At 57.3% G+C, this 57671-nt stretch carries 51 protein-coding genes (1 of these 51 cut by a window edge); 8 read left to right on the forward strand and 43 right to left on the reverse strand.

The window, feature by feature from the left end; all coding sequences use genetic code 11:
* Window positions 1-170: 170 nt before the first annotated feature.
* The 27 genes from pqqF to ihfB all read right to left on the reverse strand — a co-directional run bounded on the left by pqqF (window position 171) and on the right by ihfB (window position 30854).
* On the reverse strand, window positions 171-2618 hold the full coding sequence (gene pqqF, locus BMW49_RS08560; protein ID WP_083251703.1) for a pyrroloquinoline quinone biosynthesis protein PqqF: 2448 nt from the start codon (window positions 2616-2618) through the stop codon (window positions 171-173).
* 366 nt (window positions 2619-2984) lie between these two features.
* Window positions 2985-4076 (reverse strand): calcium/sodium antiporter, encoded by a 1092-nt coding sequence (locus BMW49_RS08565; RefSeq protein ID WP_069518370.1) that lies wholly within the window; start codon window positions 4074-4076, stop codon window positions 2985-2987.
* Between the two features lie 328 nt (window positions 4077-4404).
* A complete protein-coding gene (locus BMW49_RS08570) occupies window positions 4405-4833 on the reverse strand; it encodes a hypothetical protein (protein ID WP_069518138.1) in 429 nt (142 codons plus the stop codon).
* A 169-nt stretch (window positions 4834-5002) separates the two neighbouring features.
* Window positions 5003-6163, reverse strand: a complete 1161-nt coding sequence (locus BMW49_RS08575) for an MFS transporter (protein ID WP_069518140.1) — start codon at window positions 6161-6163, stop codon at window positions 5003-5005.
* A 159-nt stretch (window positions 6164-6322) separates the two neighbouring features.
* Entirely contained in the window at window positions 6323-7132 is an 810-nt protein-coding gene (locus tag BMW49_RS08580; protein ID WP_069518142.1) for an SDR family oxidoreductase, read from the reverse strand.
* Window positions 7133-7340: 208 nt separating this feature from the next.
* A complete protein-coding gene (locus tag BMW49_RS08585; protein ID WP_069518145.1) occupies window positions 7341-7712 on the reverse strand; it encodes a DUF2784 domain-containing protein in 372 nt (123 codons plus the stop codon).
* Between the two features lie 43 nt (window positions 7713-7755).
* Entirely contained in the window at window positions 7756-9738 is a 1983-nt protein-coding gene (locus BMW49_RS08590; RefSeq protein ID WP_069518147.1) for a polysaccharide biosynthesis protein, read from the reverse strand.
* Window positions 9739-9885: 147 nt separating this feature from the next.
* Window positions 9886-10476, reverse strand: a complete 591-nt coding sequence (locus BMW49_RS08595; protein WP_083251704.1) for a PglD-related sugar-binding protein — start codon at window positions 10474-10476, stop codon at window positions 9886-9888.
* A complete protein-coding gene (locus BMW49_RS08600; RefSeq protein WP_069518154.1) occupies window positions 10473-11492 on the reverse strand; it encodes an MraY family glycosyltransferase in 1020 nt (339 codons plus the stop codon). Before BMW49_RS08600 ends, BMW49_RS08595 begins: the two co-directional genes overlap by 4 nt.
* Before the next feature lie 16 nt (window positions 11493-11508).
* Window positions 11509-12483 (reverse strand): NAD-dependent epimerase/dehydratase family protein, encoded by a 975-nt coding sequence (locus BMW49_RS08605; RefSeq protein WP_244168321.1) that lies wholly within the window; start codon window positions 12481-12483, stop codon window positions 11509-11511.
* A complete protein-coding gene (locus BMW49_RS08610; protein WP_069518156.1) occupies window positions 12480-13607 on the reverse strand; it encodes a glycosyltransferase family 4 protein in 1128 nt (375 codons plus the stop codon). The genes BMW49_RS08605 and BMW49_RS08610 overlap by 4 nt, the downstream gene beginning before the upstream one ends.
* A 146-nt stretch (window positions 13608-13753) precedes the next feature.
* Entirely contained in the window at window positions 13754-14932 is a 1179-nt protein-coding gene (locus tag BMW49_RS08615; RefSeq protein ID WP_069518158.1) for a glycosyltransferase family 4 protein, read from the reverse strand.
* A complete protein-coding gene (locus BMW49_RS08620) occupies window positions 14929-15501 on the reverse strand; it encodes an acyltransferase (RefSeq protein WP_069518374.1) in 573 nt (190 codons plus the stop codon). The genes BMW49_RS08615 and BMW49_RS08620 overlap by 4 nt, the downstream gene beginning before the upstream one ends.
* Window positions 15498-16679 (reverse strand): hypothetical protein, encoded by a 1182-nt coding sequence (locus BMW49_RS24505; RefSeq protein WP_139133812.1) that lies wholly within the window; start codon window positions 16677-16679, stop codon window positions 15498-15500. Before BMW49_RS24505 ends, BMW49_RS08620 begins: the two co-directional genes overlap by 4 nt.
* Before the next feature lie 3 nt (window positions 16680-16682).
* Entirely contained in the window at window positions 16683-17744 is a 1062-nt protein-coding gene (locus BMW49_RS08625; RefSeq protein WP_069518160.1) for a glycosyltransferase family protein, read from the reverse strand.
* A gap of 23 nt (window positions 17745-17767) precedes the next feature.
* Entirely contained in the window at window positions 17768-19003 is a 1236-nt protein-coding gene (locus BMW49_RS08630; RefSeq protein WP_069518162.1) for an O-antigen translocase, read from the reverse strand.
* A 3-nt stretch (window positions 19004-19006) separates the two neighbouring features.
* A complete protein-coding gene (locus BMW49_RS08635; RefSeq protein ID WP_069518164.1) occupies window positions 19007-20128 on the reverse strand; it encodes a DegT/DnrJ/EryC1/StrS family aminotransferase in 1122 nt (373 codons plus the stop codon).
* Complete coding sequence (locus BMW49_RS08640; RefSeq protein ID WP_083251705.1) at window positions 20125-20589, reverse strand: acyltransferase; 465 nt, start codon at window positions 20587-20589, stop codon at window positions 20125-20127. Before BMW49_RS08640 ends, BMW49_RS08635 begins: the two co-directional genes overlap by 4 nt.
* Window positions 20586-20987 carry a sugar 3,4-ketoisomerase gene (locus tag BMW49_RS08645; RefSeq protein WP_069518166.1) on the reverse strand — a complete coding sequence of 134 codons (402 nt, stop codon included), beginning with the start codon at window positions 20985-20987 and terminating at the stop codon, window positions 20586-20588. Before BMW49_RS08645 ends, BMW49_RS08640 begins: the two co-directional genes overlap by 4 nt.
* Window positions 20984-21856, reverse strand: coding sequence for a glucose-1-phosphate thymidylyltransferase RfbA (gene rfbA / locus BMW49_RS08650; RefSeq protein ID WP_069518168.1), 873 nt, complete (start codon window positions 21854-21856; stop codon window positions 20984-20986). The genes BMW49_RS08645 and rfbA overlap by 4 nt, the downstream gene beginning before the upstream one ends.
* A complete protein-coding gene (rfbB, locus tag BMW49_RS08655) occupies window positions 21853-22989 on the reverse strand; it encodes a dTDP-glucose 4,6-dehydratase (RefSeq protein WP_069518170.1) in 1137 nt (378 codons plus the stop codon). Before rfbB ends, rfbA begins: the two co-directional genes overlap by 4 nt.
* Window positions 22990-23003: 14 nt before the next feature.
* Window positions 23004-24029, reverse strand: coding sequence for an NAD-dependent epimerase/dehydratase family protein (locus BMW49_RS08660; protein ID WP_069518172.1), 1026 nt, complete (start codon window positions 24027-24029; stop codon window positions 23004-23006).
* Between the two features lie 120 nt (window positions 24030-24149).
* Window positions 24150-25427, reverse strand: coding sequence for a Vi polysaccharide biosynthesis UDP-N-acetylglucosamine C-6 dehydrogenase TviB (gene tviB / locus BMW49_RS08665; RefSeq protein WP_069518174.1), 1278 nt, complete (start codon window positions 25425-25427; stop codon window positions 24150-24152).
* 88 nt (window positions 25428-25515) lie between these two features.
* Complete coding sequence (locus BMW49_RS08670; protein ID WP_069518176.1) at window positions 25516-26973, reverse strand: MBL fold metallo-hydrolase RNA specificity domain-containing protein; 1458 nt, start codon at window positions 26971-26973, stop codon at window positions 25516-25518.
* Window positions 26974-27267: 294 nt separating this feature from the next.
* On the reverse strand, window positions 27268-28542 hold the full coding sequence (locus tag BMW49_RS08675; protein WP_083251706.1) for a Wzz/FepE/Etk N-terminal domain-containing protein: 1275 nt from the start codon (window positions 28540-28542) through the stop codon (window positions 27268-27270).
* 592 nt (window positions 28543-29134) lie between these two features.
* Window positions 29135-30397: a Wzz/FepE/Etk N-terminal domain-containing protein gene (locus BMW49_RS08680; RefSeq protein WP_069518178.1), complete on the reverse strand. Its 1263-nt coding sequence runs from the start codon at window positions 30395-30397 to the stop codon at window positions 29135-29137.
* Window positions 30398-30569: 172 nt separating this feature from the next.
* Entirely contained in the window at window positions 30570-30854 is a 285-nt protein-coding gene (gene ihfB, locus BMW49_RS08685) for an integration host factor subunit beta (RefSeq protein WP_069518180.1), read from the reverse strand.
* A 751-nt stretch (window positions 30855-31605) separates the two neighbouring features.
* Between ihfB and BMW49_RS08690 the strand changes: the two genes are divergently transcribed.
* A complete protein-coding gene (locus BMW49_RS08690) occupies window positions 31606-32049 on the forward strand; it encodes an REP-associated tyrosine transposase (protein WP_069518182.1) in 444 nt (147 codons plus the stop codon).
* A 595-nt stretch (window positions 32050-32644) separates the two neighbouring features.
* Here the strand turns inward: BMW49_RS08690 and rpsA are convergent.
* From rpsA to mtnA, 9 genes are all read right to left on the reverse strand, one after another.
* Entirely contained in the window at window positions 32645-34336 is a 1692-nt protein-coding gene (gene rpsA, locus BMW49_RS08695) for a 30S ribosomal protein S1 (protein WP_069518184.1), read from the reverse strand.
* A 152-nt stretch (window positions 34337-34488) separates the two neighbouring features.
* On the reverse strand, window positions 34489-35178 hold the full coding sequence (gene cmk / locus BMW49_RS08700) for a (d)CMP kinase (RefSeq protein ID WP_069518186.1): 690 nt from the start codon (window positions 35176-35178) through the stop codon (window positions 34489-34491).
* Window positions 35175-37436, reverse strand: a complete 2262-nt coding sequence (locus BMW49_RS08705) for a bifunctional prephenate dehydrogenase/3-phosphoshikimate 1-carboxyvinyltransferase (RefSeq protein ID WP_244168322.1) — start codon at window positions 37434-37436, stop codon at window positions 35175-35177. Before BMW49_RS08705 ends, cmk begins: the two co-directional genes overlap by 4 nt.
* On the reverse strand, window positions 37433-38542 hold the full coding sequence (gene hisC, locus BMW49_RS08710; RefSeq protein ID WP_069518188.1) for a histidinol-phosphate transaminase: 1110 nt from the start codon (window positions 38540-38542) through the stop codon (window positions 37433-37435). Before hisC ends, BMW49_RS08705 begins: the two co-directional genes overlap by 4 nt.
* A gap of 72 nt (window positions 38543-38614) precedes the next feature.
* Entirely contained in the window at window positions 38615-39193 is a 579-nt protein-coding gene (gene cysC / locus BMW49_RS08715; RefSeq protein WP_069518381.1) for an adenylyl-sulfate kinase, read from the reverse strand.
* An 18-nt stretch (window positions 39194-39211) separates the two neighbouring features.
* A complete protein-coding gene (gene pheA, locus BMW49_RS08720; RefSeq protein ID WP_167362793.1) occupies window positions 39212-40318 on the reverse strand; it encodes a prephenate dehydratase in 1107 nt (368 codons plus the stop codon).
* Window positions 40318-41403, reverse strand: a complete 1086-nt coding sequence (serC, locus tag BMW49_RS08725; protein ID WP_069518385.1) for a 3-phosphoserine/phosphohydroxythreonine transaminase — start codon at window positions 41401-41403, stop codon at window positions 40318-40320. Before serC ends, pheA begins: the two co-directional genes overlap by 1 nt.
* A gap of 131 nt (window positions 41404-41534) precedes the next feature.
* On the reverse strand, window positions 41535-44321 hold the full coding sequence (gene gyrA / locus BMW49_RS08730; protein ID WP_069518190.1) for a DNA gyrase subunit A: 2787 nt from the start codon (window positions 44319-44321) through the stop codon (window positions 41535-41537).
* 231 nt (window positions 44322-44552) lie between these two features.
* Window positions 44553-45629 (reverse strand): S-methyl-5-thioribose-1-phosphate isomerase, encoded by a 1077-nt coding sequence (mtnA, locus tag BMW49_RS08735; RefSeq protein ID WP_069518192.1) that lies wholly within the window; start codon window positions 45627-45629, stop codon window positions 44553-44555.
* A 144-nt stretch (window positions 45630-45773) separates the two neighbouring features.
* On the opposite strand from mtnA, the gene BMW49_RS08740 reads away from it, so the two are divergent.
* The 5 genes from BMW49_RS08740 (at window position 45774) to BMW49_RS08760 (ending at window position 50565) form a co-directional block, all read left to right on the forward strand.
* Complete coding sequence (locus BMW49_RS08740) at window positions 45774-47093, forward strand: TRZ/ATZ family hydrolase (protein ID WP_069518194.1); 1320 nt, start codon at window positions 45774-45776, stop codon at window positions 47091-47093.
* 120 nt (window positions 47094-47213) lie between these two features.
* A complete protein-coding gene (gene ubiG, locus BMW49_RS08745) occupies window positions 47214-47912 on the forward strand; it encodes a bifunctional 2-polyprenyl-6-hydroxyphenol methylase/3-demethylubiquinol 3-O-methyltransferase UbiG (protein WP_069518387.1) in 699 nt (232 codons plus the stop codon).
* Window positions 47912-48583, forward strand: a complete 672-nt coding sequence (gene mupP / locus BMW49_RS08750; protein WP_069518196.1) for an N-acetylmuramic acid 6-phosphate phosphatase MupP — start codon at window positions 47912-47914, stop codon at window positions 48581-48583. The genes ubiG and mupP overlap by 1 nt, the downstream gene beginning before the upstream one ends.
* A 104-nt stretch (window positions 48584-48687) precedes the next feature.
* The gene (locus BMW49_RS08755) at window positions 48688-49428 is read left to right on the forward strand and encodes a YciK family oxidoreductase (RefSeq protein WP_069518198.1); all 741 of its coding nucleotides are present in this window, start codon (window positions 48688-48690) and stop codon (window positions 49426-49428) included.
* Between the two features lie 210 nt (window positions 49429-49638).
* Entirely contained in the window at window positions 49639-50565 is a 927-nt protein-coding gene (locus BMW49_RS08760; RefSeq protein WP_069518200.1) for a GGDEF domain-containing protein, read from the forward strand.
* Between the two features lie 251 nt (window positions 50566-50816).
* Here the strand turns inward: BMW49_RS08760 and rluB are convergent, their stop codons facing one another.
* The 7 genes from rluB to BMW49_RS08795 all read right to left on the reverse strand — a co-directional run bounded on the left by rluB (window position 50817) and on the right by BMW49_RS08795 (window position 56977).
* Window positions 50817-52025: a 23S rRNA pseudouridine(2605) synthase RluB gene (gene rluB / locus BMW49_RS08765; RefSeq protein WP_069518202.1), complete on the reverse strand. Its 1209-nt coding sequence runs from the start codon at window positions 52023-52025 to the stop codon at window positions 50817-50819.
* 124 nt (window positions 52026-52149) lie between these two features.
* The gene (locus BMW49_RS08770; protein WP_069518204.1) at window positions 52150-52338 is read right to left on the reverse strand and encodes a DUF1289 domain-containing protein; all 189 of its coding nucleotides are present in this window, start codon (window positions 52336-52338) and stop codon (window positions 52150-52152) included.
* 248 nt (window positions 52339-52586) lie between these two features.
* A complete protein-coding gene (gene scpB / locus BMW49_RS08775) occupies window positions 52587-53381 on the reverse strand; it encodes an SMC-Scp complex subunit ScpB (protein ID WP_069518206.1) in 795 nt (264 codons plus the stop codon).
* Window position 53382: 1 nt separating this feature from the next.
* Window positions 53383-54081: a segregation and condensation protein A gene (locus BMW49_RS08780; protein WP_167362796.1), complete on the reverse strand. Its 699-nt coding sequence runs from the start codon at window positions 54079-54081 to the stop codon at window positions 53383-53385.
* Window positions 54082-54227: 146 nt separating this feature from the next.
* The gene (locus tag BMW49_RS08785) at window positions 54228-55406 is read right to left on the reverse strand and encodes a nucleotidyl transferase family protein (protein WP_083251707.1); all 1179 of its coding nucleotides are present in this window, start codon (window positions 55404-55406) and stop codon (window positions 54228-54230) included.
* A gap of 67 nt (window positions 55407-55473) precedes the next feature.
* The gene (locus BMW49_RS08790) at window positions 55474-56100 is read right to left on the reverse strand and encodes an L-threonylcarbamoyladenylate synthase (RefSeq protein WP_069518212.1); all 627 of its coding nucleotides are present in this window, start codon (window positions 56098-56100) and stop codon (window positions 55474-55476) included.
* A 13-nt stretch (window positions 56101-56113) separates the two neighbouring features.
* On the reverse strand, window positions 56114-56977 hold the full coding sequence (locus BMW49_RS08795) for a PHP domain-containing protein (protein ID WP_069518214.1): 864 nt from the start codon (window positions 56975-56977) through the stop codon (window positions 56114-56116).
* Between the two features lie 160 nt (window positions 56978-57137).
* Here BMW49_RS08795 and BMW49_RS08800 point away from each other — a divergent pair, with 160 nt between their 5' ends.
* Both BMW49_RS08800 and BMW49_RS08805 read left to right on the forward strand, forming a co-directional pair.
* Window positions 57138-57437: a YciI family protein gene (locus BMW49_RS08800; protein ID WP_069518216.1), complete on the forward strand. Its 300-nt coding sequence runs from the start codon at window positions 57138-57140 to the stop codon at window positions 57435-57437.
* Between the two features lie 29 nt (window positions 57438-57466).
* Window positions 57467-57671: the 5' portion of a translation initiation factor 2 gene (locus BMW49_RS08805; protein WP_069518218.1), read on the forward strand. Its footprint extends 194 nt past the window's final position; only the first 205 of its 399 coding nucleotides appear in the window; its start codon is at window positions 57467-57469; the stop codon falls past the right edge of the window.

Genomic DNA, 57671 nt, shown 5'->3' on the forward strand with positions numbered 1-57671 from the left:
GTAGGAGCCCCGCCTCGGGGCGAAACGATTGCAGCCCTTCAGCTACCTCAGCGTCGGGCATGGTATTCGCTGCTGGACTCGGCTCCCACAAACGCGTCGTCGCCGCGCCTCGCGGCGAATGGCGGCTATACCGGGAATTCCCAGATCGCCAAAAAGCGGCGGCAGCGATATTAGCTCGACTGCCGCCAGTGCACGGGGCCGGGCGCGCTGGCCAGGACTCGCCAGGGGCCGGTACGCAGGGCCTGCTGGGCGGCGAGCAGGTTGTCCGGGGTAAGTGCCAGCAGGGCTTGGTCAACAGCGTCGGCGTGGGACGGCTGCAGCCCTGCCAACAAATCCAGCCAGTGCTGCTCGGCAAAACCGTCAAGCGTTTGCACCTGAGCGCGGCGCTGAGCCTGCAGGGCGCTGCTCTGTGCCGCCAATGCCAGTGCATCAAGCGGTACTGCCGTGGCCTCGCGCATAAAGGTCTCGATATGCGCGATCAACTGTAGCGGCGGCACCTCGGGTGACTGCACGGCGAATAGCAGCCCACGCACTCCGGCGACCTGACGGTAAGCGCAAAACACCGCATAGCCCAATTGCAGGTCACTGCGCATGCGCTGGTAGTAGCCCGGTTGCAAGCGCTGAGCCAATAGGCGCCAAGCCGCTTCACTGGTAGCAGTGGGCTCCGGCTGCGGGCAAAACAACACCAGCGCATGCTCACCGGGCGGCAGATGTGCCTCCCGCCAGAGCGCCTGCCGTGGCACCTGGGCTGGCGGCTCAGGCATATCGTCTGGTGGGCCGAACAGCGCCTGCAAGCGGGCCTGATGCTGCTGCGTCAGACCGACGCCTAGCCCCTCGATCCGGTGAGTACGTCCTGGTGCCGGTACGATCAGCTCATCGAGCCGCGCCAGTAACTGGCGGATCGGCAGTGCCGCACTGGCAACCGCTGCGGGGCCAACTATCGACTGCGGCACCTGCAACCAGCGCGCCCAGACGTGCACCGCCAACTGCCCCAGAGGTTCTGCCGGGCCGCGCAGACACAAGGTCTGCGCGCCCTCCTCGTCGCTTACCCGCAGTTGCACGCCCACCTCGGCGCAGGCGTCCTGCAGGCTGTGCAACAGATCCCGCGCGGCGGCGCGACCTGGCGCGTCCAGGTCCTGGCGACGGGCATAAAGCACTGCCAAGCCATCGGCGCTCGGTGCTGGCTGCCAGTGCAGCGCGACTGGTCGGGCGAGCGCGGGCAGAGCGACCGTTACCGCCATCAGCGGATTATCGCCGGGCAATTGCCAGGCATGCTCGAACATCAGACGGGGGCCAGGCGTCTGCAGAACCATCTGCAGCGGGAAGCCGCCAGTGGGCCATGCCGCGACAGGCTCAGAGCCAATTTCACCCTCAATCAGCCGTGACTCGCTTTGCACTTGCGCGCAGAGCAGTTGCAGCGCCTCTGCGGCCTGGGCCTCAAGCGGCGCGGCCGGGTGCAGATTTAGCGCCTGCCAGGTCTGCCACTGCCGCGCCCGCTGCAAGGCTCCACCAGCCAACTCCGCATACTGCTGGCGCTGCTGCACGCGCGCCAGCAACGGAGCCCAATCGGCACCGGCAAAAAAACTCAGCCAGCTGTGCACCACGCCGCGTACCTGAGCTCGCTTGGCAGACGAGTCCTGAACCAGGTCCACCACCAGGCGCAGCAGGGTTTGCTGGCGGTAGCGATAAACCACCTGCAGCTGCAACCGCTGCGCTAGCCCAACCTCCCGCAGACAGGCCAGCAAGCCACCAGGTGACGGATCGGCCAACGCCAGGCGCAAGGCCTCTAAGGCCTGTTCACACGCTGCCGGGAGCAGCGCCTCGGGCCATGTCAGCGCCCAGGCGAACAGTTGCTGCGGTGCGCCACTGGCTACCTGCATGCGCAGGTACTGGCCGCGCAGCGGCACCATGGCCGCAACAGCACGAGGCGGCCGAACCCGCCCGCCCGGTAACGCCGCGAGCAGGCCTTCGGCCAGTTGCTGCAGGTGCGCAAGCGGTTGTGGCCCGACCAGGGTCAGCGTCAGTTGGCTGCGCCGATAATGGCGCCGATAAAAACCGCGCAGCGCCTGTTGAAAGCGCGCTTGCTCGACCGGCAAGGTGTCGCGGTTGCCCGCCAGAAAAGCCGCCGCTGGATGATCACCCGCCAGCAATTGGCCGAGCGCAGTGTCGATCAGGGTATCGAGGTCCTGGCTGCGAGCGATGAACTCGGCATGCAGCACTTCACGCTCACGCCGCTGCGCGTCGATGTCCAGCAACGGCGTGGCGAGCATATCGGCCAGCCGTTCGAGCGCCGCCGCGAAATGCTCGACCGGCACCTCAAAAAAATAGTCGGTAAAGCGCGCCTGGGTCGAGGCGTTGAGCTGACCGCCGCAGGCCTGCACGAACGGCATCAGGCGTTGCTCGCCGGCAAAACGCTGACCACCAAGAAACAGCAGGTGCTCGAGAAAATGCGCCAGCCCCGGGTAAGCGCGTGGCTCGTCATGGCTGCCGGCTGCCACGCGCACGCACAGGGCAGCATAAGGCCCGGCCTGGCTAAGCAGACACAGACGCGCACCATCAGCCTGACGCAGGCGCCAGGGCTGGACAGCAGCGGGAATGACCTCGGACATAACAGACATAGGCTGGACAAGGGACGCTCAGCATCCCGCAGCAGCAGGGCCTGCGCAACGGTACTTTTGCAGGAGATGCACGCCAGCGTAATACCGATGGCAACTCCAAATAGCACTGGATGGCGACTATTCGCTGCGAGGCGCAGCGCCTACGAAAAGCCAAGCGGTGACGTTATGGAGATGGTGTGTACACCGCCGTCCCGTAGGAGTGCCACCCCGGCGCGAAACTTTTGGGCCTATCTGCGATACCGCTGCATGGCCACTATTCGCCGCGGGGCGCGGCTCCTACACAAGCCGCGCGGTGACGCCTGGAAATGGATACACCACATCATGAGCGCCGCCCCGGCGCGAAGCTTTTGCCCGTGCTTGCGATGATTAGTGCGCGCGCTGCGCCCGCCAGGCACGCCCGGCAATCACCACCAGAGTCACCACCGTCAGCGGCAGCACATAACCGATCATGGCATCACCAAACACCTGGGCGAACGGCCGACCCGAGGCGGACATCACCAGGTACAGGGTGTAGGCCGCGTAGTAGCCGATAAACAGCAGACCTTCCCAACGGTTGATGCGGTACCCGGAAAAGAAGATCGGCAGGCAGGCTACAGCGACGGCGATCATCACCGGGAAGTCGAACGCCAGGGCGTTGGCCGACACCACGATGGCCGCCGGCGAGACCAACGAGGCCAGGCCGAGTACGCAGAGCAGGTTGAAAATGTTGCTGCCGACGATATTGCCGACCGCGATGTCGCGCTCACCACGGATCGCCGCCATGATCGAGGTGGCCAGCTCTGGCAGCGAGGTACCGATGGCGACCACGGTCAGGCCGATCACCAGCTCCGACAGGCCCAGCGCCCGTGCCAGGCTGACCGCCCCTTCCACCAGAAAGTTGGAACCCACTACCAACAGCACCAAGCCAACAACGATCAGCCCGGCATTGATCAAACCGGCATAGGGTTTGGCAGGCTCATTCAGGCCGAACTCGCGGGCGAACTCGTCATCCGGCCCGGCTGCCTGCTCCTTGCGGCTGCTGATAATCAAAAAGGCGGTGTAGGCCAGTACACCGGAGAACAGAATGGCGCCGTCTATACGGCTCAGGCTGCCATCCCAGGCCAGCGCGAGGGTCAGCAGGCTGGCGCCAATCATGATTGGCACATCCAGACGTATCAGTTGGCGCGACACGATCAGTGGTGCGACCAGGGCGGTCATGCCGAGGATCAGCAACACGTTGGCGATATTACTGCCGACCACGTTGCCAATCGCCAGGTCACCGCTGCCGTTCAGGGCGGCCTGCACACTGACGGCCGTCTCCGGGGCACTGGTGCCGAACGCCACCACGGTCAAACCAACCACCAGCGGCGGAATGCCAAACTGCGCGGCCAGCTTGGCGGCACCGCGCACCAGAACTTCGGCACCGGCCACCAACAGAACCAGGCCTGCGATCAAGTACACCAGGGTCATCAAGGTCATTTGCAACAGCTCCCAAAAAAGATGCGCCAGTGTATCCATCGGCACAAACGCCGCCAGAGGGCTGGCAGTGATAATTTGTTACTTAATTGCGCGGTGCTCAGGTGCTTCGCCCCGAGGCGGGGCTCCTACAAATCTGCAGCACTGCCTGTGAAGGCTTGGAATGTGGGAGGGGCCGGGCGGCGCTCCGCTTTAGCCGCGACTTCTGTAGCGCTTTCAAGATAGATCGCGAATAAAGGCTAGCCGCCCCTTCGCTCCTACAGAGTGCGCCAGATGACCTGGGTTGCGACACTAGCCTGGGTATATCGTCGGCGCTCAGGTGAATCACCCATCAACCCCGTACACCACCCTCCCGCTCCCAGGCACAACGCACCCGTAACTCGCCCTCATCAGGGCTGTGCAGGCCATTGTCGGATTCCCAGCGAAAGGTGTGCGTGCCATTGAGCTCGGTCTCCAAGTGCACCACGGCACTGACCCAGTACAGACGCTTGAGCAAGGCCTCGAACTGCTGGATCCACAGGCTCCACTCATACTCCACGGCCTGATAACTGGCGCCGAAGTGGATCACCTGGCTCTGCGCCTGCACGTCGCGTGCAGCGGCCGGCACACTGAACATCTCGCGCCCCAGCAATGGTCCCAACTCATCCTCAGGCAACTGCGCCAGCACCGCACGATTGCTGGCACGACGCTGCCGGCTCTGCTCGGTGTCGTCCCCTGGCCAATCGCGGATGCAACCATAAACGAGGGATTCGGATTCCACACCGGCACTCCAGAAACAGACGACCTCGCCCCACAGCCAGGTCGGCAAAGATGAAAATCAGCAAACCGCCCTTGTAGGAGCGAATTTATTCGCGATAGATCGTGAAAACGCTGAAAGCGTCGCGGCTAAAGCCCCTCCCACAGACCGACATTTCATCGTAGACGCGACCCTAGGCGCGCCGAGCAGTACGCCCCAGCCACCAAGCCAGCACACAGAGCAGCAGCGCCAAACCAGTCAGCACCATAAACGGCACCTGGTAATTGCCGGCCATATCCCGGGCCAGGCCACTGAGCACAGGTGTTAGCGAGCCGAAACTGTAGCCCATGAACAGCATCATCGCGGTCCAGCGGCTGACAGCCAGGGGCGAGTCGGCCTCGTACAGCGGCAACACCAGCGACAGGGAAAACGACCCGCTCAAACCAAACCCCAGCGTCAATGCCCACAGCTGCGGCCAAACCGTCGGCCAGCCAGTAATCATCACCAGGCTAATGCAGGTCAACGCTGCACAGGCGGTCAGCAAGCGATAGCGATTGCCGAAACGCTGCACCAGCCAGGGCAACAGAAAGGCGCTCGGCAAGCCCATCAGCATCGACAGGCTGAACAGGGTATTGGCGTGCATCAGCGTCAATCCCGCCTCGTGATAACGCGCCACGCACCAGGTCGCCAGGGCATAGAACAATCCCGCCTGGGTCGCGAACAAGGTGCTGATCAACCAGGCCCGTGGCTCGCGCCATGGCAAGCCGCGGCCCTCATGTGATGCGACCGTCTCAGGTTGCGTCGGCAAGCGCCACCAGACCAGCACTGCCGCGGCCGCCGGCAGCGCCCAAAAGGCCAGGCCCATGGACCAGTCACCGGCGAACAGCGTAGTCACCGGCACCGTCAGCACTACACCGGCGGCGCCCCCCACCGCCATGCTCAACGAATACCAGCCCACCACCTGCCCCATCTGGCCAGTGAAATGACGCTTGATAAAACCGGACAACAACGGGCCGGCCAAGGCAATCGCCGTGCCCATCAACACGGCACTGCCGACCAGCAGCGTACTGTTATGGCCGGCCAAACGCAGAGCCAGCGCCAGCACCACGCCCATCAAGCACAAGGTGATGGTCCGTTCCAATCCCAGGCGTAATGCCAAACGCGGGGCAAGCGGCGCCAACAGCCCCATGCACAGCACTGGCAGCGCCGTGGTCAGGCTAATAAACATGCGGCTTAGGGAAAGCTCATCGGCAATCCGCTCGATTAGCGGCGCCAGAGAGGTAATGCCAGGGCGCAGATTGACTGCCGCCAGTACCAGCGCGCCCAGCAATACAGTCCGAGAAAGGGGTTTCACAGGCAATCCAAATACAACGAGGGTCAAAACCGGGTGGCTACCCTACCCGCGCAGACGGCAGGGGGCAAGTAGCGCCCGACTTCCTCGCAAGAGCCCCCGGGTGTCGCTACGCTCGACCCAGGCTACCGACTGAGTAGGCACAAGATGACTATGCGCGCCTCAGCCTTGGCGGGCCTTGCTGCGCATTTTCTCGGTCATATTGATCATTTCGTCATACAGCAACTGCGGATTCTTCTGCTTCAACGCCCAGGCCATGCGGCCCTGCTCGTGCGGCAGGATCATAAACTCGCCACGGGCGACCGCCTCATAGATGTAATCGGCAATGTCTTCAGCGGTGATCGGCGAGCTTTCCAGCAGCTTGCCCACGGCGGCCTTCATGGCCGGAGTCGGGCCCCGGAAAGAATCCAGCAGGTTGGTCTGGAAGAACGACGGGCAGACCACATGCACGCCGACCTCATGACCCTTGAGCTCGATCAGCAGGCTCTCCGACAACGCCACCACACCGGCCTTGGCCACGTTGTAATTGCTCATGGCCGGGCCCTGCATCAGCGCGGCCATGGAGGCCACGTTGATGATCCGACCTTTGCTGCGTTCGAGCAGCGGCAGGAACGCCTTGCAGCCCTTGACCACGCCCATCAGGTTGATCGCAATCTGCCAGTCCCAATCCTCCAGCGACAACTCGCCAAAGAACCCGCCCGACGCGACACCCGCGTTATTGACGATCACATCAATGCCGCCAAACTTCTCGTCGCACGCCTGGGCCAACGCAGTCAGCTGGCTGTAATCACGCACATCGCAGCGCTGGGTAAAACCATCGCCGCCAGCCACACGCACCAGTTGCAGAGTTTCCGCCAGCCCCGGCTCGTTGACATCCGACAGCGCCAACTGCCAGCCCTCACGGGCCCAGCGCAGGGCGATTTCACGACCCAAACCCGAGCCAGCGCCGGTGATCATCATGCGATTTTGCATACCTAAGGTCGCCTTGTTGTGTGAGGTAGATGCTCGCAGTGTAGCGAAGGAAATATTCGCCCCCACCTACCATCAGGCTTCTGAATAACGAGGCCGAAGGCGAGACACCTAATGAAACACTCAGCACTCAGCACAGCGCGGCACACCCATACCGGTAGCCTGGGTTGAGCGCAGCGATACCCGGGAAACTGGAGATCAAACAACCCAGCTAGCCTGTTCGGCGCAAAACCCGCCAGATAACCATGCCGTACACCAGCGCATTGACGACCACCACGACAGCCCCTAGCCACAACTGAACCTGTGGCGTCAGCCCTGCTGGATAAAGCAGTGTCAGGAGATACTGCTCGATAAAGCCGCCGCTATAACCGGCCTCACCGGCTGCGCGGCGCAGGCTGTTTTCCAGAGGTGTCAGCGGGCACTGCAGGTGCATCACCTCGACGATCACACCCCAAGCCACTGCGGGTAGGTGCACCCACACCACCCGGCGCCAGCGCAAAGCCAACACACCGCCGAGCAATACAAAGGCGATAAACAGCAAGTGAATCAGGACAACGGCATAGAGCAAGCCGTAAACAAGCATCTCTCCTCCTGACTCCGCTCGGCATCAACCGCCGCGGCGCCACTCAAGTCCGCCGCTGCAGATGCATCCAGTCGACAATCTCACCTTCGGGTTTGTAACCGTTAACCGTCTCGCGCAGCAACTGACGAACACGGTCATAGTCATCGCGGCCAACAGCATCCAGCAGATTCTCCAGCGCCTGCTTGAAGGGTTCCCAGCCCAGACACTCCTCATTGGCCCGCATGATCATCGGGTGCTCGGTCTTGCTGACGTCATCGCCAATGAGCAGCTCCTCGTAGAGCTTCTCCCCTGGACGTAAACCGGTGAATTCGATAGCTATATCACCATGGGGATTCTTGTGAGAGCGAACACTCATCCCGGACAGGTGAATCATCTTTTCCGCCAAGTCGGCAATGCGTACGGGCTGCCCCATATCCAACACAAACACATCCCCGCCCTGCCCCATGGCGCCCGCCTGAATAACCAACTGGGCCGCCTCAGGAATAGTCATAAAGAAACGCGTGATGTTCGGGTGCGTCACCGTCACCGGCCCACCTTTGCGGATCTGCTGATAGAAGAGCGGTATCACCGAACCAGACGAGCCCAACACATTGCCGAAGCGCACCATGGTGAACCGGGTCTTGTTGACGTGGGGGACCCCGCTACGGTCATGCAATAACACCGGCGCCGGCTCCGCGCTCAGGGCCTGCAGAACCATCTCTGCAAGACGCTTGGTGCTGCCCATGACGTTTGTAGGCCGCACGGCCTTGTCGGTCGAAATCAGTACAAAATGTTCGACCCCCGCACGCAACGCTGCTTGCGCGGTATAGGTTGTACCCAAGACATTGTTCAACACACCCTCGGCAATGTTGTGCTCCACCATCGGCACATGCTTATACGCTGCCGCGTGGTAGACCGTGTTCACCTGCCAGGTGCGCATCACATCCAGCAGCCGTGATGCATTGCGAATAGAGCCCAGGATAGGGATCAACGTCACAGGCAGCGATTCGCGACGGATACGCTGCTCAAGCTCTGTATGGATGCTGTATAGGTTGAACTCACTGTGGTCGAACAACACCAAAATCGACGGCCCGGTGCCTAAGATCTGCCGGCACAACTCGGAGCCGATGGAACCACCCGCCCCAGTAACCAGTACGACCTGATCGCGAATGCAACGCTCGAACAACACCGGCACCGGCGGCACCGCATCCCGACCCAGCAGGTCGGCGATATCAACCTCCTGCACATCTTCGACCTTCACCCGGCCACTGGCCAAGTCCATAAAGCCGGGCACACTGCGTACATGCAGCGGGTAGGCCTCCAACAATTCCAGCACCTCACGCCGGCGCGCTCGGGTTGCCGAAGGGATCGCCAACAGGATTTCCTGGGCGCCGGTTTCCTCAATCATTCGCTCAATGTGGCGCGGTTTGTAGACACGCAGGCCGGCAATCACGCTGTTGGCAAGTTCCGGCTGATCATCGATAAAAGCGACAGGGCGCATACCCCGCCCCATGCGCAACGCCGTAACCAGCTGATTGCCTGCGGCACCCGCGCCATAAATGGCCACCTTGGGCAGGCCATTATCCCGCGGCGCAAAACCCATCGAATGCTTGGGGGAGAACCAATCACCCAAAAAGTACTGGCGCATAAACAAACGTAGGCCGCCAATCAACATGATGCTCAACCACCAGTAGTTGAACACCATGGAGCGCGGCACCACCGCCTGGGCGTGCTGCTGATACCAGTACACCAACAGAGCCAACAACAGCGTCGACAGCGACACTGCCTTGATAATCGCTACCAAGGCGTCGTTGCCGAAATAGCGCATCACCGCGCGGTACATACCAAAGCGGATAAACAGCGGAATAGCCACCACAGGCGCCGCGAGAAACAACCAGGCATGCCCGCCAAACGGATCAATATTCTTGGTATCACCAAGGCGCACGACAAACGCCAGCCACAGTGATGCCCACACCAGCAGCACATCCACAGCGACCTGCAGCATGCGCTTTTGCCGCCGTGGCAATGCCAGCAATTGGCCCCGCATGTACTCTGCAAACCTCAACACACCCGCACCTCGCTTCCCTGAAGTTTCATCAACTATCCAACTACTCTGCCGGCACGGCAAATACCCATGCCGGAAAATTACGATATAGACAAGGCTCTACTCCCATAGGGTTCAACGTTATTAGCGTTAAACCCCCGGCTCATGCATGAGCGCGCGGCCTGGTTCCATGACGACGCCAGCAGCAACCCGCACCCCATAACCGGCTACACATCCGGCCTGCAGCCAGGCACGCGCGCCGACCGTGACACCACCGGCCAGGTGTACACCCACACCCAAATGCCCGTAGGCCTCGACACAGGCATCATGGTCGACCGTGGCATGGGCATTGATGATCACTCCCTCACCTAAAAGAGCATCCACCCCCACCATTGCCAACGCCATCACCGCACAGCCCTCGCCAATTTCCGCGGTACTGCTCACACTCGCGTGAGGATGCACAACCGTCGCCACCACAATACCGAGGCGGCGCACCTGAGCCAACCAACGCTCACGCAAAGCATTATTACCAACAGCTGCGATAGCCGAGTCGCCAGGCCGGCAGACCTGCTCAAGCGTCTGCAAACTGGCCACCACTGTAAAACCTGCAACATGAGTCAAAGCCGGCCAGCGATCATCCACAAAAACAATTTCATCCCATGCAGCGGACAGCTGCGCGGCTTCAGCGACAGCCTTGCCGTGCCCACCGGCCCCAAGAATCAATAACCGCCCCTGGCTCATCGCTCTAACGCCCCAGCCTTGAAGTAAGCTGCAAGCCCAATCAGCGGCGCATAAGCCACCAGCACCCCCGTCATGCCCGCCATCAGCCCTGCGGCCACGCAAAGCGCAAGCGGCAACAGCCATAGAAGATTGATCGCCAGCACCGCCAGGGTGACCGGCAAATGACGCCCAGCGGCACGGGAAGCGTATTGATAGGCATGGCTGCGATGCGCTTCGTACACCTTGTCGCCACGAGCAAGCCGGCGCAGCAGGGTAAAGGTCGCATCAACAATAAATACACCAAGCAGAATCAACCAGCACCACAACCATTGCGGGTTTAGCCAAGCGGCGTGAAGCGACAGCACACCCAAGGTAATCCCCAGGAAACCACTGCCGGCATCCCCCATAAAAATGCGCGCTGGTGGAAAGTTCCAGAACAGAAAACCCGCTACGGCAGCCGCCAAGACCAGAGGCAGCAACCAAGCAGCGACACTCCCATTACTCACCCAAACCAGCACAGCGGCGCCAACACAAACACAGATCGCCTCAACACTGGCAATACCGTCGATGCCGTCCATAAAGTTGTACAGGTTAAGCAACCAGACAAGATAAAAAGCCGCCAACACATACCCGGCCCAACCAAGATCCAGTTGCAAACCCCAAACCTGCAACGCCGGCAAACCGCCCAACCAGAACAGCGACCAAGCCGCAGCCGCAAAATGCCCCAGCAACCGCCAGCGCGCAGCAATGTGGCCGTGGTCATCCAAAAAGCCCAGCACTGCAACAGAAGCACCCGCTCCGCCCAACGCATACGCAACAGCAGGCTCAGTCAGCCCTTGCACAGCAAGCCAAAATAAAGCTGCTAGAAACACCAGGACAATAGCCACCCCACCACCGCGAGGTGTAGGCACAGAGTGCGAGCTGCGAGCATTGGGGATATCTATGATGCTGCGAGTCAGGGCATAACGACGCAATACGCAGGTCATTCCAAGAGAGAAACCAGTGACTATCGGAAACAGCAACCAAAAAAAATTCATAGAAGTCTCTGAGAAATCAAGGACGTAGCGCCGCACTCTTCTGATAATTTTGACCAGCTTTACGTAATGCTTCTTCCGGGGTTAATTTCGGAAACCATCCCAACAAATTACGTGCCTTACTTGAATCAATACACAAAGAACCACAAAGCTGCATGTATGCAGTCTGCTTACCAAATACTGATGCGCCGTAGCGCATTAGTAATTCGGGGAATGGAAACAAATAGTTTTTCAAATTCATACCTGCGCGGAGATGGCGAATAATATCCGCAGTAGATACATCGGCACCATCTGAGATTAAAAATAACTCATCAGCAGCAGCAGGATGATCAATACATAAAGATATAAAGTCTACTAAATTCTCTAAAGCAACCATACTACGCTTATTCTCAATTGCAGCAAACGGCAACGGCGCTTTGCTTGCAACAAGACGGAGTAGGCGCGCAAAATTTCCTGGGGCGTGGCCTGCATAAACTAACGGAGGCCGAATAACCACTAACTCTACATCGCTACCTTTAAACAAATCCCACAAGCCTTGCTCTGCCTCTAATTTAGATAGAGCATAGTCTGCGTGGGGCAAGGGAGGAGATTGTTCAGTAAAAGCGGTCCCATGGGTATTAGAACCATTCACACCGATAGAGCTAATAAATATAAATCTTTTCACCCCGACACTGAGAGCCTGCCGCGCAACATTTAAAGCACCATCAACATTAACAGATCGGAACAGGTCAAGTGGAACAGAACACGTCTCGCTGGTTACGTGTGCACGAGCGGCAAGATGCACCACTACCTGCCCTTTACGCAATGGAAGCTCGCCTGTAAATATATCATCCCCAGGTACTAATGACAGTGTCACGTTATCAGGAAAATTTACATTACTAGTCCTAGCTAGAGCCAAGATGTTAAAACTTGAATTACGACTCAAGTGCTTGATTAAGCCATGACCAAGAAAGCCAGAGGCTCCTGTCACTAAAATTTCTGTAGGCGAAATCAAACGTTATCCTCCAATTCTTTGTAGATATTCAAATGCGCCTGGATAACGTTTTCAATAGTGAATTCACGCTCAGCAAGATCACGCCCCTTCGCCCCCATACGCCTACGCAGATCCGGATTTTTTATCAACAATTCTATTGCGTTGGCCAGAGCAACATGATCACGAACAGGCACTAATAAGCCGGTAACATCAGGCTCAATAGCGTCACGGCATCCAGCAACATCAGTAGTTACGACAGCGCGCCCGCAAGCAGCTGCCTCTAACAAAACTTTAGGCAAACCTTCCCTGTAGGAGGGCAAAACAACTAAATTAGAATTATAAAAGATCTCAGCAATATCGTGCCTATGCCCCATAAAAAAAACATTTTTCTTTAAACTTAAAGCAGAAACTTCGCCAACAGAAAGACTGCTTGGATTGCCGTCATCTACATCGCCAACTAATTGGAAAATTGCACTAACATTTTTACTTAAAAGGAGATCGGCAGCCTCAATAAACTCAATTACCCCCTTATCATGCAAGAGCCTACCAGCAAAAGTAACCACCACCTTGCCTGCAGGCTCCTCACGAAAATCATATGCATTCAACCTGACACCTGAACCACGTATCAAAACTGTCTTACTAGAGTCTAGAGCACCGATTTTGATCATGGTATTACGGTCGTCTGGATTTTGGAAAATTGCTCGGAGATTTTTTTTACCCAGAGCGAAGCTATACATTTGACATACAAGCATCCGAAGAATTTTAAACTTGATGCTCTGTGAAAGAAATATTGAACCGAGGCCAGCAATTGCTGCAACCACCCCTTTAACAGAAGAAAATCTTGCAGCTAATCCACCATAAAGAACCGGCTTAGTAGTTACCAAGTGTAGAATATCAGGCCTTATTTTTACTAATAAACGCCAGAAAGAAAAGACAGAGTAAATTTCTTCTAAAGGATTTACCCCACCTCGGCGCATATGTAGCTCATGGTAAGTGAAACCAAGCTCAATAACTTTTATAGCTACAGGACTTGCTATGCTTGCCACATGTACAGAATATCCACTATCTCGTGCCGCCTCCGCAATTGGCAATCGATGCGATATAAAGTAAACAGGGTCATTGACAATAATTAATAAGATAGACATAAATCAAAAACCACCTGTAAAAACCCAAAACTTATGGCTGTAGAAATTGGAGCAGCCTCAAATTCATGACGCTTAAAAGAACAAATTAACAATCAATAAAATTTAGCAGCGAAAACTCATAAAAGCTGTAACGCCAATAAAAAATCTCACTTACCAGGCAGCCCATTAAACAACTTGAAAGAACAAATAAAAGAGCTTCTTAATTTTTCCAAACGATGATAGCCATAGAGCTTTGACGTTGAGAAATTTCTTTTTGCTTGCGAAATTGCAAACTCAACATCACTTAGCTGATGAATTAAGGATGCAAGCCTTCTTTCATCGCCAGCTTGAAAAATTAAGTTTTTATCTAGCAACTCGGGTATACCTCCTGCTGAGCTTGCAACAGCGGGACACGCGCGACTCATCGCCTCAATTAAAGCTCTTGGGACGCCCTCAGTAAATGATGGCTGAACATATAAATCTAACTCATCAAGCCAGTTTAAAACAGATTCTCCTGGAGCAATAACACCGTCAAAAAAAACAAAATCACTTATATTTAATTTCTCTGCAAGCAGACGATAAAATGTAGTATCACCAGAGCCTAGAACGCGAAGAGTGTACCGCTCACCGCGCTCTCTCAATAATGAAAGTGCTTCAATAGCAGTTTGCACACCTTTATATTTGGTTTTCAAGGACCCAATCACGCCAATCACAGTATTACTTTTGGGTGACTTTATCTTCTGCTCTCGAAAGTCAATAATTGCATCATCAAAAGTATTAATACATACATTGGATATGCCTATGGAAAAAGCATTTTTCGATACAGGATATCTGGCCTGTAAATATGATTGTGAAACATAGATTACATGAGATGAGCTTTTCACCGCCCAACGAGTTCTAAGGAATGCAATATGTGAGTAGATCTTAGCCTTAACCCCACCATAAAACCAATAAGCATCCTTTGCACATCCCACCAACTCAATAATGAATGGCTTTTTCTCTTCCAAAGCCAAAGAAACTGCAAGCAGGCCGAACTCACTTGGTAATCTTATTATTAAAAAATCATGCCCCTGAACTTGCAAGCGGAGCTTGTTTTTTACGAGAGATCTTTTCTTAAAAAAAGATTTAAAAGATGATACATTTTCGCCTATAACAAACGAAACCAAGTCTCCATCTGACGAAGGAAAACCATTAGGAATTTCATCTACACTCTTAGATCTTGCAAAAACAGTAAGAGAAGCGCAATGCAAAAGATATCGCCCCCAAACCATATAACTTAATTTGTCCGAGAAGAAGCCAACTCCATTTGATAGAAATATATGATCATGCACAAATAAAGCTTTCATTTAACAATGCTCTTTATGACTTTGGCTGGAACACCACCAATTAAAACTCCAGCCGGTATATTTTTTGTAACAACAGCACCTGCTGCCACAACAACTCTCGAGCCGATACATATTCCCGACAGAATACGACAACCACAACCTATCCAAACATCATCCCCAATAGAGACTGGAGAATATATACTTTGATTATATTTTATTGGCTTACTAGAATCCGACCAACTATGCTCAAAAGTCAGAATAGACGAACTATGTGCAATCGAGACGTTATCTCCTATTATAAGACTACCTGTAGCATCAATATAACAGTCTTTGTGGATACTGACATTATCTCCAATTGAAAGACGCTCCCAACAAAGCACCTCAATCCCTCGACCCAAAAAGACATTATGTCCAATTTTTTTAGATAGTCTTAAAGCGAAAGCATACCTAAGACCAACACCAAGAAAACCAGGAATAAGATCAATCGAACACCAAAAAAAGCGTACAAGCTGGCGCGGCAGCAAATACAAAAAACGAGAAAATAAAAATAAGACGGGATATGCAACTCTGAACAAATATCTACCCTTCATGTTTCTTTCTCCGAGAAAGTCGTACATCTAATATAATTCAAAAAAGGAAACAAAAAAATTATAAGATAAGCCGGCGTAATAACATTTGGTCTTTGATATATAGAAGCGAAAAAAATCAACAAGAAGACCAATCCGTAATAATCGATTTTCCTTACATGAAAAAAGAAGACAGCACCTAAAATTATAAAGAAAAACAAAGTTCCAAGAAGCCCGACACGCAAAGGGATTTGCTTCCAACTAGAGTCGCCTGTTTTCTCATAATCTGCCTCTCCAAGAATTAAAGGGCGAGCGCTGGAACTCATCCATTTATCAAATTCATTATCTAGGTTAACGGAGGAGCGATTATCTCCAGAGATACCATTCGCAGTTACTTCAAAACGACTCAACACTCGCTGTTCAAAAATTTCAAATTGAGCAAAAAAAGGAATACTGATCAAAGATATTAGAGCGCATAGAAAGAAAAAGGGTTTTTTGAACGAATACATTAGGCAAGAGATTGCAACCAGAACATAAAAAGCAAGTGAAAAGCTTATGACTCCAAAAACAAAAATTAGAAGATTTTCTATTTTTTTGAAATTAAACTTATCTGCAGCTAGGAAAAGAGCTGAGAACGTACCCACTACGCCGGGCTCATCATATACGCCAAAAAGTCTATAGCCAGAGCCTACCAACATATGATCGAGTACAATAGAAAGCGGATAAACTGTATATAACTGATTTTTCTCGCTCTTCACTTCACTCATTAACGGCTCTATGCTACCCACAGAAAAGGCTTGATAATCACCAGTGATATGGTGATAGACCCAAAGCAATCCTCCTGGAATTAAAGAAAAAACAAAAAAATATTTGAAAAGAGTAAATGTCTTGCTCAGCAAATGAGCATCATATTGTAATAGAAGAAAGATAAAAGCTGCAGAATACATACACCCGAGAAAACTATTGCCGAACAAATAAAAGTATAGGAATGTACAAGAGCCCAGTAGACTGCCTATCATAATATTTACAACTGAAAACTTGCACTTTAACACCAACATTACTAGCAAGGAAAGCAACACCGCCGCCCTTATTTCAACACTAAAGCTCCATATGATAAATGGATTAAGTGACAACAAGCACAAACAAGCTAAAGTAAAATATGTAGCTTTAGAATGCCAAGAAAAATCGGACACAATACTCAAAAATCACCTCCAGCACTCAAGATATTTCTGTGCGACCTTAATATAGTCATGGTGAGTCTCTGCAAACAATCTACTTGAATATGAAATCTCGCTTACCAGATTGCGATTTTCAAGCAAATATTCAATGGAAGCAATTATGCTACTTGAGTCTGGTTTTAAATTAATTACAGGCGACGAAACTACATTTAAAGAAGATAAACTCTCAGGCTCAGCTCCGCCCAGAACCACTTTCCCCATTGCTAAAGCATAAATCCCATTAACGCCTAATGAGTAACTATTAACCTGATCAATAACGACATTAACCCTTTCCATAAGCGATAGATATTGGTTAATCGGCATACCACCTGCAATAATTAATTCCAAGTCATTTGGATATTTATGCTTTAAGTAGCTGAAAGCTTCCTCAACATGCCGAGTACCTTTAAAACCATAACGACTCAGACCATGGAAAACGACCAGCTTGTTGCCTACAACATTTTCCTTATACCTTATTTTTTTTAAATTCATTGGTATAGGTATTACCTTTTTTAAGCTCTTTACACCTTTATACGAAATCTCGTAGTCATACATGATAGGGACCACTCCATCAACTCGACTAACAAGCCAGGAATTAAAATCCAAACTACTTCTGCTAGACAAATAAGTGCTTTTCTTTTTCAAGTCATATTTTAAATAATCGTCAAGAGGAGAATAGGCTAAGTACTCTGGACCATAACGCCAGTAGAAAGCATCGCTCCCCGCAGCAGACAAGTAAAACTTACGATTATTCTTGATTAGCCTGTCTAATAATAGTTTATTCGGCATTAGTGGATGATAAAAATAGAATGCATTAATATATTGCACAACATCGAAACCTGTAAGCTTCTTGTAGTGAACGTATGGGCCAGTTTTTCTTTTTATTTTTTCAATCCACCCACTCCCACCGCCACCGAGATATATATCCGTGGGAATTTTTTTCCAGCCATCCCCATACGATGCAATAACAGGGTCATGGCCTAACTCCTGAAGCCCCTCTTTCAAGTTCTGATATAACGAACTAAAGTCTCCCAAAAACAAAATCTTCATGTCACCTCACAGAATTTATAATCTTATAACTTACTAATACATACAGTCACAAACAACCAGTACAAAGCATAGCTTGCGGCATAGGCTACTGCGACACCTTCAAACCCCCAATACTCTACAAATAAAAAAGTAAAGATAACGAAAAATGATGAATACAGGACTTCTAGAATAATAAAAATGGTAGCTGAGGCTCGACTTAAAATATAATAAGACATAATCAAACTCCCAACCTTCAAACAATTCCCTACCATTTGCCAGGCGAATAGATCTCTCGCGGCATAGAAATGATCCGAGAATAAAAATTCTATCAGATAGTCCCTTAAAAAATATACAGCCAATGAACTTATAACTGCAAATGGAAGTATTATCTTATACCCATATATCATTTCGGGCCAAACTTCTTCACGCTTTAATTCAGAAAGACGAGGTAAATAGTAAACACTCAGCGTGGTAGTCACTACCATTAAATAAGCCAGGCTCAGTCTCCAAACAGCCTCCCAGTATCCAGCAACTTCCCAACCTAGTGTCTGCCCCAAATGATTTCTAATAAAAATATGACTTACCGGTATACAAATAGCGGACGTCAAAGCCATAGCAGTGAACTTAGCTAAATTCTTCGCCTCTTTTTTTTCAATTCTTCCTACTAGGTACTTAAATTTAAACCAAGGCGTTTTATAAATTAAGAAAGACGTAATAATAAAGGTAAGCGACTGATAAATTGCCAAAGCAACTAAAGCCCCATACAACCCAAAATTACCAGCCATAAAGCTAGTAACAATCAAAGCAAAGATGCTTCCGGAAATATTGGCTGTTACATATTTACGGATCTCTTTTTTTCCGTTGAGAATCGCCAACAACAATGTATTAAATACAAAAAAAACTAGCGTACTAGCAAACCAGACAAACACACTTCCCAACTTCTCATCTTTTAAGAACCAATCAGCAAGAGTACGATTAAGGATAATTACCAGCATAGCTGTCGACAGCGAACCTATAAGAGCAATTGTGCCCGCAGTTCGCCAAACTGCATGCTGTTTAGCTTCATCTTTATGGTATTCAGCAGTATATTTTGTTACACCTGTATTTATAGCCCCACTTGCAAAACTCGTTATCATTTGCACAGAACTTTGGAACTGACCTAATGCCGCATAGCCTATAGGACCAACATATACCGCAAGTACTTTATTAATCCCAAGCAAAGTCAACATCTTAATAAATACTGCAATTCCGTTTAGCAAGCTAGTTTTAATAAGCGTCATTGCTTAACCAACCTGAAAAGAATTACAACCAGCAATCACTTGCTGCACATCATCCCTACTCATCAAGGGGCTAATTGGAAGACTGAGCACCTCTTGATGCATCGACTCCGTTAAAGGGAGAACATGTGGGTTCCAGCTTGCGTATGCTTGTTGCAGATGCGGAGGAATTGGGTAGTGAATCAATGTTTGCACACCCGCAGCTGTAAGATGCGCTTGCAGCGCTGCCCGTGCAGTTGAGCGGACTACATACAGATGAAATACATGCTGCGAAAGGGATTGCGACACAGAGTTAAAACTAATGGGCTGCATGAGTTTAGGATTGCTTATGCCCTGAGCGTAAGCCTTTGCTATTTCTCTGCGGCGCTGAGTTTCGGAGTCCAGATGCTTAAGTTTTATCCGCAGCATGGCAGCCTGCATTTCATCGAGGCGGCTGTTCACTCCCTGGTACAGATTCTCGTATTTTTTATGGCTGCCGTAGTTGCCCAATGCGCGGATGGTTTGTGCCAGTTCGTCATCATTTGTAGTGACAGCACCAGCATCGCCCAGCGCGCCTAGATTCTTACCTGGATAAAAACTGAAACCAGATGCATGGCCCCAGTTGCCCGCTTTTTTACCGTTGCTTTCAGCACCGTGTGCCTGAGCCGAGTCTTCCAATACCAGCAATTGGTGCTGATCGGCCAACGCCATAATTTCGTCCATCGGCGCCAACTGGCCATAAAGATGCACCGCCACAATGGCTTTAGTTTTGCTCGTAATGGCGGCGGCAGTTTTTACGGGGCAGAGATTGTAAGTTGCTGAGTCTGGTTCTACTAGCACCGGCTTAAAGCGATTTTCGGTAATAGCCAGTATGCTGGCAATATAAGTGTTAGCCGGAACTATTACCTCGTCGCCTTCGTGCAGCTTGCCCAGCTCTTTCCAGGCCCGTAGCGTCAGCGTGAGGGCATCCAAACCATTGGCAACGCCAATGCAGTGCTTAGCCCCACAGTAATCTGCAAACTCCTGCTCAAAGGCTTTGAGTTCCTGCCCCTGGATATACCATCCGGAATCGATGACACGGGCGGCGGCGCTGATCAACTCTTCTCGGTATTGAGCGTTGATTGATTTTAGATCGAGAAAAGGAATCATTGATCTATATACCTGATAATTTTGGCTGGGTTACCTACCACAACAGCTTTCGCTGGAACATTTTCAGTCACAACAGCGCCTGCACCGATCATTGCGTATTCGCCGATAGTTATACCGGGCAGTAGCGTGGCATTGGCACCAATACTCGCATGATGTTTGATAGTAATGCCGGAAAACTCCTGCGGGTATTCTTTTGAGCGAGGATAAGGGTCATTAGTGAACGTTGCATTCGGGCCAATAAAAACGTTACTCTCAATACGCGTACCATTCCATACTTGAACACCAGATTTTATGGTGACGTCATCACCGATGACAACATCGCCTTCTATCAAAGTGTGGGCGCAAATGTTGCTGTTTTTTCCTATACTCGCCCCTTCAAGAATTACGACAAACTGCCATACTCGTGTACCTTCACCTATTTGACAAGGTGCGACATCAGCCAGCTCATGGATAGTGCTCATTCTGCCGCTGCCTTGATGAAACTTTCATAATCGCGAATATAATCCGACTCATCATAATGCTCACTCGCCAAAACAAGCAGCACACAATCCGGACTAAAGTCGCGCATCTCCCGCCAAACCATCCCCTCAATGATCAATCCTTGAGTGGGTGAATCCAACCAGACTTCTGCTTTTTCAGTGCCATTATCCAACAGCATTTTACATTTACCGGTGACGCATACCGCCACCTGCCTTAGAGCCTTGTGAGCATGAAAACCACGCGCTACACGGGGCTGAGTGCCGAAAAGGTAGTAGACCCGCTTGATGTCGAAAGGTATGGATTTATTACCTTCTAGCGCTACTAACGAACCACGTTCATCGCCCAGTGCAGGAAAACTGACCCATTGCACAAGATTCATAATTTACCCTCTGCCAAATGAAGCAAATATTGACCATAGCTGTTCTTGCTTAAGGATTGGCCTATGCGTTGGAGATCCTCGCGGTTTAGCCAGCCATTGTTAAAAGCAATCTCTTCAAGGCAAGCGATCTTATAACCTTGGCGCTTCTCTATAGTCTCGACGAAGTGCCCGGCTTCCAGCAGGCTTTCATGAGTGCCTGTATCCAGCCAAGCAAAGCCGCGGCCGAGCAACTCGACGTTGAGGTCGCCGCGCTCCATATAGGCCTGGTTGATGCAGGTAATTTCCAACTCGCCTCGGCGGGAGGGCTTGACTTGTCTGGCGATCTGCACCACGTCGTTGTCGTAAAAATACAGGCCCGTAACGGCATAGTGGGATTTAGGCTTTAGCGGCTTTTCTTCAATGGATATAGCCCGCTTGTTCTCATCAAACTCAACCACACCGAAGCGCTCCGGATCTTTGACCTGGTAGCCGAATATGGTAGCGCCTTTGCCACGGTTAACGGCCGCCTTGAGCATAGGGCTGAAGCCTTGACCGTAAAAGATGTTATCGCCCAACACTAAACAAACCGAGTCAGTGCCAATAAAATCTTCGCCAATAATAAAGGCCTGAGCCAGGCCGTCTGGGCTGGGCTGTTCGGCATAACTGAGGGTTATCCCGAAATCAGAGCCATCACCCAGCAGGCGCTTATAACCGCTTATGTCTTCCGGGGTACTGATCAGCAGTATGTCGCGGATACCGGCCAACATAAGTACGGACAAGGGATAGTAGATCATCGGCTTGTCGTAAATGGGCAGCAGTTGCTTGGATACGCCTTTGGTGATCGGGTATAGCCGAGTGCCGGAACCGCCGGCGAGGAGAATGCCTTTCATATGCGGGTACGTCCTTGTTCTGCGGTGCCAAGACGTTCGCGCTGATAGCTACCGTCTTGTACATGGCTGCACCATTCGAGGTTTTCTAGATACCAAACGACGGTTTTGCGAAGGCCGGACTCAAAGGTTTCTGCTGGGGTCCAACCGAGTTCCTTTTGAATCTTGCTGGCGTCGATGGCGTAGCGCAGATCGTGGCCGGGGCGGTCTTGGACGTGGGTGATGAGGTTCTTGTAGGAATGAGTTACCTGTTGAGGCCCGCGGCTAATTGTAGGATTGATCGCGAGCAAGCCCGCTCCTACAGGTGATCGCATAGGTCGGAGTTCGTCGAGAAGCTCGCAGATGCTGCGCACTACGTCGATATTTTGTTTTTCGTTATGACCACCAATATTGTAGGTCTCGCCGATTTGGCCTGCGGTGACGACTTTGTAAAGCGCGCGGGCGTGGTCTTCGACGTATAGCCAGTCGCGTATCTGATCACCTTTGCCGTAGATCGGTAGCGATTTGCCATCCAGTGCGTTGAGGATGACTAACGGGATGAGTTTTTCCGGGAAGTGGTACGGGCCGTAATTGTTCGAACAGTTGGTAATCAGCGTCGGCAGCCCGTAAGTGCGGTGCCAAGCACGCACCAAGTGGTCGGAGCTGGCCTTGCTCGCCGAATAAGGCGAGCTGGGCGCATAGGATGTGGTTTCGGTGAAGATATCTTGCGGCCCTTCCAGGTCGCCATACACCTCGTCGGTGGAGATGTGGTGGAAACGGAAGGCTGCCTTGCCTTGCTCATCCAGTCCATGCCAGTACTGGCGAGCGGCCTCAAGCAGGGTGTAGGTACCGACGATATTGGTGGTTATGAACTCGGCTGGACCGTCAATGGAGCGATCGACATGGGACTCTGCGGCCAGGTGCATGATGGCATCCGGCTGGTGCTCACGGAACACGCGGTCTAATTCGGCACGGTCGCATATATCGACCTGTTCGAACGCGTAGCGCGGGCAGTCGCTGACCACCTCCAGCGACTCAAGATTGCCAGCGTAGGTTAGCTTGTCGAGGTTAACGACCTGATCGCCGGTGTTAGCAATGATGTGGCGCACGACTGCAGAGCCGATAAATCCGGCACCGCCGGTGATGAGGATTTTCATGAATGATTACAAGCCTATTTCAAGAAGCTGATGTACCAAGGCATTGCCCTTTCGATGCCAGCCTGTATATCGAACTTCGAGGCATAGCCTAGCAAGCGCTCGGCCTTGCCGACATCAGCCTGTGAGTGGCGCACATCGCCGGCGCGGAACTCGCGATATACCGGGGGCTTGGCGTAACTCACACCGTTATTGGCCAGGCTTTGTTTGATCGCAGCAAACAGTTGATTGAGATCGGTGCGCCCACCTACTGCCACGTTGTACACCTGATTGCGCGCCGCCTGGCTGCCGCTGGTCGCTGCCAATAAATTGGCCTGCACGGTGTTTTCGATAAAGCAGAAATCGCGGCTGGTTTCGCCGTCGCCATTAATGAACACGTCCTCGCCGTTGATCATGGCAGCGGTCCACTTGGGGATGACCGCGGCATAGGCACCATCTGGATCCTGACGTTTACCGAATACGTTGAAGTAGCGCAAGCCGATGGTTTTGAAACCGTAGGTTTTGGCGAAGACATCTGCATAGAGTTCGTTGACGTACTTGGTGACGGCATACGGCGATAGCGGTTTGCCGATGACGTCTTCTACTTTGGGTAGGCCGGGGTGATCACCGTAGGTGGAGCTTGAAGCGGCGTAAGTGAAGCTTTTCACCTCTGCATCGCGGGCGGCGACAAGCATGTTGAGAAAGCCGCTGATATTGGTGTCGTTGGTGGTGATCGGATCAGCGATAGAGCGAGGGACGGAGCCCAGGGCCGCCTGATGGAGGACGTAATCAACGCCCTCGCAGGCTTTTTGGCAGGCTTGCAGGTTGCGGATGTCGCCTTCGATAAATTGGAAGCGCTGCCATTGTTCGGCAGTGACGAGGGTTTGAACTTCGTCGAGATTACGCTGATGACCAGTGGCGAAGTTATCCAACCCAACTACACGCTGACCGAGCTTAAGCAGGGCCTCCAACAGGTTGGAGCCGATGAAGCCGGCTACGCCGGTAATGAGCCAGGTTTTCGGGGTGATGGGTAGTTCTGCCAACAAAGAGTCGTAGGGCGTCATGTGCTCAATTCTATGTGTGAGGGGGGCCAGTGTGATCGCTGCTTTCGTCAAGTAAGTCGATCACCGCCCTGTGCCGGGTTTTATAAGCATGTCGTTGCGGGTCACGCTTGCCACGTTTTTTTACAGGCGGAGGTCGGACTCTGCAGCGCTCAGCAGGTACTTGAGGTCATACAGCACATGTTCGGCCTTGCCGTGCTTACGAATATTTTCTGCGCCCAAGGCGCGGAATTCGTTGTGGGCTACAGCCAGGATAATACCGTCGTAAGTATTGACCGCTGGTTCGGTAATAGGGGTAATAGCGTACTCGTGCTGCGCTTCTTCGACGCTGACCCACGGATCGTAGACATCGACCTCGATGTTGTAATCCGCCAACTCACGGACAATATCCACCACCTTGGTGTTGCGCAGGTCCGGACAGTTTTCCTTGAAGGCCAGGCCCATCACCAGCACCCGTGCGCCATCGACATGGATGCGGCGCTTAAGCATGCCCTTGATCAGTTGCGACACCACATAGGCACCCATGCTGTCGTTGAGGCGGCGGCCTGCCAGGATGATTTCCGGGTGGTAGCCGATGCTTTCCGCCTTGTGAGTCAAGTAGTATGGATCGACGCCAATGCAGTGACCGCCTACCAGCCCTGGACGGAATGGCAGGAAGTTCCACTTGGTGCCCGCTGCCTTAAGTACCGCTTCGGTGTCGATGCCCATCTTGTTGAAGATCAGGGCCAATTCGTTGATCAGGGCGATATTCAGGTCACGCTGGGTATTCTCGATGACCTTGGCCGCTTCCGCGACTTTGATGCTGCTGGCCTTGTGCGTCCCTGCCGTGATGATCTGCCGGTAAAGGGCATCAACCAGTTCGGCGACTTCCGGTGTAGAGCCGGAGGTGACTTTCTTGATGGTAGTAACGCGGTGCTCTTTGTCCCCCGGGTTGATACGCTCGGGGCTGTAGCCGGCAAAAAAATCCACATTGAACTTGAGGCCAGAAACCTGCTCCAGCACTGGCACACAGTCTTCCTCCGTGGCACCGGGATAGACAGTCGACTCGTAAATGACGATGTCGCCTCTCTTTAGGACTTTGCCAATGGTTTGAGAGGCTTTGATCAGGGGGGTCAGATCGGGCTTCTTGTGCGCATCAATGGGAGTCGGCACGGTGACGATGTATGTATTGCAAGTTTTCAGGTCGTCAATGTCGGCGCTATAACAGAGGTGGACGGAATGCGTCAACTCTTCATCGCTGACTTCAAGGGTGGCGTCATGGCCGGCCTTGAGGGCAGCGATACGCTGCAGGTTGATGTCGAACCCAACCACGGAGCGATGCTTACCGAATTCCGCAGCAAGAGGCAGGCCGACATAGCCAAGACCTATGATGGCGAGTTTGATGTCTTGCAAATTAAGCATCGGAAGTATCCAAAAAGTTAGTTTTATTTATTACAAAATTATGTTTGGTCGTGGTGTGCAGGTTTAAATTGAGAAAAATTTAATAGCCTCACTGGTGGGCGCTAGGTATTCGTAGATCCAAGCCACGTTTAGCCATCTTGTAAAGCACCTTGAGTCGCTCACCAAGCTCTCGCTTGGCACTGGCATCACCATGAACGATCCGTATTTGTTCGGGCCAGCGGCGCATGCCTGTTACAAAGCTCAGCAGGCCTTGCTGATCCGCATGGGCTGAATAGCCACCTATGGTGTCGATTTTCGCGGCAATTTTATAACGCTCGTGGTCTAAATCCACATAACCGCCCCGTGGACCGTGTAGCTGAATTGCGTTGCCGGGCGTGCCTTGGGCCTGGTAACCGACAAACAATACATTGTGCCGAATATTGCCCAGCATGGCTTTGAGGTAATTGACGATCCGACCGCTGGAGCACATACCGTTCCCAGCGATCACGATGGCGGGCTGAGAGGTTTGCGTCAGGCGCTTGACCATGGCCAGATGGGCGCGATGGCTGTCGACGGTAAGTAATTGCTCAAAGCCCAGAGGTTTGCGTCCTTGCCTGACGCGCTGTAGGGCTTCGTCATCCCAAAACGGTTTTAGTTCGCGGTACACCTGGGTAAATCTGCTGGCCAGGGGGGAATCGAGGATGATCGGTAGCTTGGTCCAGTCAAGCGCACTGCCCTGCCCTTTAGCTTTCGACTTGTCCGGCGCTTGCTGTTTGCGATGAAGAATATCCTCAAGCTCGTAGAGCAGCTCTTGGGTACGGCCAATACTAAAAGCGGGAATCAGCACCGTGCCTTGATCTGACAGGGCATGCTCTAGCACCTGCTCCAGGCGCTGGCGGCGGGTGCGACGGTCTTCATGTAGGCGGTCGCCGTAGGTGCTTTCGAGCACCAGGATGTCAGCACGCTGAGGCGGCTTGGGTGCGGGTAACAGCGGCGCATGAGGAGCACCCAGGTCGCCGGAAAAGACAATGCGTTTTTGCTCGCCCGTCTGGCGGTAGTTGAGATCTATCTCGACATAGGCTGAACCGAGGATGTGCCCAGCGCGTTGCAAGCGAATGCGACAACACAACTGCTCGTCGTCCTGCAGGGTGAACCAGATTTTGTAAGGCAGCGCGATGATGCGTTGCTCAATCAGCTTTAAGTAGCGTTCAACCTGCTTTTGGTCGCGACTGAAGCCTAGCTTGAAGGCATCTTCCAAGACGATTGGCAGCAGCTTGGCAGAGGGCTCGCTGCATAGGATCGGACCTTTGAAGCCTGCCGCAAGGAGGTAAGGGATGCGCCCCACGTGGTCGATATGCACATGGGTGGCAATCAGTGCTTTGATGCCTTCGATGGAAAAATCGATCGTCAGCCGTTCTGCCCCAGCCTTGCCGCTTGCCGAGGTTTCCGCCCCCTGAAACAAACCGCAATCCACCAGCAGACTGTTGCTAGCTTGCATCACAAGCTGATGGCAGGAACCCGTCACGCCATCCGCTGCACCGTGATGCACAATAGTGGGGTAGCTCATAGGTCGCACTCCATTAGTCCATTAACGTCGCAGTCTCGAGCGTTTCAAACCATGTCCCACTGGGCTGCTGCCACCCTTGTGCAGACCATATATGAACGTTGAATTCCCTTGAGAACCGTGCCTCGGTGCGGGGCGATTGCTGCCATTCAGATACCTCGGTGTAGCACATAGCATTCGCCGCGGGGCGCGGCTCCCACGAAAGCACCGCCACCGTACAACGCTGCACTGGAACATAGCGGTTTAAGAAGCGCCTCCTGCCTCTTACAACGCACTTCAGGGCTGTGCGGTAATGTCTCAAACCGGACGAGGCTGCGGTTTCAATAGGTTACGCAGCAATACGAAGAGTACCCCGAGCATACCGCCAAGAACCAAACCGATGACCAGCAATAAAGCCTTACGCGGCTTGACGGGAGCAAAGGGTTCGATCGCAACTTGGTCGATAGTCACCAGTTTGGTGTCAAGCACCTGAAGTTGCAGGCCTTGCAAGCGAGCAGCCTCTTCTCGCCATACCGCGAGCTTTTTGAGGAACAGGTCTTCGTTTTCACGCTGCTTCAACACATCGACTTCGCGGTTATGGGCCAGCAACTGCAACTCTTTGGCAATTTGTGCGATGCGTGGCTCGGTGAAGTCATCAGAACGGCGGCGCTGAAGTGCTTCACGCTCAGCCTCAAGGGCTTCAGTACCCATGAAGTACAGCGGTATCTGCTGGTTATTGACTTCGGTGCGAATTACGCTGCCGGATGCAGCGCGGGCGCCCTCCCCCAATGCAGACGGCGTGGTGGGCTTGAGGATATTCAGTGCCCCAGCGATACGGATCGCCTCGCTGAGTTGGGCAATGCGATTGTCCCTACGTGCCTTGAGTTGTTGGCGCAATGCACGCAGTTCATCGTTGAGTTGCGCCTTTTTCAGCGCGTCAGCTTCCAGCAAAGTGGCGATCTTGGCTTCTTTCTGCGCCTCGTAGCTGGCACGGGAAGCTGCAATCTGCGAGTCGAGCTTGCTCAGACGGTTCTGGATGATGCTCTGCAGGTCACTGGTAACCCGGTCATGCTCCGCCTTAATGGCAGACGCAACAAAGCCATTGAGGATGGCAACCCCGTCAATATCTGCGGGATACGTGAGCTGGAGACCCACATAGCCACTGAGTCCATCGGTTTTGTTCAGGTCAGGTTGAAGAATCTTGAACGCGTTTTGGTTGAAGCGCTCAAAATTCTGCTCCAGGCTTTGGCCTGGTGCGCGCAACGGCTCAAACAGCTCAGCATTCTCTCGGAAGTAGGCTAAACGCTGGTCATAGGAATCAAGTGAGGCACCCACACGGCGCAACGCAGTCTCAGGATCAAGCGAATACAACCCCGTGCTGTTCAGCGTATCGAGGTCTTTGAGAGAGGCTGGACGCAGGACGCTCTTTACCTCGTACTGTGGCGTCACGGTGAAGGCATAGGCTAATGCCAGTCCACCACATAACAGCGTTGCGCCAATGATTTGAAATTTGGCAGCCCACAGCCCACGGACGATCTCAACAAGATCAATTTCATCGTGGAGTGGTTGCAAGGTATGCGTTATAGCGTTCAAGACCAAGATCCGTCTTAGTGAAGGTCTGTAATAGGCATTACTGCATAGCTAAGTAGATGAAAAAATAGGAAATAATCATCCACAAAGCGATGTAGATAGCTGGCAATTGGGCATTCTGCCACCAAGAAAAAGCATTACAAGCCTTGACATGACAATGACGCCAGCCATTGGGCGGAAAAATCTTTGCGATAGACATCGCACAATGAGTGGCGGGCACGAAGAGATGCTGCAGGAGCTATTGGTCTACAAACCGCGGTAAGGCCAAAAAGCTTCGCCTCGGGACGCAGAGATTGCAGCCATTACGCAACATCAGTGGCGCACTTAGTATTCGCCGCAGGGCGTGACTCCCACGAAAAGCATCAATGCCATACCCCAAACCTGGAGACTGCGTTGTGAGCCGCGAGCGAAGCAGTCGCAGCACATGCCCTACCCCGCCTCGGGGCGAGGCGGTTGCGGCTATTTAGCTATTTCGGCGTTGCCTATGGCATTCGCCGCGGGGCGCGGCTCCTACAAAAATCATCGTAGCCATGCGACACAGCACTGGTACATAGCGCTCTTAATACTCACGCCGCAAACGAAATAGCAACAGCCACTAACCCACACGCCCACGGAGGACATGTCTAAACAACGCAGTCATTAGGCCCAGCATGCCACCCAATACCAACCCTATTGCAATAATCAACGTTCGCTTGGGCTTTATAGGATCATCAGGCGTCTGAGCCAGACGGTCTACCCGCACGATCTGCATGCCATCAGGGTTAAAGGCGATGCTCTCCAACGCACTGCGCTCCTCGCGCAGCGAAGCAAGAGTACTGAGGTAGATATCTTCATCACTATCAGCGCGTTGACGTAACACATCAACTTGCCGGTTGTTCTCAAGCAGCGTGAGCTGCGCTTCGAGCTCAGCTATGCGTGGCTCGGTAAAATCGTCGTTTTTACGCTCACTCAGGACTTCACGCTCAGCGCGCAAAGCGGCAGCCCCCATAAAATACAACGGTATATCTCGGCTATTAATCTCCGTGCGGATGACTTGATCAGAGCCTCGCTGATCCGCCATTGCGGACGGTGTAGTTGGGCCACTTATGCCTAGCGACTCTGCAATCTGTATGGCTTCATCCAGCATTTCAATCCGGTTTTCGCGACGACTCTTAACCTCTCGGCGCAGCGCCGCGAGCTCATCAGCCACTTGCGCTCGTTTAAGTGAGTTGGCCTCCATCAACGCTGCAATCTCGGCCTCCTTACTGGCTTGATAGCTCGCACGTGCAGCCGCCATTCGGCTGTCGAGATTAGCCAAGCGGTTGCGCACAAGTACATCAAGGTCATCCTTGATTCGTGCCCGCTCATGTTCGATAACGTACTCAACAAAACCGTTAACCACCGCAGCGCCATCCATCCCATCCGCGTAAGTCAGAGAGATGCCTACATACTGGCTCAGGTTGTTGGTCTTCTTAGGGTCGGGTTGCAACATGCTGAACGCATCTTGATTGAACCGCTCAAACGCCTGCTCAAATGCCTGCCCCTCTGGTACCAGACCTGCAAACAGAGGCTGATTGTCACGAAAGAAAGCCAACCTGCGCTCATAGGAAGACAGCGAGCCCGCGACCCGCCCTAGCGCATCAGCAGGCGTGAGCTCATACACACCGGTGCTATTCAAGGCATCAAGCGTACCCTGGCTAACTGGCCTTATCAGGCTTTGAACCTGATAGTAAGGCGTCGCCAGAAATGCATAGCCCGCCGCAACGACAGTCACCAGAAAAGTGACGAGAAGAATTATTACCTTTTGGCGGTAAAGCGTGCGGAGCAGCTCGCCTAGATCAATTTCGTCGGATACAGCAGAGGAGGTACCGGAGGGCATTTGCGGGGAGGCTTCCACTATCAAGAACAAACAAGGGGACGGCAACGCCAAACCACTGCGGGATATATAAGCTCCCGCACTACTCGACGGCAATCGTGGTTAACATTGACCCTGAAGAAGCCGGGCAGTTCAAGTGATGATCCTTGGCATATCAAGCCGCTTTACTTGGGCTTTATTCGTCTTCATTAACCCGGTCACGAAGTTCCTTGCCCGGCTTGAAGTGCGGCACAAATTTGCCGTCGAGGGTAACGGATTGGCCGGTTTTCGGGTTCCGACCGACGCGAGGGGCGCGGTAGTGCAGGGAGAAGCTACCAAAGCCACGGATTTCGATGCGGTCACCGGTGGCTAGCGCCTGCGACATCTGCTCGAGCATGGTTTTGATGGCCAACTCGACATCCTTGTTGGAAAGCTGCCCTTGATGGGTAACGATCCTCTCGATCAACTCCGACTTGGTCATGGTTTTCCCTTCTATTTCAAGCGGCTAGATCACTCGATAGAACGGTTTTAGCATGCTGATCAGCTTTTGAACAGCCTAAAAAACATCACGCTTGCAATTTGTGGCACAGATGGCATGGGCGTGGTTTTCTTCGCGTAAGCCATTGTCTGAAATAGTTGTTTAAGCGAGTACCCGCTGGAAATGGCAGAGCCGGACTCAAGGAAGCCTGAGGTGATACACCAGAAGGAGTAACGCTTCGGCACGAAGCTTTTGGTCGTACCTACAATACTGCGGCATGGCCGCCATTCGCCGCGGGGCGCGCCTCCTACAGGGTAGTGTGTGCGCCGCAGAGTAGGAGCGACGCCCTCGGCGCGAAGCTTTTTGGACGGCCTGCAATACCGCTGCATGGCCACCATTCGCCGCGGGGCGCGGCTCCTACAGGGTAGTGTGTGCGCTGCAAGGTAGGAGCGACGCCCTCGGCGCGAAGCTTTTGGGGCGGTCTGCAATACCGCTGCATGGCCGCCATTCGCCGCGGGGCGCGGCTCCTACAGGGTAGTGTGTGTGCGCTGCAAGGTAGGAGCGAAGCCCTCGGCGCGAAGCTTTTTGGACGGCCTGCAATACCGCTGCATGGCCGCCATTCGCCGCGAGGCGCGGCTCCTACAGGGTAGTGTGTGCGCTTCAAGGTAGGAGCGACGCTCTCGTCGCGAAGCTCTATCTTTACACGTGTCACCACTACGCTGGATTGGCAACATCCTGCAAGGAACGGACTCCGATGACAGATAAGCAATATGCAGCACACAGGCTTCGCAAGGGTCGCTGGTCAAATGCAGGGCAAATCTACATGGTGACCACCGTCACCAAGGGTCGTCAGCCCGTCTTCGCCGATTTTGCGACCGCCAGAATGCTGATTCAGACTATGCGTCGGGACGAGTTGATAGGCTCTCACAGCACCTTGTGCTATGTGGTGATGCCCGACCACCTGCACTGGCTTCTGCAGCTCCAGGATGAATCGCTGTCGCGACTGGTTGGCAGGATCAAATCTCTGTCAGCCAAACGCTTGGGACGACCTTTATGGCAAAGAGGCTTTTATGACCACGCCCTGCGTCAAGAAGAAGATATACAAGACTTAGCGCGTTATATCGTGGCGAACCCGTTACGAGCCGGCCTGGTAAGTCGTATAGGCGATTATCCGCACTGGGATGCTGTGTGGTTATGAGGACACACCATGACAACCTATGAGACCGCGGTACGGCCACCATTCGCCGCGGGGCGCGGCTCCTACAAAAAGCGCGAAAACACCGCGATCCCGTAGGAGCGTCGCCCCGGCGCGAAGCTTTGTGGGCGGCCTGCGAGACCGGGATACGGCCACCATTCGCCGCGGGGCGCGGCTCCTACAAAAGCGCGAAGAGCCCGCGACCCCGTAGGAGCGTCGCCCCGGCGCGAAGGCTTGTGGGCGGCCTGCAAGACCGAGATACGGCCACCATTCGCCGCGGGGCGCGACTCCTACAAAAAGCGCGAAGACACCGCGATCCCGTAGGAGCGTCGCCCCGGCGCGAAGGCTTGTGGGCGGCCTGCAAGACCGAGATACGGCCACCATTCGCCGCGGGGCGCGGCTCCTACAAAAAGCGCGAATACACCGCGATCCCGTAGGAGCGCCGCCCCGGCGCGAAGCTTTGTGGGCGGCCTGCGAGACAGGGTAAGGCCGCCATTCGCCGCGGGGCGCGGCGCCTGGGGTAATGTGTGCCCAGCATGACAAATCGCAGGCACAAAAAAGGGCGACCGAAGTCGCCCTTTTTCTGGATTACCCGAACTTAGTTCTGGTTTTCCATCTGAGCACGGATCAGATCACCAATGGTGGTCGGGCCGGTGCTTTCAGTGCTATCAGCCTTGCTGCGCAGGGTCTGGATAGCTTCTTTCTCGTCTTCGACGTCTTTCGACTTGATCGACAGGCTGATTACGCGGCTCTTGCGGTCAACGCTGATGATCTTGGCTTCGACTTCTTCGCCTTCTTTCAGAACGTTGCGCGCGTCTTCAACGCGGTCACGGCTGATTTCGGAGGCTTTCAGAGTGGCTTCGATGCCGTCGGCCAGGGTGATTACAGCGCCCTTGGCGTCAACTTCTTTCACAGTACCGCGAACGATAGTGCCTTTGTCGTTGACTGCAACGTAGTCGGAGAACGGATCTTCTTCCAGTTGCTTGATGCCCAGGGAGATGCGCTCGCGCTCTGGGTCGACCGACAGGATGACGGTTTCCAGCTCGTCGCCCTTCTTGAAACGACGTACGGCTTCTTCGCCCACTTCGTTCCAGGAGATGTCGGACAGGTGAACCAGGCCGTCGATGCCGCCGTCCAGACCAATGAAGATACCGAAATCGGTGATCGACTTGATGGTGCCGGAGATCTTGTCACCCTTGTTGAACTGGCCGGAGAAATCTTCCCATGGGTTGGTTTTGCACTGCTTGATACCCAGGGAGATACGACGACGCTCTTCGTCGATGTCCAGAACCATGACTTCCACTTCGTCGCCAACCTGAACGACTTTCGACGGGTGGATGTTCTTGTTGGTCCAGTCCATTTCGGAAACGTGTACCAGGCCTTCCACGCCTTCTTCCAGCTCTGCGAAGCAGCCGTAGTCGGTCAGGTTGGTAACGCGCGCCATGACGCGGGTGTCTTGCGGGTAACGTGCCTTGATAGCAACCCATGGGTCTTCGCCCAGTTGCTTCAGGCCCAGGGAAACGCGGTTACGCTCGCGATCGTACTTCAGTACCTTGACATCGATCTCGTCGCCAACGTTGACGATCTCGGACGGGTGCTTGATACGCTTCCAGGCCATGTCGGTGATGTGCAGCAGACCATCGACGCCACCCAGATCCACGAACGCGCCGTAGTCGGTGAGGTTCTTGACGATACCTTTGACCTGTTGGCCTTCCTGCAGGGATTCCAGCAGGGCTTCGCGCTCTGCGGAGTTCTCGGCTTCCAGCACGCTGCGACGGGAAACGACAACGTTGTTGCGCTTCTGGTCCAGCTTGATGACTTTGAATTCGAGCTCTTTGCCTTCCAGGTGAGTGGTATCACGCACCGGACGGACATCGACCAAGGAACCTGGGAGGAACGCACGGATGCCGCTAACGTCGACTGTGAAGCCGCCTTTAACCTTACCGTTGATAACGCCCTTGACCACTTCCTCAGCGGCGAAAGCTGCTTCCAGAACGATCCAGCACTCGGCACGCTTGGCTTTTTCGCGGGACAGCTTGGTTTCACCGAAGCCATCTTCAACCGCGTCCAGCGCAACGTGAACTTCATCCCCGACGTTGATGGCCAGTTCGCCAGCATCGTTGTAGAACTGCTCCAGCGGGATGAGACCTTCAGACTTCAGACCTGCGTGAACGGTTACCCAGCCAGCTTGGTAATCGATATCGACGATGATCGCAGTGATGATCGCGCCAGCCTGAAGGTTGAGGGTCTTTAGGCTTTCTTCAAAAAGTTCTGCAAAGCTTTCGCTCATGTTGATTCCTGTTGATTCAGGGCGGGGAATTCCGCCCAAACCACATTCCAGACAATGTGGGTACGTTCATATAAAAAGAGGCCTGCGGGACTAGGACTGGTTTCCCACATGCCTCCTTGCGAGCCGTTCGACTTAAGCAGCCGTGGCTCTGGTCACCCGGCGAGGTCGCGGTTGGCGACTTCGCTCAGAATGCGTTCCAGCACGTCTTCAATCGACAATTCGGTGGAATCCAGCAGTATCGCATCGGCCGCCGGCTTGAGCGGTGCCACTGCGCGCTGGGTATCGCGCTCATCGCGCGCCCGAATCTCGTCAAGAAGACTCGCGAGATTAACATCATGGCCCTTGCCCTTCAACTGCAAGTAACGTCTGCGCGCACGTTCCTCGGCGCTGGCGGTGAGAAACACCTTCAACGGTGCTTCGGGAAATACCACGGTGCCCATGTCGCGGCCATCGGCGACCAGGCCGGGCATTTCCTGAAAAGCCTGCTGACGCTGCAGCAGGGCTTCGCGCACGGCCGGCAGCGAGGCTACCTGGGAAGCACCGGCACCAACCTGCTCATTGCGGATCACGTCGGTGACTTCTTCGCCTTCGAGGATGATGCTCTGGCCCTTGCCATCGGCCGCGGCAATAAACTGCACGTCGAGGTGCGCGGCCAGGACCTTCATGGCTTCTTCATTGGTCAGGTCAACGCCATGGTTGCTGGCAGCAAAGGCCAGCAGACGATACAGGGCGCCTGAGTCGAGCAGGTTCCAGCCGAGCTGACGCGCCAGCAAGCCGGCGATAGTGCCCTTGCCCGAACCGCTGGGTCCGTCGATGGTGATGACCGGCGCCTGAATCATCATGATTTGCCCTCCTCGCTCACGCGAATACCGACCTGCGCCGCCAGGGCGAGGAAGTTGGGGAAGGAGGTGGCGACGTTGGCGCAGTCATGGATGCGGATCGGCGCCGAAGCGCGCAGCGAGGCGACACTAAAGGACATGGCGATGCGATGGTCGCCATGGCTGACGACTTCGCCGCCGCCCAGCTGGCCACCCTCGATGATGATGCCGTCCGGGGTCGGCTCACACTGGATGCCCAGCGCCAGCAGGCCGTCCGCCATGACCTGAATGCGATCGGACTCTTTGACCCGCAGCTCTTCGGCGCCGCGCAGCACGGTGCGGCCACTTGCACAGGCAGCGGCCACGAACAGCACCGGGAATTCGTCGATAGCCAGCGGCACCAGGTCTTCGGGGATATCGATGCCCTTGAGCGAGGCCGAACGTACGCGCAGGTCAGCCACCGGTTCGCCGCCGACTTCGCGCTGGTTTTCCAGGGTGATGTCGCCGCCCATCAGGCGCAGGATGTCGATCACCCCGGTGCGGGTTGGGTTGATGCCCACGTGCTCAAGCACCAGTTCGGAATCACGGGCAATGCTGCCCGCCACCAGAAAGAAGGCCGCCGAAGAAATATCCGCCGGCACTTCAATGCGCGTAGCGCTGAGCGCCCCGCCGCTGCTCAGACTCGCCGTGGCACCTTCGGTCTGCACCGAATAACCAAAGCCGCGCAGCATGCGCTCGGTGTGGTCGCGGGTGGGTGCCGGCTCGGTCACCGAGGTTTCCCCGGCTGCGTACAGGCCCGCCAGCAGCAGGCAGGATTTGACCTGGGCGCTGGCCATCGGCATGTCGTAATGCATGCCGGTCAGGCGCTGCCCGCCTTTGATGCTCAGCGGCGGACGGCCTTCCGGGCCGGTCTCGATCACCGCGCCCATTTCGCGCAACGGCTTGGCCACACGGTTCATCGGCCGCTTGGACAGCGAGGCGTCGCCAGTCAGGGTGACGTCGAACGGCTGGCCGGCGAGCAGGCCCGACAACAGACGCATCGAGGTACCCGAGTTACCCATATACAGCGGGCCGGCCGGCGCCTTGAGTCCATGCAGGCCGACGCCATGAATGGTCACGCGGCCATGGTGCGGGCCTTCGATGACCACGCCCATATCGCGGAACGCCTGCAGGGTCGCCAGGGCATCTTCGCCTTCAAGGAAGCCTTCGACCTCGGTGGTACCAGTAGCCAGCGAGCCGAGCATGATCGAGCGGTGCGAGATGGATTTGTCGCCCGGTACGCGAATACGCCCCGACAAGGTGCCGCCCGGGTTGGCCAGGAAAATCAGATCATCGTTCGAGTGCATAGCGTCCACATAAGCCCTGCGGGCCAAAATTTTACTGAAATGTTCGCGGGCCACCCGAGCGCGCGTGAATACGCCCAGCAATTGGTGCCCGTCCCCAGCGTCGACCGCGTCGCGCAGGGCGTCGAGGTCATCACGAAACAGATCCAGGGTGTGCAGCACGGCCTCGCGGTTGGCGAGAAAGATGTCGTGCCACATCACCGGATCGCTGCCGGCGATCCGCGTGAAATCACGGAAACCGCCTGCGGCATAGCGGAAAATCTCAAGGTTTTCGCTGCGTTTGGCCAGCGAGTCGACCAGCCCGAATGCCAACAAATGCGGGAGGTGGCTGGTGGCCGCGAGCACCTGGTCATGATGCTCGACCTGCATATGCTCGACATCGGCCTCCAGGGCGCGCCACAGGCCATCGATCAGCGCCACGGCCGCCGGATCGGTGCCCTCCTGCGGCGTCAGGATCACTTTGTGCCGGCGGAACAACTCACCATTGGCCGCCTCGACACCGCTCTGTTCCGAGCCAGCGATCGGGTGGCCCGGCACAAAGCGCGACGGCAGGCCGCCGAAGGCACGCCGCGCGGCCCGCACCACATTACCCTTGGCGCTGCCAACATCGGTCAGCACGGCATTGCCCAGATCCAGGCGGGCCAGCTCACCGAGAAGCTTTTCCATGGCCAGAATGGGTACCGCTAGCTGGATCACATCCGCGCCGCGGCAAGCCACGGCCAGATTACCCTCGCAGCGGTCGACCACCCCCAGCTCGACCGCAAGGCGGCAGGACTCGGGGTCCAGGTCAACGCCCACCACTTCGCGGCATACCCCCCGCGCGCGCAGGCCTTTGGCGAAGGAGCCGCCAATCAGGCCAAGCCCGATCACCACCAGGCGGCCCACACTAGCCGCACCGGGTTGCAGTGCTGTGACGACTGCCGAATTCAGCTCGCTCACGCCGCCAGCACCTTGCCCAGGGCAGCGAGGAAGCGGGCGTTCTCCTCGGGCAGGCCGATGGACACACGTAGGTAATTGGGCATGCCGTAGTTGGTCACGGGACGCACGATCACCCCTTCGCCCAGCAGGGCCTGGTAGATCGGCAGGCCGGGTTGACCCAGATCGACCGCGATAAAGTTGGCCTTGGAGGCGATCCAGCTCAGGCCCAACTGGCGGAAGCCGGCTTCCAGCTGCGCCATACCGGCCGCGTTGACGCGCCGGCTTTCAGCCAGGTAGTCGGCATCGTCGAACGCAGCGCAGGCTGCGGCCAGCGCCAGGCTGTTGACGTTGAACGGTTGCCGTACACGGTTGAGCACATCGGCGATTTGCGCCGAGCTGATGCCATAGCCGACCCGCAGCGCCGCCAAACCGTAAGCCTTGGAGAAGGTGCGCGACACCAGCAGGTTGGCATGGGCAGCCAGGTAATCGAGACCATCGGGCAATTCTTCGCCTTCGGCATACTCGATATAAGCCTCATCCAACACCACCAGGACCTGCTCCGGTACGCGTGCGAGGAAGTTCGCCAGAGTCTGGGGGCCGAACCAGGTGCCGGTCGGGTTGTTCGGATTGGCGATAAACACCACGCGGGTCTGCGCATCGATGGCCGCCAGCATGGCTTCCAGGTCATGCCCGTATTCTTTGGCGGGCACGACCTTGGCCGCAGCGCCCACCGCCTGAGTCGCGATGGGGTAAACCGCAAACGCGTGCTCGCTGAACACCGCATTGAGGCCTGGCGCCAGGTAGGCGCGCGCCACCAGCTCAAGAATGTCGTTGGAGCCATTGCCCAGAGTGACCTGGCTGACCTGCACACCACAGCGTTCGGCCAACAGGCTCTTGAGGGCGAAACCGTTACCGTCGGGGTAACGCGTCAGCTCGCTGAACTCGGCGGCAATCGCCTGCAGCGCCTTGGGGCTGGGGCCGAGCGGGTTTTCGTTGCTCGCCAGCTTGACGATGCCAGCCGGGTCGAGACCCAACTCACGGGCCAGCTCATCGACCGGCTTGCCAGGCACATAAGGGGACAGCTTTTGCACGCCCGGCTGAGCCAGGGCAAGGAAATCACAGGTCATCGACTGGTGCTCTTCTCTAACGCAATTCTGTTAACGGAAACATCGGAAACGGCCCGCCGTATCGGCGCCACTTTAGCGGGCATGACGACTCCGCAGGTAGCCGTGGATCTGTTGGACGGCTTCATCGACACCCAGCTCGCTGGTATCGAAGCGCAACTCGGCAGCCAGAGGCGGCTCGAACGGCGAGTCCAGCCCGGTGAAGTCCTTGATCAAGCCGGCACGAGCACGACGGTAGAGCCCTTTGGGGTCACGTTGCTCACAGACGGCCAGGGGCGTATCGACGAACACTTCGACAAAGCGCCCTGCCACTAGGTCGCGAACGGCGTCGCGATCGGCGCGAAAAGGTGAGATGAACGCGGCTATCACGATTAGCCCGGCATCGACCATCAACGCGGCTACCTCACCCACTCGGCGGATGTTTTCCTGACGATCGGCTGCCGAAAAGTCCAGATCCCGGTTAAGCCCCTGACGCAGGTTATCGCCATCCAGCAGGTAGGTGTGATGGCCGGCGGCATGCAGCTGGCAGTCCAGCGCTTCGGCCAGGGTCGATTTACCCGCCCCACTGAGGCCGGTAAACCAGATCACGCAAGGCTCCTGCTGCTTGAGCTTGGCGCGCTGCGACCCATCCACCCGCGCGGCATCCGCTTGCATAGGCTGGCCAGGCACCACTCAAAGTACCGCCTTGGGATAGGAGCCCAGCACCTTGAGCGCCACGGCTTCCTGGTTCAGCTTTTCCAGCACATCCTTGATCAGCGGGTCACGGTGGTGGCCGACGAAGTCGATAAAGAACACGTAGGTCCACTTGCCACTACGCGACGGACGCGTCTCGATACGCGTGAGGTCGATGCCGTTGTTGTGGAACGGCACCAGCAGTTCATGCAGCGCGCCAGGCTTGTTGCGCATGGAAACGATGACCGAGGTCTTGTCGTCGCCGGTGGGCGGGACTTCCTGGCTGCCGATGATCAGGAAGCGCGTGGAGTTGTCCGGGCGATCCTCGATCTTTTCCGCCAGCTTGGTCAGGCCATACAGGCTGGCCGCCATGTCACCGGCGATAGCCGCGCTATTCCACTCGCTTTTCACCCGCTTGGCGGCATCGGCATTGCTCGACACGGCCACGCGCTCGACATTCGGGTAGTGCGCATCCAGCCACTTGCGGCACTGGGCCAGGGACTGGGCGTGGGAGTAGATGCGGGTAATCTTGTCGGTCTGGGTGGTTTCCCCGACCAGCAGGTGATGGTGGATGCGCAGCTCCACCTCACCACAGATAACCATGTCGTGCTCGAGGAAGCTGTCGAGGGTGTGGTTGATCGCGCCCTCGGTGGAGTTTTCCACCGGCACCACGCCAAAATTCACCGCTCCGGCAGCGACCTCGCGGAACACCTCATCAATCGCGGCCATGGGCACACTGATCACGGCGTGACCGAAATGCTTCATCGCCGCGGCCTGGGAGAACGTACCCTCAGGGCCGAGGTAAGCGACCTTCAGCGGGTTTTCCAGCGCCAGGCAGGAGGACATGATCTCGCGGAACAACCGCGCCATTTCCTCATTGCCAAGAGGGCCTTGATTGCGCTCCATCACGCGCTTGAGCACCTGCGCTTCGCGCTCGGGCCGGTAGAACACCGGCTTTTCACCGACGGGCAGGGATTTCATTTTGACCCGCGCGACTTCTTCGGCGCAGCGCGCACGGTCGCTGATCAGCTCGAGAATCTTCTCGTCGAGGCCATCGATGCGCAGGCGCAGCGCTTGCAGCTCCTGCTCGGAGATTGCATCCGTCATCAACCGTGCTCCTTCTCGAACTCGCCCATATAAGCGACCAGGGCCTCAACCGCATCCAGGCCCACCGCGTTATAGATGGAGGCACGCATGCCACCCACCGAGCGGTGCCCCTTGAGGTTGAGCAGGCCGCGTGCATCGGCACCGGCAAGGAACGCCTTGTCCAGCTTCTCGTCAGCCAGGCGGAACGGCACGTTCATCCAGGAGCGGGCGTTGTGGGCGATGGGGTTGCTGTAGAAATCGCTGGTATCGATAGCCTTGTACAGCAGGCCTTTCTTGGCGCGGTTGATCCGCTCCATGGCGGCCACCCCACCCTGCTCCTTCAGCCATTCGAATACGAGGCCGGACAAGTACCAGGAGAAGGTCGCCGGGGTGTTGTACATCGAGCCGTTATCGGCGGCGATCTTGTAGTTGAGCATGGTTGGGCAGACGCTGCGGGCACGGCCGAGCAGGTCTTCACGGACAATGGTCACCACAAGGCCGCTGGGGCCGATGTTCTTCTGTGCGCCAGCGTAGATCAGACCGAACTTCGACACATCGATTGGACGCGAAAGGATGTCGGAAGACATATCCGCCACCAGCGGTACGTCACCGACTTCGGGGACCCAGTCGAACTGCAGGCCACCGATGGTTTCGTTGCTGGCGTAGTGCAAGTAGGCGGCGTCTTTCGACAGCTGCCACTCGTTCTGCCCGGGGATAGCGAAGTAGTCATAGGCCTTGGCACTGGCAGCCACATTGATGTTGCCGTAGCGGCTGGCCTCTTCGATGCTTTTCTTCGACCAGATACCGGTGTCGATGTAGTCGGCGACACCGTCTTCAGGCAGCAGGTTGAGCGGGATTTCAGCGAACTGTTGGCTGGCGCCGCCTTGCAGGAACAGCACCTTGTAGTCGGACGGAATCTCCATCAGATCACGCAGGTCCTGCTCGGCCTTGTGCGCAATGGCGGTGTATTCGTCACTGCGATGGCTCATTTCCATGACCGACAGGCCTTTGCCCTGCCAATCGAGAAGCTCAGCCTGGGCGCGCTGCAGAACAGCTTCGGGGAGCGCGGCAGGGCCGGCGCAGAAGTTAAAGGCTCGCTTGCTCACATCCACTCTCTCTCAGATTCACCGAACACCACCCTCCCGACGAGGGCACATGCACTGCCTTGCCAACAGTTGACACATACGGCCCAAACGACCTGCCTGCCACGGCCTCACAGCCGTGGCAGGTGACACCCTTAGGCGTCGCGCTCTTCCTCGGCCTGCTCGCCAGCGTCTGCGACCGGCTCATCGCCAAGCGCCTCATCGGCCTCGACTGGGGCAATCGGGTTGCCCTCTTCGTCCAGCAACAGTTCCTCGGCGTCTTCGTCCTCGGAAGGCTCCTGTACGCGCTCGATGCCCACCAACTTCTCGTCCTTGGCCAGCTTGATCAGGGTCACGCCCTGGGTATTGCGGCCCAGGCTGGAGATTTCGCTGACGCGGGTACGCACCAGTGTGCCCTGGTCGGAGATCAGCATGATTTCCTCACCGTCGAGCACCTGTACGGCGCCCACCAGCTTACCGTTACGCTCGTTGCTGACCATGGCGATCACGCCCTGGCCGCCACGACCGCGACGGGGGAACTCAGCCATTTCGGTACGCTTGCCGAAGCCACGCTCGGAAGCGGTGAGGATTTGCGCCTCGGCTTCAGGGATCAGCATGGAAATGATGCGCTGACCTTCAGGCAGGCGCATACCCCGCACACCGCGCGCCGTACGACCCATGGTGCGCACTTTGCTTTCTTTGAAGCGGATGACCTTGCCACCGTCGGAGAACATCATCACGTCGCGCGCGCCATCGGTCACGGCCGCGGCGATCAGGGTGTCATCCTCGTCCAGCTTGAGGGCAATCAGGCCCGAGCTGCGCGGACGGCTGAACTGCACCAGCGGAGTCTTCTTCACGGTGCCTTTGGCGGTGCTCATAAAGATGTAGGCGCCGGTCGGCTCGTCTTCACCTTCGCCATCTTCGGCGTCATCACCTTCGGCCAGGTCTTCGATTTCTTCCTGCTCGACGAGCACGCCTTCGATGTCCTCAACCTCATCACCGGCCTGCTCACGCAGCGCCTCAAGGTCGACCTGCAGCATGGCGGTGATGCGTTCACCCTCGCTCAACGGCAGCAGGTTGACCATCGGCCGGCCACGGGAGGCACGGGACGCTTCGGGGATTTCGTAGGTCTTCAGCCAGTACACCTTGCCCTTGCTGGAGAACAGCAACAGCGTCGAGTGGCTGTTGGCGACCAGCAGGTGCTCGATGTAGTCCTCATCCTTGATCCCGCTGGCAGACTTGCCACGGCCACCGCGACGCTGGGCCTGGTAGGCGGTCAGCGGCTGACTCTTGGCGTAGCCGGTGTGGGAAATGGTCACCACACGGTCTTCTTCGGTGATCAGGTCAGCCAGCGAGAGGTCCATGCGCGAGGCGACGATTTCGGTACGACGGGCATCGCCGAACTCGGCCTTGACGCTCTCCAGCTCTTCGCGGATGACTTCCATCAGGCGCACGGCGCTGGTCAGGATGCGGATCAACTCGCCGATCTGGGTAAGAATCTCCTGGTACTCGGCCAGCAGCTTCTCGTGTTCCAGGCCGGTCAGGCGGTGCAGACGCAGCTCAAGGATCGCCTGGGCCTGCTCCGGCGACAGGTAGTACTTGCCGTCACGCAGGCCGTACTGCGGATCGAGGTTTTCCGGGCGGCAGGAATCGGCACCGGCGCGCTCGACCATGGCTTCCACCGCGGTGGACTCCCAGGGCGTGGTGATCAGCGCTTCCTTGGCTTCGGCCGGGGTCGGCGAGGCCTTGATCAGCGCGATCACCGGGTCGATGTTGGACAGGGCGACCGCCTGGCCTTCAAGGATATGCCCGCGCTCACGCGCTTTGCGCAGCTCGAACACGGTACGCCGGGTGACGACTTCACGGCGGTGCAGGATAAAGGCTTCGAGCATGTCCTTGAGGTTAAGGACCTTCGGCTGACCGTCTATCAGCGCCACTACGTTGATGCCGAACACGCTCTGCATCTGCGTCTGGGCGTAGAGGTTGTTGAGCACCACTTCTGGCACTTCACCACGGCGCAGTTCGATCACGATGCGCATGCCGTCTTTGTCGGACTCGTCGCGCAGCTCGGTGATGCCTTCGAGCTTCTTCTCTTTCACCAGCTCGGCGATCTTCTCGATCAGCCGGGCCTTGTTCAGCTGGTACGGCAGCTCGCTGACGATGATCTGCTGACGACCGCCGACCTTGTCGATGTCTTCGATGATCGCCCGGGCACGGATATAGATGCGCCCGCGACCGGTACGGTAAGCCTCGACGATGCCGGCACGGCCGTTGATGATCGCCGCAGTCGGGAAATCGGGGCCCGGAATGTACTGCATCAGGTCGTCGATGCTGAGTTCAGGGTTGTCAATCAGCGCCAGGCAGCCGTCGATCACTTCACTCAGGTTGTGCGGCGGAATGTTGGTCGCCATGCCCACGGCGATACCGCTGGAACCATTGACCAGCAGGTTGGGCACTTTGGTTGGCATGACCGCCGGGATCATTTCGGTGCCGTCGTAGTTCGGCACCCAGTCCACGGTTTCTTTATGCAGGTCGGCCAGCAGCTCATGGGCCAGCTTGGTCATGCGCACTTCGGTGTAACGCATGGCCGCGGCGTTGTCGCCGTCGACCGAACCGAAGTTACCCTGACCGTCGACCAGCAGGTAGCGCAGGGAGAATGGCTGCGCCATCCGCACGATGGTGTCGTACACCGCCGTATCGCCGTGCGGGTGGTACTTACCGATGACGTCACCGACCACACGGGCGGACTTCTTGTACGCCTTGTTCCAGTCGTTACCCAACTCGCTCATCGCGAACAGCACGCGGCGGTGCACAGGCTTGAGGCCGTCACGGGCATCCGGCAAGGCGCGCCCGACGATCACGCTCATCGCGTAGTCGAGATAGGACTGTTTGAGTTCGTCTTCGATATTGACCGGGAGGATTTCTTTGGCCAGTTCGCCCATGAGTAGCCTGGTTCCTTTTTCTGGTGATGCCCCGCGCGATTCATGCTGAACCGCTCGAAGCGCGCCGCCATGGCTCTATGCCAGTAACGACTCACGACAAATCAATGAGTTATGCCATGTAACTGCGCAGTTTGGGCGCCTCATCTGGACGCCCCTGTAAACCGCCGGAGATTACCACAAACACGGCTTCGCACCTATCCCCGAGCGCGGCTCGCGCTGTACATCGACTGCTTAGTGAAGGCGCTTGCGGCACATCAGTTGTGCCAGCTTGTCCGCATCAGGGCGATCAATCACGCCCTTCTCGGTCACCAGGAAATCGATCAGGTCCGCTGGCGTCACATCAAAAACCGGATTCAGCGCCTCGATGCCGATATCCAGGCGCCGCCCATCGATCTCCAGCAGTTCACTGTCATCGCGGGTTTCCAGCACGATGTCATCGCCACACTCGGTTGCCATGTCGATGGACGAACTCGGAGCGACCACCATAAAGCGCACGCCGTGATGCATGGCGTTGACGGCCAACTGGTAGGTGCCGATCTTCGCCGCCACGTCGCCATTGGCCGCAATGCGATCAGCACCGACGATAATCCAGGTGATGCCACGGGTTTTCAGCAGATGCGCCACCGCCGAATCGACACTCACGGTCACCGGCACGCCATTACTCGCCAACTCCCATGCGGCCAGGCGCGCACCCTGTAGCCAGGGACGGGTTTCACCGACATAAACACGTTCGACCAGGCCATCCAGAAAGGCCGCCTGGATCACCCCCTGGGCCGTACCCACCCCAGCCGTAGCCAACGCACCCGTACTGCCGTGGGTGAACAAGTTCTGCAAATTGCCCTGGTGCTTGCGAATCAACTCCAACCCCAACTGAGCCATGGTCAGATTGGCCTCACGGTCACTCAGCTCGATGCCCCGGGCAGCCTCTTCGAGCGCTGCCAAAGGCTCAGCGGCATCGACCAAGCGCGCCAGGCGCTCGCGCATACGCGCCAACGCCCACTCCAGATTGACCGACGTGGGCCGGGCCGCCGCCAGCAGCAGCAGATCCACCTCCAGCGTCTGACGCCAGTCATTGCCTTGCGCCAGACGTGCTCGCGCACCGAGCACTACGCCATAGGCTGCCGCAATACCAATGGCGGAAGCGCCGCGCACGACCATGGCCTGAATCGCCAGCGCCACTTCCGCCGCCGAGGTACAGGCATGCCAATACTCCTCGAACGGCAGCCGGCGCTGGTCGAGCAGATACAGAGCATCCTGACGCCACTCGATGCCCTTGACCCGCCCTGCGGCCAGCAATTGCTCGCGCATCCTTCACCTCATCTCGGAAAAAGCCACGCAGTATACGCAGGCCGAGCCTGCCTGGCGTCCTGCGCGGTGGCCAGCCGACGGTTTGTGGCTTCAAGGCCAAGGCGTTCCACTATAAACTCACACCTTTTAAGCAAGGCCTTCCCCATGACCGATGCACCGCTCGACCTGCTTCTGCTGCCGACCTGGCTGGTCCCTGTCGAACCCGCTGGCGTGGTGCTGCATGAGCATGGCCTGGGTGTGCGCGATGGGCAAATTGTGCTGATCGCACCGCGTGATCAGGCCCTGCGCCACCCGGCCCGCGAGGTTCACGAACTGCCTGGCCGCCTACTGGCGCCAGGCCTGGTCAATGCCCACGGGCATGCCGCCATGACCCTGTTTCGCGGCCTGGCGGACGATCTGCCGCTAATGACATGGCTGGAGCAGCACATCTGGCCGGCCGAAGCCAAGTGGGTCAACGAAAGCTTCGTCCGCGATGGCACCGACCTGGCTATCGCCGAGCAGATCAAGGGCGGTATCACCTGCTTCTCGGACATGTACTTCTTCCCCAACGTTGCCAGCGAACGCGTGCATGCCAGCGGCTTGCGTGCGCAGATCACCATCCCCGTACTGGACTTTCCGATCCCCGGCGCCCGTGACTCCCAGGAAGCGCTGCGCAAAGGCCTGGAGCTGTTCGGCGACCTCAAGCATCACCCACGCATCAAGGTCGCCTTTGGCCCCCATGCGCCCTACACGGTGAGCGACGACAAGCTCGAAAGCATCCGCGTGCTCGCCGAAGAGCTGGAAGCTGGCATCCACATGCATGTCCACGAAACCGCCTTCGAGGTTCAACAGAGCCTGGAGCTGCATGGCCTGCGCCCCCTGGCCCGACTGCAGCGCCTGGGTCTTCTGGGGCCGCGCTTTCAGGCTGTGCACATGACCCAGATCGACGATGACGACCTGGCCATGCTGATGACCAGCAACACCAGCGTCATCCACTGCCCAGAGTCCAACCTCAAGCTGGCCAGCGGTTTCTGCCCGGTCGAGCGCCTCTGGCAAGCCGGCGTCAATGTCGCGGTAGGCACCGATGGCGCGGCCAGCAATAACGACCTGGACCTGCTCGGCGAAACCCGCACGGCGGCCCTGCTGGCCAAAGCGGTCGCCGGCTCGGCTACCGCCCTGGACGCCCATCGCGCCCTGCGCATGGCCACGCTAAACGGCGCCCGCGCCCTGGGCCTGGAACAGCAAATCGGCTCCCTGGAACTCGGCAAGGCTGCTGACCTGGTGGCATTCGACCTGCGCGGCCTGGCTCAGCAACCTATCTACGACCCCGTTTCGCAGCTGATCTATGCCAGCAGCCGCCATTGCGTGGAACACGTCTGGGTCGGTGGCAAGCAGCTGCTTGACGCCGGCCGCCTGACGCGCCTCGACGAAGCCGCACTGATCGAAACCGCTCAAGCCTGGGGCCAGCAAATCGCCGCGCGCTGACTGCACCGGCTGGCTGCGACAAACTGACATACACTGGCTCGCATCGCCGTGCCCACTGCACACCAGGAAACTGGCACCATGCATGCCAGGCCTTCTGCCACCGTCTACTCAGGGATCATCATGAGCAACGTCGACCACGCTGAAATCGCCAAATTCGAAGCCCTCGCCCACCGCTGGTGGGACCGCGAAAGCGAGTTCAAACCCCTGCATGACATCAACCCGCTGCGGGTCAACTGGATCGACGAGCGCGTCGGCCTGGCCGGCAAGCGTGTACTGGATGTGGGCTGTGGCGGCGGCATTCTGAGCGAGGCCATGGCCTTGCGCGGCGCGACTGTGACCGGCATCGACATGGGTGAAGCGCCACTGGCAGTGGCCCAGCTGCATCAGCTCGAATCCGGCGTACAGGTGGATTACCGGCAGATCACCGCCGAGGGCTTGGCCGAAGAAATGCCGGGCCAGTTCGATGTGGTCACCTGCCTGGAAATGCTCGAGCACGTGCCTGACCCGTCCTCGGTAATCCGCGCCTGCCACACCCTGGTCAAGCCCGGCGGCCAGGTGTTTTTCTCGACCATAAACCGCAACCCCAAGGCCTACCTGTTCGCAGTGATCGGTGCTGAATACATCCTGCGCCTGCTGCCGCGCGGCACCCACGACTTCAAGAAATTCATCCGCCCCTCCGAACTGGGCGCCTGGAGCCGCGCCACCGGCCTCGAAGTCAAAGACATCATCGGCCTGACCTACAACCCGCTGACCAAGCACTACAAGCTGGCCAACGACGTTGACGTCAACTACATGATCCAGACGCTCAGGGAGGGCTAATGCGCTTACGTGCCGTGCTGTTTGACATGGACGGTACGCTGCTCGACAGCGCGCCGGACTTCATCGCCATCTGCCAGGCCATGCGCGCCGAGCGCGGACTGCCAGCCATTGCCGACAAACTGGTACGTGACCAGGTGTCCGGGGGCGCGCGGGCGATGATCGCCGCAGCGTTCGCCCTGCCTCCTGAAGATGCCGCATTCGAGCCCCTGCGCCTGGAGTTTCTCGAGCGCTATCAAGAGCACTGCGCAGTGCTTACACGCCCCTTCGACGGTATCGATGCGCTGCTTGCCGACATAGAGGCCGCTCACCTGCGCTGGGGTGTGGCCACCAACAAGCCGGTGCGCTTTGCCGAACCGATCATGCAGCGCCTGGGCCTGGCAGAGCGCTGCGCCACGCTGGTGTGCCCCGACCATGTCAGCCAGAGCAAGCCAGACCCTGAGATGCTCCTGCTGGCCTGCCGCCAGCTCGGGCTGCAACCGGCGCAAATCCTGTTTATCGGTGACGACGCCCGCGATATCGAAGCCGGCCGCGCTGCGGGCTGCCGTACCGCCGCCGTGACCTACGGCTACATCCACCCGGACGACAACCCTCGTCACTGGGGGGCGGACGTAGTCGTCGATCACCCACTGGAACTGCGCACGGTGCTGGATCAGGCGCTGTGCAGTTGCTAAGCAGCTCAAGCTGCAAGCTGATACAGAATACCTGGCCGTATTCCGCGCCATATTAAATTTGAAGCTTGAAGCTTGAGGCTTGAAGCTCTCCCCAAGGAGCCCCCATGTTCGATTACACCGCCCGCCCCGACCTGCTCAAGGGTCGCATTATCCTGGTCACCGGTGCCGGGCGCGGGATAGGCGCCGCTGCCGCCCAGAGTTTCGCTGCCCACGGTGCGACCGTCCTGCTACTGGGCAAGACCGAAGAAAACCTGACCCGCGTGTATGACGCCATTGAAGCGGCTGGCCATCCGCAGCCGGCAGTGATTCCGTTCAACCTGGAAACTGCGCTGGCGCACCAGTACGACGAGCTGGCTGCAATGATTGAAGCCGAATTCGGTCACCTCGATGGCCTGCTGCACAATGCCTCGATCATCGGCCCACGCACGCCGCTCGAACAGCTGTCCGGGGACAACTTCGCCCGTGTCATGCAGGTCAACGTCAACGCGGCGTTCATGCTCACCAGCACGCTGCTGCCGCTGCTCAAGCTGTCGAGGGATGCCTCGGTGGTGTTTACCTCCAGCAGCGTCGGACGCAAGGGCCGCGCGTACTGGGGCGCCTATGCGGTGTCCAAGTTCGCCAACGAAGGCTTGATGCAGGTGCTGGCCGACGAAGTCGAGGGTATCGCGCCGATGCGCGCCAACAGCGTCAACCCAGGCGCCACGCGCACTGACATGCGCGCCCAGGCCTACCCCGGAGAAAACCCGGCGAATAACCCCACGCCTGAGTCGATCATGCCGGTGTACCTGTACCTTATGGGGCCTGACAGCACAGGTGTGAATGGACAGGCCTTCGACGCCCAGTGAGACCTGCGACAGGAATTTGTCACGCACCCGACCCGACCGGCAAAAGCCTGCCGGAGTCGTGGCAAAACAATGGCACTCTTACCTGGGCAGCCCCCACATAAAACCAATAAGTTTATGATTTAAAAGGATTTAAATCATAAACAAAACGATTGGCACGGAATTCGCTCTAACCTCTGCATTGCCGCTCTACTGCGCCAGAGGTCAGCGTTCATGGTTACCACCAGCCAAAACAACACCATCGATTTCGATGCTGCCAAGCTACAGCGGCTGGGCTTTGCCAGCACAAACGCACGCTCGTTGCGCCCTATCGGGCTGGCACAGCTGCGCCAACAGCTCGGCTTACAGCTGCAGACCTCGCTGGATGCAGAACGCACGCTCAAACTGTTCTTCACCGAGGTACAGCGCCTGGTTGCCCTTGATGCCATGGGCTACCAACACGGCACCAGCGATCTGCGCCTGGAGCTCGGGGAGCGAGCCACTCATTCGGCAACTTACCGTCTGACGCACGAAGGCGAACAACTGGGTGAGCTGGTTTTCCGCCGCCGCATACGCTTTTCCGATGAAGAACTCGGACAGCTGGAGTCGCTGCTCGCCGCGTTGATCTTTCCGCTGCGCAACGCCCTGCTCTACCGCGCCGCGATCCAGAGCGCCATGCGCGACCCGTTGACCGACACCGGCAACCGCGTGGCCATGGACCAGATTCTCAAGCGCGAGGTTGATCTGGCGCGGCGCAACCTGCAACCGCTGTCTCTGCTAATGCTTGACCTGGACCACTTCAAACAGGTCAACGACACCTATGGCCACAGCGCCGGTGACGAGGTGCTCAAGGCAGTAGCCAGCACGCTCAAGCAACTGCTGCGCAACGTCGATATGGTATTCCGCTATGGCGGCGAAGAATTCCTGGTACTGCTGTCCGGTACCGCCGCCGAGTCCGCAAACATGGTTGGCGAGCGCCTGCGCCAGGCTGTTGAAGAGCTGCAATGTGTCGCCCAAGGCAAGACCATCGACCTGTCGATCAGCCTGGGCTGCGCAACCCTGCTACCAAGCGAATCAGTCGAGAGCCTGTTACGCCGCGCCGACGAGGCGCTCTATGCCGCCAAACGCAGTGGCCGCAACCGTGTGACCATGGCCGGATAGGTCTGCGGCCCTCAAATAAAACTGGCTGTTGCAACGCTAATTAGGCGTGTGTAGGAGCGAATTTATTGGCGATTGCGTCGTGATTATCACGAATAAATTCGCTCCTACAGAGGGGCAACAGCCAATGGGACAGAACCTAAAGAAAACCCCTCGTACGCAACGCGGCCGAGGGGTTTTTAAGTTATGCCAGTATCACAGCGATGCACATCTTCCAGGAGCCGCGCCTGCAATAGGCGCGGTCAAACCAACACTTACTGAGGCTTGCGCGGGCCGCGGCCGAAGCCAGGGCGCTGACCTTCGCCGGTGGGCTGACTGCGGCGCTTGACGGGCGCACCGGCCGGCTTGCGGCTTGGCCGCTCGCTTAGCTCCGGCGACGAGCGGGTTTGTCCTGGCTTGCTTGGACGATTGCGATTGACATCACTCGGCCGCTCAGCCACAGGCGTACCCTTGCCAGCCTGCCCACGGGAACCACGCGCGGCGCTATCGTCACGCGCCGGACGTGGCGTACGGGGTGCCCGTTCGCCCTCAGGACGACTGGTGCGGCCACGGCTCGTATCGCCTTCCACCGGGCCGCCATGGGCCGGGCGCAGGGTGCGCGCCGGGCGCTCGCCGCGGCCAACCGGCTTGGCCGATTTACGCTGCAGGCGATCAAGCTTGTCGCGGGTCTTTTCCTTCATATCCGGCAGAGCAACCGGCTTGAGGCCAACTTCCTCGCTGAGGATGTCCACCTCGCGCTGGCTCATTTCACGCCAGCGGCCCATGGTCAGATCTGAAGTCATGAACACCGGACCAAAGCGCACGCGCTTCAGACGGCTGACCACCAAACCCTGGGACTCCCACAGGCGGCGCACTTCGCGGTTACGGCCTTCCATCACCACGCAGTGGTACCAGTGGTTGAAGCCTTCGCCGCCCGGTGCTTCCTTGATGTCGGTGAACTTGGCCGGGCCGTCTTCGAGCATCACACCGGCTTTCAGCCGTTCGATCATCTCTTCGTCGACTTCGCCACGCACGCGCACCGCGTATTCGCGGTCCATCTGGTAGGACGGGTGCATCAGGCGGTTGGCCAGCTCACCGTCGGTGGTGAACATCAGCAGGCCAGTGGTGTTGATGTCGAGGCGACCGATATTGATCCAGCGGCCTTCTTTCGGCCGTGGCAGACGGTCGAACACGGTCGGACGCTTTTCCGGGTCGTCGCGGGTACAGATCTCGCCATCGGGCTTGTTATAGATGATCACGCGGCGCACCGTTTCGGCGGCTTCTTCACGCTTGATCAGGCGACCATCGATGGCGATGGCGTCATGCAGGTCGACACGCTGGCCGAGGCTGGCCACGCTACCGTTGACCTTGACCCGGCCGGCGCTGATCCACGATTCGATCTCGCGACGCGAAGCCAGGCCCATACGTGCCATGACCTTCTGCAGTTTTTCGCCTGCGGGGCTGTATTCTTCGGATTCACTCATCTGGGCACCTCCCGGTGTTTTCTCTGGTGATGGATGACGCGGGGTCATCGAAGGGCCGCGGAGCATACGCCAATCGCGGCGTTTACGCACCTGCTCACTCAGGCTAGCAGATGCCCCGCAGCCCTCAGTTTTTTCGCCGACCGGTGGCGGCCAGCCCCAAAAGTCGCATATCGGCTTCGGCCAAGAGCGCCCGACGCTCCGGCTTGTCGAGTTTCTTCCAGGCTTTGATTTCGGCCTTGCGCAGTCCGCAACCGACGCAGATATCCTGTTTGAACGCGCACACCTTGATACAGGGGTTCTTCAAGTCAGCCATGGGCGGGGGCACCTCACTCGCCAGGATTGACGCTCACCCTAACGCCCAAGGTAAATGCGAACCAATCAAAAGCGACTATCGGTCTTATGCCAAATCTATGCATGGTCAGCTAGTAAATAGCTTGGAGAAGCGTATAGGGCGCCACACTTTATTCGCGAGATTCGCAGCACAATCGCGAATAAGTTCGCTCCTACACGAAGCTGACTCGGCGCCTCTTCAACCAGCAACGACCTCACCAATGCAAGGGCTCAGGCTTGAGCGGGGTCGCCCGGTGTATCAAGCGACTGCTCCTGATCGGCGTTGGCGTCCGCCGCTTCATCGGCCTCGCGCAGGTCATCGAAGTCGGTCTTGAGGCCCTGCTCCATGGCATCCAGCTCGGCCAGCAGGCTGCTGAAGCTGGGCTGCGCGGCGGCAGGCTCGCCGGGTTCATCTGCCAATGCCAAGTGGGCAAGGGCCTGCAAGCTAGCGGGTACGGGCGCGTCTTCAAGGTCCAGTACGGGCTCGGGCTCCAGTTCGCGCAGGGCGGCCAGGGGCGGCAGCTCGTCGAGGTTCTTCAGGTTGAAGTGATCGAGAAACGCCCGCGTGGTGGCGAACATGGCCGGGCGCCCGGGTACATCGCGGTGGCCCACCACGCGAATCCACTCGCGCTCGAGCAGGGTCTTGACGATCTGGCTGTTGACCGCCACACCGCGAATGTCTTCGATCTCGCCACGGGTGATCGGCTGGCGATAAGCGATCAGCGCCAGGGTCTCCAGCATCGCCCGTGAGTAGCGCTGCGGGCGCTCCTCCCACAGCCGGCCGACCCAGGGCGCATAGCGCTCGCGCACCTGCAGACGGTAACCCGAGGCCACCTCGACCAGCTCGAAGGCGCGACCCTCGCAAGACTTGCCGAGGTGGGCGATGGCCTTCTTGAAAACTGCCGGGGCGGGCCGTTCGGCTTCCTCGAACAGCTCGTAGAAGCGCTCCAGCGATTGCGGCTTGCCCGAGGCGAGCAGAAAGGCTTCGAGCAGGCTGGCCAGTTCGCGAGGTTCGTTGAGGTTCATGTCATTCAGCTCGTGCACGCACGTGGATGGGACCAAAGGCGTCATTCTGCACCAGCTCGACCAGCGATTCCTTGATCAGTTCGAGCACCGCCATAAAGGTCACCACCACCCCGAGCTTGCCTTCTTCAGCGCGGAACAGGCTGACAAAGGGCACAAATCCACCGCCCTTGAGGCGCTCCAGCACTTCGCTCATGCGCTCACGGGTCGACAGGGCCTCGCGGGTAACCTGGTGACTCTCGAACATATCGGCGCGGCGCAGCACCTCGGCCATGGACAACAGCAATTCTTCCAGGCTGACGTCCGGCAGCAACTTGCGCGCCTTGGCCTGGGGCGCATCCAGACGCGGCACGGTCAGGTCACGACCGACTCGCGGCAAGCTGTCGATGCCCTCGGCGGCGACCTTGTAGCGCTCGTATTCCTGCAGCCGGCGGATCAGCTCGGCGCGCGGGTCGTCCTCTTCGGCCTCAGCCTCGCTGGAGCGCGGCAGCAACATGCGCGACTTGATCTCGGCGAGCATGGCGGCCATCACCAGATACTCAGCGGCCAGCTCCAGGCGCACCGATTGCATCAACTCGACATAGCCCATGTACTGGCGGGTGATTTCCGCCACGGGGATATCGAGGACATCGATATTCTGCTTGCGGATCAGGTACAGCAGCAGGTCCAGCGGGCCCTCGAAGGCTTCGAGAAACACTTCCAGCGCATCGGGCGGAATGTACAGATCCAGCGGCAATTCGGTGACCGCCTGGCCGTAAACCAGGGCAAATGGCAACTCCTGCTGGGCGCCGGCCTGGCTATCGGGTGCATCCTGGGTGGCGGAGGCGGTCATGGCGGTCTCGTAATGGTTCAGCGGTAATTCAGGCCCAGGGCCTGACGAACATCGACCAGGGTATCGCGCGCCTCGCTGCGCGCGCGTTCGGCACCATCGGCGAGGATCCGCTGCACCAGCAGCGGGTTGTCACGGTACTCCGCACCACGCGCCTGCAACGGCGCCAGCTCGGCATTGATGGTCTCGATCAGCGCGGCCTTGCAGGTTTGGCAGTCGCCGCCAGCTGCGCGGCAACCCGATTCGATCTGCTCGCCATTGACGGCGCCGGCATAGGCCTGGCGCAGTTGCCAGACCCGGCATGTCTCAGCCTCGCCCGTTGCATCCGCGACGACAGCGATACGTTGAATTTTTTCTTCAACGACCGCCGGGCTGTCGGACAGGAAGATCGCATTGTCGGCACTGCGGCTCATCGGCAAGCCATCCAGCCCCGGCAGACGCAGTGTGTCACCGATCAGCGCCTGGGGCTCGGGCAGCAGCACCCGCGCGCCACCCTCCAGATAGCCGAACAAGCGCTCGCGGTCACCCAGGGTAATGGTTTGCTGCTCTTTGAGCAGTGCCCGCGCAGTGTTCAGCGCCTCATCGTCACCTTCGAGCTGATAGGCACTGCGCAGACGGCGGTACAGCGCGCCGGTCTTCTTGCCGAGCTTGAGAATCGCCGCCTCGGCCTTGGCCTCGAAGTCTGGCTCACAGCCGTAGTGCTGGTTGAAACGCTGGGCCAACTCACGGGCAAATGCCACGTGCGCCAGTTGATCACCACCAACCGGCACCAGGCCGGCGCGATAAAGCAGAATATCGGCGGCCTGCAACAGCGGGTAGCCGAGGCGGCCGTAGGTCAGGGCGTCGTTCGGCGGGCAGGATGGCAACCGCTGCAGCCAATCCAGCGGGCAGGCCATCGACAGCAGCAGGTGCAGTTCGGCGTGCTCCGGCACCTGCGACTGGACGAACAGAGTCGCCGAGCTGGGGCTGACTCCGGCCGCCAACCAGTCGAGGGCCACATCCAGAACAGCATCGCCGAGCCGGGCGCCGACCTGCTGGTCGACGCTCAACGCATGCAAGTCAGCAATGCAAAAGAAACACTGGTAGCTGTGCTGCAGCTGTGTCCAGCTCTTCAGCACGCCATGGTAGTGCCCGAGGTGTAACGGGCCTGTAGGGCGCATGCCGGATAGCACGCGACGTTCGGAATCGACCAGACTCAAACCGGATGACCTGCCTGAACAAAGGAAGCGCGAGTATAGCGAGCCTGCCACCCGCTAGGGCAAGCCATCAGCCGGCGCTGAACGGAGCCGGGTCGCCGCAGCCGATGCGGATCACCTCCGGCTCGTCCTCCAGCAAGCTGACCACGGTGGACGCCTCCACCCCGCCGAAACCGCCATCGATGATCAGGTCGACCTGACGTTCGAGCAGTTGGCGCATCTCGTAGGGGTCGCTCATGGGCAGGGTTTCACCCGGCAAAATCAGGCTGACGCTCATCAGCGGTTCGCCCAGCTCTTCGAGCAATGCCTGGGCAATCGGGTGTTCCGGCACACGCAAACCGAGGGTACGACGCTTGGGGTGCAGGAGCATGCGCGGCACTTCACGAGTGGCATTGAGGATAAAGGTGTAGGGGCCGGGGGTATGGGTCTTCAACAGGCGGAATGCAGCGGTGTCGACCTTGGCGAAGGTGCTCAGTTGCGAGAGGTCGCGACACACCAGGGTGAAGTTGTGTTTGTCGTCGAGCTGGCGCAGGCGGCGAATGCGGTCGACGGCGCCCTTGTCACCAATGTGGCAGCCCAGGGCATAGGAGGAATCCGTCGGGTAGACCACCACGGCGCCGCCGCGAATCAGCTCCACCGCTTGTTTGATCAGACGCAGCTGGGGGTTTTCCGGATGGACCTGAAAAAATTGGCTCACAGTGACTCCCTGTTCAGATAATGGCCGGCTGCTGGACATGCTCGAAACGCATCCACAATGGCGAAAGATCATCCGGCAGCGGGCGGTAGAGGCCCAACTCCGACCAGTCTCCCGGCACATGAAAGTCGCTGCCGGCACTCGCCTGCAAGCCGAACTCGCGCACCAGGATGGCCAGGCTGCCGATCTGCTCGGGCGGCTGCAGGCCGTTGACTACCTCCAGCGCATGCCCGCCACCTGCGGCGAAGGCGGTGACCAGCTTGCGTCGCTTGGTGCGGGTGAAATCGTACTGCCAGGGGTGCGCCAGGCTGATCCAGGCACCCGAAGCGCGCAAGGTCTCCAGGGTCTGTTCCAAGCTTGGCCAATGCTGCTTCACATCACCCAGTTTGCCTGAGCCCAACCACTTGCGAAACGCCTCGGCACGGTCCTTGACGTAGCCGGCCTGCACCAGAAAATCCGCGAAATGTGGTCGCGCCGGCGCATTGCCGCTGTCGCCCAGAGCCTGCTGAATGGCGCGAGCCCCATCCAGGGCACCGGGCATGCCTTTGCTTTCCAGGCGCTTGCCAATCTCCACGGCGCGCAGCCAGCGGCCTTCATGCAGCTGGGCGATGGCCGCACACAGGGCCGGCGCGTCCTGGGCAAAGCCATAGCCCAACACATGGATGGTCGCCCCGCCCCATAGGCACGACAGTTCAATACCGTTGACCAGCTGCAGGCCGAGCTCATCGGCAGTAGCGCGGGCCTCATCCAGCCCCTCGAGGGTGTCGTGGTCGGTCAGGGCAAGCAGCCGCACGCCCCGGGCGTGTGCCCGGGCCACGACCATCGACGGCGGCAAGGCGCCATCGGAGGCTGTGCTGTGGCAATGCAGGTCAACTTCCATAGGGGGCGCTTTCTCGAAGATTCATGTTTGTTATTATGCCTCCAGACGCACATTCTTGCTGTCATCACTCAACAATTCCTCGACTTTGCAGATACTTGCTGGTTTTCTGCGCTACGGCCCGCTTGTGCTTTCGCCCTTTTTGCGGCCCATAAGGACTGACATGCTCTACGCCATTATCGCCACCGATGTCGCCAACTCCCTGGACAACCGTCTTGCCGCCCGCCCGGCCCATCTGGCCCGCCTGGAACAGCTAAAAAGCGAAGGCCGTCTGGTGCTCGCCGGTCCACACCCTGCTGTGGACAGCAACGACCCAGGCACAGCTGGGTTCTCCGGCAGCCTGATCGTCGCCGAGTTCGAGTCGCTGAATGCCGCACAAAGCTGGGCCGATGCCGACCCCTACCGCGCAGCCGGCGTCTACGCCTCGGTGCTGGTCAAACCCTTCAAGCGCGTTCTGCCCTAACTTCGGCCACTCGGAAATCTGGAGTTCCCATGCGTTCAGGTCTGCTGTCGTTGCTCCTTTTTGCCTTGTGCCTGCCGGCCCACGCCGAGCAGTCGCCTCCCCCCGCAGCAGATCCGAGTACAGCCCTGCAGGCCCAGCTGGACGAATTGAGCCAGCGTCTGGCACTGAGCGAACAGCAGCGCCAAGCCTTGGCCGCCGAACTCGAAGCCGGTGCGGTCGAACGCGAAAGCGCGC

Origin of the sequence: Pseudomonas cuatrocienegasensis, assembly GCF_900110925.1 — a bacterium.
Classification (GTDB): Bacteria; Pseudomonadota; Gammaproteobacteria; order Pseudomonadales; family Pseudomonadaceae; genus Aquipseudomonas; species Aquipseudomonas cuatrocienegasensis.

Excerpts from the sequence above, each read along its gene's own strand:
- pqqF (WP_083251703.1), bottom strand. The coding sequence starts at position 2,618 with ATGTCTGTTATGTCCGAGGTCATTCCCGCTGCTGTCCAGCCCTGGCGC.
- BMW49_RS08565 (WP_069518370.1), bottom strand. The coding sequence starts at position 4,076 with ATGACCTTGATGACCCTGGTGTACTTGATCGCAGGCCTGGTTCTGTTG.
- BMW49_RS08580 (WP_069518142.1), bottom strand. The coding sequence starts at position 7,132 with ATGCAAAATCGCATGATGATCACCGGCGCTGGCTCGGGTTTGGGTCGT.
- BMW49_RS08585 (WP_069518145.1), bottom strand. The coding sequence starts at position 7,712 with ATGCTTGTTTACGGCTTGCTCTATGCCGTTGTCCTGATTCACTTGCTG.
- BMW49_RS08590 (WP_069518147.1), bottom strand. The coding sequence starts at position 9,738 with ATGCGGGGCCAATTGCTGGCATTGCCACGGCGGCAAAAGCGCATGCTG.
- BMW49_RS08595 (WP_083251704.1), bottom strand. The coding sequence starts at position 10,476 with ATGAGCCAGGGGCGGTTATTGATTCTTGGGGCCGGTGGGCACGGCAAG.
- BMW49_RS08600 (WP_069518154.1), bottom strand. The coding sequence starts at position 11,492 with ATGAATTTTTTTTGGTTGCTGTTTCCGATAGTCACTGGTTTCTCTCTT.
- BMW49_RS08610 (WP_069518156.1), bottom strand. The coding sequence starts at position 13,607 with ATGTCTATCTTATTAATTATTGTCAATGACCCTGTTTACTTTATATCG.
- BMW49_RS08615 (WP_069518158.1), bottom strand. The coding sequence starts at position 14,932 with ATGAAAGCTTTATTTGTGCATGATCATATATTTCTATCAAATGGAGTT.
- BMW49_RS08620 (WP_069518374.1), bottom strand. The coding sequence starts at position 15,501 with ATGAAGGGTAGATATTTGTTCAGAGTTGCATATCCCGTCTTATTTTTA.
- BMW49_RS08625 (WP_069518160.1), bottom strand. The coding sequence starts at position 17,744 with ATGAAGATTTTGTTTTTGGGAGACTTTAGTTCGTTATATCAGAACTTG.
- BMW49_RS08630 (WP_069518162.1), bottom strand. The coding sequence starts at position 19,003 with ATGACGCTTATTAAAACTAGCTTGCTAAACGGAATTGCAGTATTTATT.
- BMW49_RS08635 (WP_069518164.1), bottom strand. The coding sequence starts at position 20,128 with ATGATTCCTTTTCTCGATCTAAAATCAATCAACGCTCAATACCGAGAA.
- BMW49_RS08640 (WP_083251705.1), bottom strand. The coding sequence starts at position 20,589 with ATGAGCACTATCCATGAGCTGGCTGATGTCGCACCTTGTCAAATAGGT.
- BMW49_RS08645 (WP_069518166.1), bottom strand. The coding sequence starts at position 20,987 with ATGAATCTTGTGCAATGGGTCAGTTTTCCTGCACTGGGCGATGAACGT.
- rfbA (WP_069518168.1), bottom strand. The coding sequence starts at position 21,856 with ATGAAAGGCATTCTCCTCGCCGGCGGTTCCGGCACTCGGCTATACCCG.
- rfbB (WP_069518170.1), bottom strand. The coding sequence starts at position 22,989 with ATGAAAATCCTCATCACCGGCGGTGCCGGATTTATCGGCTCTGCAGTC.
- BMW49_RS08660 (WP_069518172.1), bottom strand. The coding sequence starts at position 24,029 with ATGACGCCCTACGACTCTTTGTTGGCAGAACTACCCATCACCCCGAAA.
- tviB (WP_069518174.1), bottom strand. The coding sequence starts at position 25,427 with ATGCTTAATTTGCAAGACATCAAACTCGCCATCATAGGTCTTGGCTAT.
- BMW49_RS08670 (WP_069518176.1), bottom strand. The coding sequence starts at position 26,973 with ATGAGCTACCCCACTATTGTGCATCACGGTGCAGCGGATGGCGTGACG.
- BMW49_RS08680 (WP_069518178.1), bottom strand. The coding sequence starts at position 30,397 with ATGCCCTCCGGTACCTCCTCTGCTGTATCCGACGAAATTGATCTAGGC.
- ihfB (WP_069518180.1), bottom strand. The coding sequence starts at position 30,854 with ATGACCAAGTCGGAGTTGATCGAGAGGATCGTTACCCATCAAGGGCAG.
- BMW49_RS08690 (WP_069518182.1), top strand. The coding sequence starts at position 31,606 with ATGACAGATAAGCAATATGCAGCACACAGGCTTCGCAAGGGTCGCTGG.
- rpsA (WP_069518184.1), bottom strand. The coding sequence starts at position 34,336 with ATGAGCGAAAGCTTTGCAGAACTTTTTGAAGAAAGCCTAAAGACCCTC.
- cmk (WP_069518186.1), bottom strand. The coding sequence starts at position 35,178 with ATGATGATTCAGGCGCCGGTCATCACCATCGACGGACCCAGCGGTTCG.
- hisC (WP_069518188.1), bottom strand. The coding sequence starts at position 38,542 with ATGACCTGTGATTTCCTTGCCCTGGCTCAGCCGGGCGTGCAAAAGCTG.
- cysC (WP_069518381.1), bottom strand. The coding sequence starts at position 39,193 with ATGCAAGCGGATGCCGCGCGGGTGGATGGGTCGCAGCGCGCCAAGCTC.
- pheA (WP_167362793.1), bottom strand. The coding sequence starts at position 40,318 with ATGACGGATGCAATCTCCGAGCAGGAGCTGCAAGCGCTGCGCCTGCGC.
- gyrA (WP_069518190.1), bottom strand. The coding sequence starts at position 44,321 with ATGGGCGAACTGGCCAAAGAAATCCTCCCGGTCAATATCGAAGACGAA.
- mtnA (WP_069518192.1), bottom strand. The coding sequence starts at position 45,629 with ATGCGCGAGCAATTGCTGGCCGCAGGGCGGGTCAAGGGCATCGAGTGG.
- BMW49_RS08740 (WP_069518194.1), top strand. The coding sequence starts at position 45,774 with ATGACCGATGCACCGCTCGACCTGCTTCTGCTGCCGACCTGGCTGGTC.
- ubiG (WP_069518387.1), top strand. The coding sequence starts at position 47,214 with ATGAGCAACGTCGACCACGCTGAAATCGCCAAATTCGAAGCCCTCGCC.
- mupP (WP_069518196.1), top strand. The coding sequence starts at position 47,912 with ATGCGCTTACGTGCCGTGCTGTTTGACATGGACGGTACGCTGCTCGAC.
- BMW49_RS08755 (WP_069518198.1), top strand. The coding sequence starts at position 48,688 with ATGTTCGATTACACCGCCCGCCCCGACCTGCTCAAGGGTCGCATTATC.
- BMW49_RS08760 (WP_069518200.1), top strand. The coding sequence starts at position 49,639 with ATGGTTACCACCAGCCAAAACAACACCATCGATTTCGATGCTGCCAAG.
- rluB (WP_069518202.1), bottom strand. The coding sequence starts at position 52,025 with ATGAGTGAATCCGAAGAATACAGCCCCGCAGGCGAAAAACTGCAGAAG.
- BMW49_RS08770 (WP_069518204.1), bottom strand. The coding sequence starts at position 52,338 with ATGGCTGACTTGAAGAACCCCTGTATCAAGGTGTGCGCGTTCAAACAG.
- scpB (WP_069518206.1), bottom strand. The coding sequence starts at position 53,381 with ATGAACCTCAACGAACCTCGCGAACTGGCCAGCCTGCTCGAAGCCTTT.
- BMW49_RS08795 (WP_069518214.1), bottom strand. The coding sequence starts at position 56,977 with ATGGAAGTTGACCTGCATTGCCACAGCACAGCCTCCGATGGCGCCTTG.
- BMW49_RS08800 (WP_069518216.1), top strand. The coding sequence starts at position 57,138 with ATGCTCTACGCCATTATCGCCACCGATGTCGCCAACTCCCTGGACAAC.